This window comes from Microbacterium halophytorum, from assembly GCF_002970975.1.
Taxonomy (GTDB): domain Bacteria; phylum Actinomycetota; class Actinomycetes; order Actinomycetales; family Microbacteriaceae; genus Microbacterium; species Microbacterium halophytorum.
The window spans coordinates 55352-111997 of the sequence record NZ_KZ672984.1 but is presented as its reverse complement, the minus strand read 5'-3'; the positions used below and the strand labels follow the sequence as shown (position 1 = coordinate 111997).

Below are 56646 nucleotides of genomic sequence, written 5' to 3'. Positions count from 1 at the left end.
CACTTCTCGAGCAGGTTCAGCATGATCGGCACGGCCGTGGAGGCACCGGGCGATGCGCCGAGCAGGCCGGCGATCGAACCGTCGGCCGACGAGACGACCTCGGTGCCGAACTGCAGCTTGCCGCCCTTCATCACCTGGGCGCGCTGACCGGCCTGGATGAGCTCCCAATCGGAGTCCTTCGCGGTCGGCATGAACTCGCGCAGGCCGTCGAGCTTCTTCTCGCGGCCCTTCATCAGCTCGCTGACGAGGTACTTCACGAGGTCGAGGTTGGTGGCGCCGACCTTCAGCATCGAGCCGATGTTGCCGAGGCGCACCTGCGCGACGATGTCGCTCCACTTGCCCTGCTTGAGGAACTTCGGGCTGAAGGTCGCGAACGGGCCGAACATCAGCGAGCCCTCGCCGTCGACCATGCGCGCGTCGAGGTGCGGCACCGACATCGGCGGCGCGCCGACGGCCGCCTGCGAGTAGACCTTGGCCCTGTGCTGTGCGACGAGCTTCGGGTTGGACGTCTTCAAGAACTGGCCGCCGATCGGGAAGACGCCGTAGCCGCGGATCTCGGGGATCTTCGCCGACTGCAGCAGCTTGATCGCCCATCCGCCCGCGCCGACGAACACGAACTTCGCGTTGATCCTGCCGGGCGTCCTGCCCGCCAGGTTGCGGTAGGTGATGTCCCACGTGCCGTCCTTGCGGCGCTTCAGTTTGCGGACCTCGTGGTCGAGGTGCAGGTCGACGCCGTTGGCGGTCAGATGGTCGAAGAGCTGGTGGGTCACCGCGCCGAAGTCGACGTCGGTGCCCGCGGGCACGCGCGTGGCCGCGAACGGTTCGCCCGCCCGCCGCTTCTGCATCAGGAGCGGTGCCCACTGGTTGATGACGCGCGAGTCGTCGCTGAACTCGATGCCCTCGAACAGAGGCTGGTCCTTCAGCGTCTCGTAGCGCTGGCGCAGGTACTCCACGTCCTTCTCGCCGCGCACGAACGTCATGTGAGGGGTCGCGTTGATGAACGTGTCGGGGGCCGAGAGGATGCCCCGCTCGATCAGTGAGACCCACATCTGCCGGCTCACCTGGAACTGCTCGTTGATGTTCACGGCCTTCGCCGGGTCATCCGGGTTCGGCATGTAGTTGAGCTCGCACAGCGCGGCGTGGCCGGTGCCTGCGTTGTTCCAGGGGTTGGAGCTCTCCTGCGCGACGTCGCCGAGGCGTTCGAATGCGGCGATCTTCCAGTCGGGCTGCAGCTCCTTCAGGAGGGTGCCGAGCGTCGCGGACATCACGCCGCCGCCGATCAGGACGACATCAACAGTTTCAGTCACCAGATCATCCTAAATCTCGCGGCCGTGCGAGGCTCCACGCCAGCCGTGAACTCCGGCGCCCGCGCAGAATCGAGGAAGAACGGCGACTTCTCGGAGGATATGCGCGGGAACGTCCTCGATGCTGCGGAATCTCCTCGATCACGCGCGGGCCGGCGGGGTGGAGTGCGACCGCGGCGCTGTGTCAGCCGCCGTCGCGCCCCTGCAGGGGAAGCGACGCGCAGAATCGAGGAAGAACGGCGACTTCTCGGAGGATATGCGCGGGAACGTCCTCGATGTTGCGGAATCTCCTCGATCACGCGCGGGCCGGCGGGGTGGGGTGCGACCGCGGCGCTGTGTCAGCCGGCGTTGCGCCCCTGCAGGGGGAGGGACACGCGGAACGTCGCGCCGCCGCCGGGGGTCTCGGCGACCGAGACGGTGCCGTGGTGCGCCTCGACGATCGACGACACGATCGCGAGGCCGAGGCCGCTGCCGCCCGTTTCCCTGGCCCGGGACGTGTCGGCGCGCCAGAAGCGCTGGAAGATCTGGCTCCGGATGGCCTCCGGCACGCCCTCGCCGTGGTCGACGACGGCGATCCAGCCCATGCCCGCCGCGGCGTCAGTGCCGACTTCGAGCTCGATCGGGCTGCCGTCCGGGCTGTACCTGCGGGCGTTGCCGAGCAGGTTCGCGACGACCTGGCGCACCTTGTGGTCCTCGCCCAGCACGATCGGCGCCGGCGGCGGTACGGGGCGGGGCAGGCGCGGCACCGGCCGGGTCTCGGCGTGCATCTCCTCCTCCGTCGGCGCGCCCTTGGGACGCCGGCGGAGGATGCTGATGGCCGAGGTCGTCGCGCGCTCCAGCGCCGTCGGGGCCCGGCGGGGCGAGTCGTCGGACGCGGGCGGTGCGGGCCGAGGCGGGAGCGGCGCGGCCGCCGCCGGCGTGCGGTCGACGACCCGGATCTCGCGCGAGCCGTCGGCCGCGCGGGCGTCCATTGCCGCGTCGCTCGCGAGCGCGCGCAGGTCGATCGCCGTGATCTCGAGGGGGCGCTTCTCGTCGAGGCGTGCGAGCGCGAGGAGGTCCTCGACGAGGGCGCCCATTCGGATGGCCTCCTTCTCGATCCGCTCCATCGTGCGGTCGAGGTCCTCCTCGTTCGTGATGGCGCCCATCCGGTACAGCTCGGCATAGCCGCGCACGCTGACGAGCGGAGTGCGCAGCTCGTGGCTGGCGTCGCCGATGAAGCGGCGCATCTGGCGCACGGTCGACTCCCGCTGCTCGATCGATTCGTCGATGCGGTCGAGCATGGTGTTGATCGCGATCGTGAGCCGGCCGATCTCCGTGCGGGGCTCGGTCGCCGGGAGGCGCTGGCCGAAGTCGCCGCCGGCGATCGCCATGGCGGTCTCCTCGACCTGGCCGAACCGGCGGAACGTGAGCGTTACGACCCAGCGGGTGAGGAAGGCGCCGGCGACGATCGTCATGATCGCGACGAACGTGAAGACGACGAAGTAGGTGCGCACGACGCTGAGCGTGTCGGCCTCGCCCATGGCGATGACCTGGCTGTACAGCGTGTTGGTGTCCGGCAGCTCGACGACGGCGGCGGAGGCGCGGAACCGCTCGCCCGAGTCGGAGGTGAGCGCGAAGACGGTCGACTCGAGGGTCTTCGCCCTGTCGGGGGTCAGCTCCGCGGGGAAGTCGGGCTCCTCCTCGTCATCGCCGATGCCGCCGGCCGAGCCGATGAGAGCCCCGTCGGGGCCGTAGAGGGCGATGTAGTAGCCCATGCTGAGGTCGTCGTCGTTCGGCGTGATCTGGATCGTGCCGTCCTCGCTCTGCGAGACCGAGAGCAGGCGCTCGGCGACGTCCTCCGTCTGCACGAGGTGCGTCACGGTCTCGTCGACGTTGTTCAGCAGCGCGCTGTAGAGCACGAAGGACGTGCCGACGCCCGCGACGAACAGGCCCATCGCGAGCACCGCGACGGTGACGCCCGTGACCTTCGCCCTCAGGCTGATGCGCCGCCACCAGCGGGTGACGGCGTCGGTCTTGTCGGCCACGACGGGGCGGGCCTCAGACCGCCTTGTCGACCTTGAGCATGTAGCCGAAGCCTCGCTTGGTCTGGATCAGCGGCTCGGAGGCCTCCGGGTCGATCTTGCGGCGCAGGTACGAGATGTAGCTCTCGACGATGCCGGCGTCGCCGTTGAAGTCGTACTCCCAGACGTGGTCGAGGATCTGGGCCTTGCTGAGCACGCGGTTCGGGTTCAGCATCAGGTAGCGCAGGAGCTTGAACTCGGTCGGGCTGAGCTCGATGTGGGTGTCGCCGACGTAGACGTCGTGCGTGTCCTGATCCATCGTGAGCTCGCCGGCCCGGATGACCTGCTCCTCCTCCTCATTCTGCATCGTGCGGCGGAGGATCGCCTGGATGCGCGCGACGATCTCATCGAGGCTGAACGGCTTGGTGACGTAGTCGTCGCCGCCAGCGTTGAGGCCCTTGATCTTGTCCTCGGTCTCGTCCTTCGCCGTGAGGAAGAGGATCGGTGCCGTGTAGCCGGCGTCGCGCAGGCGCTTCGTGACGCTGAACCCGTTCATGTCGGGGAGCATCACGTCGAGCACGATCAGGTCGGGCTCCTCCTCGAGCACGGCCGAGATCGTCTGGGCGCCGTTGATGACGGTGCGGACCTGGAACCCCGCGAACTGGAGGCTCTGCGAGAGCAGGTCACGGATGTTCGGCTCGTCGTCTACGACCAGGATGCGAGGTGCGCTCATGGCCCCATTATGTCGGTCCCAGCCGTGATTGCGGCGGAAAACGCGGTTCTACGGGGGATTTTCCCTTTCGGCGAACGGATGGCGGGCGTGCGCCGGCGGCGTCAGAGGGAGTGCCGCGGCGGCGCCGCGGTGGCACCGGGGACGACGTCGACCGGCATGACGACGGGGGCGGGACGCCCGCCCGCCAGGAGCTCCTCGACCAGGCGCCCCGCCTCTCGCCCCCTGTCGCGCAGGGGCTGGCGCACCGTCGTCAGCGGCAGGTCGAGCCAGGGGATCTCGATTCCGTCGAACCCCGTGACCGTGAGGTCCTCCGGCACGCGCAGCCCGCGCTCGCGCGCGGCCGCGACTGCGCCAGCGGCGAGCACATCGTTCTGCGCGAGGACGGCGGTGGTGTGCGGGCGGGCGTCCAGCAGCACGCGGGCCGCGGCGGCGCCCGCCTCCGAGTCGCGGCCGCCCGCTTCGACGCGCGCGGCGCGCGCGAACACCTCTCGGACCGCCTCGAGCCGGCCGCGGATGGTGCGGTTCGCGATCGCGTCGAGCCGGGATCCGACCGGCTCGACGGGCCCGGGGGGACGCGCGTCGCCGAGCTGCGTCGTGCGCATGATGACGCCGACATCCGTGTGGCCCAGCGCCGCGACGCGCTCGGCGAGGCGCGTCGTGCCGCCGCGGTCGTCGATCTCGACGAGCGTGATGTCGTCGGCGTGCGGGCCCTCGATGCCGACCATGGGCACGCCGCGGGACCGGACGAGGGGGAGCAGTTCGTCGAACTCCTCGCCGCGCGTGGCGAAGACGACGGCGTCGACGGGGAGGGACTGCAGCGGATCGGGGCGCCCGACGGCGTTCGCACGGCCGGGCAGGAGAAGCTGGCCGAAGCCGACGCGGTCGAGGCTCTCGGAGAGGCCGTCCATGGTCGCCAGCGCGACGGGGTTCTGGAACGCCAGGCCGACGCGCTCCGCGACGACGATGCCGACGATGCCGCTGCGCCCGAGGCGCAGCGAGCTCGCGATCGGGTTCGGCCCCCGGTAGCCGAGCGCCGACGCGGCGGCGAGGATGCGCTGCCTGGTGGGTTCGAGCACGCGGTCGGAGCCCCGGAACGCGAGCGACGCCGTCGACGTGGAGACCCCGGCGCGCTCGGCGACATCGGCGATCGTGGCGCGGCCCGACCGGCCGCGCCCCTCGCTGTTCCCGTTCGTGGAAGGTGCGTGCACACCCACACAGTAACCACCGATCGCAACGTTTCGATACGTTCGTCGTCCGACTCGCGACGCGTTGCCGGGAGTTCACCGACCGGCCACGCGGCGACTCGATCATCGAAACGATGCGATGACCATCGCAGCCGATCTTCGACAGAAGGAAACGCACTGTGACCAGAAAGCGCGCACTCGGAGCCGCCGCGGCAGGCATCGCCGCCGTCGGCGCCCTCGCCGGATGCGGCCCCGTCGCCACCGACGGCTCCGCCGCCGACGCCTCGACGGGCGATTCGAGCCTCACCGTCTTCATCTCGGGCGACACCAACGTGCAGGACCTGTGGGAGAAGGGCATCATCCCCGCCTACCAGGAGGCGAACCCCGAGGTCGAGGTCAGCACGACGATCGATCTCCACGGCGAGCACGACCAGCAGACGGTGGCGAAGCTGACCACGGCCACCGAGGCGGGCGACGCGCCCGGCTTCGACCTCATCGACGCCGGCTTCGTGGTCTCGAGCGCGGCGGAGGCCGACACCCTGCTCGAGGTCGACGCGGACTCGATCGACGGCCTCGCGTCGGTCGCGCAGCCCACGATCGACGCGGGCAAGGGCGTCGGCATCCCGTACCGCGCCTCGTCCGTGCTGCTGGCGTACGACACCGAGAAGGTCGCCGAGCCGCCGCGCACGCTCGACGGCCTGCTCGCCTGGATCGAGGAGAACCCGGGCCAGTTCGCGTACAACTCGCCGTCGACGGGCGGATCGGGCGGAGCCTTCGTCACGACCGTGCTCGACAGCTTCCTCTCCGAGCAGGACCAGGAAGCGCTCCGCGCGGGGTACGCGCAGGAGTTGGAAGCGGGTTGGGACGCCGGCTTCGAGCGGCTCTCCGAGCTCGGCGAGTCCGTGTACCAGGGCGGCGTGTACCCGAACGGCAACAACCAGGTCTTGGACCTCCTCGCGAGCGGCGAGATCGCGATGGCTCCGGTGTGGAGCGACCAGTTCATCACCGGCCAGAAATCGGGTCTGGTCCCCGAGACGGTCGGGTACACGCAGATCAGCGACCCGAGCTTCACGGGCAACGCCTCGTACCTCGGCATCCCCCGGACGAGCGAGCACACCGACGCCGCGATCGACCTCGTGAACTTCGTGCTGAGCTCGGAGGGGCAGCAGATCATCGCCGAGCAGATCTCGGGCTACCCGGTCGTCTCCCTCGACACCCTGCCGACCGAGGTCGCCGACAAGTTCGCCGACGCGGATCCTTCCGCGCTGAGGCCCGGCTACTACAGCGAGGTCGGTTCGGACATGGCCAACGAATGGGACAAGCGAGTTCCGTGACGGCTCAGGTCATCCCCGCGGTGAGCGGAGGGTCGCGCGCGACGGCGCGGCCCTCCCGCTCGGCCGCGCAGATCGCGCACTCGCGGCGCCGGGCCGTCGGCTTCTCGATGGCTCTGCCGCCGGTCATCCTGATCGCCCTGTTCGTCGGGCTCCCCGTCCTGCTGTCGATCGGCTTCAGCTTCGGCATGACGGGCGGGCTCAACAGCACGGCGGCCGCGATCGGCCAGAACGTGCACGAGGCCGACGGGCTCGCCACGCTCGCCGCCTATGCCGATCTCTTCTCCGATGCGCGGTTCGGGCGCGACCTCGGAGCCACGGTGTTCGTCACGGTCGTGACCACGGGCGTCACGCTCGCGATGGCGATCGGCATCGCGGTGTTCCTGCGGATGAGGGGCGGATGGCTCGGCGCGGCGCTGTCGGGCCTCGGCATCGTGCCGCTGTTCATCCCCGTCGTGATCGCGTCGTGGGCGATCCTCACGTTCTACGCGGGAGACGGGTTCGTGCGCAGCCTGTTCGCCCAGTTCGGCCTCGAGGCCCCCGTGCTCGGATTCACCGTGGCGGGAGTCGTCATCGCCTCGGTATGGGTCAACCTGCCCTTCGCCCTGCTGATGGCGACATCCGGCATGCAGGCCGTTCCGGATGCCCTGATCGATGCCGCGCGCGACGCCGGAGCGTCGACCTTCGCGATCGTCCGCGGGGTGCTGGTGCCGATGGCGGGGATCCCGCTCGTGATCGCGTCGACGTTCACCGCGATCGGGGTGCTCGGGCAGTTCACCGTTCCCTACTTCACGGGCCCGAACGCGCCGCAGCAGCTGGGCGTCGACATCAGCAAGTACTTCCAGTCGTTCAACCAGCCGCAGCAGGCCGCCGCGATCGCCGTCGTCGTGTTCGTCATCGCTTCGGGGGTCGCCGCGCTGTACGTCTGGGCGAACTTCCGCAGCGCGAAGCAGGAGGGCAGGGTCTGATGGCCGAACTCGTCCGCCGCACCGCGGGGCGCGTCGTCTCCGGCGCGCTCATCGCCATCGTCGCGTGCTTCATCCTCGGCCCGCTCGTCTGGCTCGCGATGCACGCCTTCGCGACCGATTGGACGTACCCGAACCTGCTCCCGGACGGCCTCACGCTCGACTGGTGGCGCGTGGTGCTGTCCGATCCCGGCCTGTTCGCGTCGATCCAGAACTCGCTGTTCTTCGCGCCGGTGACGGTCATCGTGTCGGCCGTGGTCTGCCTACCGGCCGCGTACGCGTTCTCGCGCTTCGACTTCCCGGGGCGGCGGGTCTTCCTCGTCGGCCTGTTCGCGACGAACGCGTTCCCCAAGATGGGGCTGTTCGTCGCGATGGCGACCGTGTTCTACGGCCTGAACCTCATGGAGACCGCGCTCGGCATCGTCATCGTGCACGTGATCGGGACGGTCGTGTTCATGACGTGGATCCCCGCCGCCGCCTTCAGCGCCGTCCCCCGCTCCCTCGAGGAGGCGGCCCGCGATGCGGGCGCCGGGCGCCTGCGCGTGTTCCTGACGGTGACGCTGCCGATGGCGATGCCCGGCATCCTCGTCGCCGCCGTGATGTCGTTCCTCGCCTCGTTCGACGAGTCGCAGGGCACGTATCTCGTCGGTGCGCCCTCCTTCATGACCATGCCCACCGAGATGTACTCCCTCGTCCTGAACTACCCCCAGCAGGTCGCCGCCGTGTTCGCGCTCATGCTGTCCATCCCCTCCGTCGTCCTCCTGCTGCTGACCCGTCGATACATCATGGGCGGGCAGCTGGCCGAGGGCTTCCAGATCCGCTAGGAGAACCGTGTCAGACACGAACCCGACCGACGTGCCCGGCCTGCGACTCGCCGGCCTGACGAAGGAACTGGGAGGCCGAACGATCGTCGACAGCCTCTCGCTCGACATCGCGGAGGGGGAGCTCGTCTCGCTGCTCGGCCCATCCGGCTGCGGGAAGACGACGACGCTCCGGATGATCGCGGGCTTCCTCTCCCCGGAGAGCGGGAGCGTCGCCGTCGCCGGCCGCGACGTCACGGCTCTCGGACCGGAGAGGAGGCCCAGCGCGATGGTGTTCCAGAACTACGCACTGTGGCCCCACATGACCGTGGCGAAGAACGTCGGCTACCCGCTGCGCATCGCGCGCGTTCCCCGCAGGGAGATCGCGCAGCGCGTGACCGAGGTGCTGGAGCTCGTCGGGCTCTCGCACCACGCCGACAGCAGGCCCGCGCGGATCTCCGGAGGCGAGCAGCAGCGGGCCTCCCTCGCGAGGGCCCTCGTCCAGCGCCCGCAGCTCCTCCTGCTCGACGAGCCGCTGTCGAACCTCGACGCGAAGCTGCGCGTGCGGGTCCGCGAGGAGATCAGGGACATCCAGCAGCGCCTCGGCATCACGACCGTCCTCGTGACACACGACCAGGAGGAGGCGATGGCCGTCTCGGATCGGGTCGCCGTGATGAACGGCGGGCGCATCGAGCAGGTGTCGACGCCCGGCGAGCTCTACCGCGCACCCGCGACGGAGTTCGTGGCTGGGTTCATCGGCGCCAGCAACACGATCCCGGCGCCCGACCTCGGGGAGGGCAGGGACGGCGTGCGCTGGATCGTGCGCCCCGAGCACGTCGAACTGGTCGATCACGGCATTCCGGCGACGGTGACCCGCGTCCTCCCGCACGGGCACTTCACGGAGATCGCCGTTGCGGCGCGCGGCGTCGAGCTGCGCTCGTACGTCGGCGGCGACGTTCCGGCCGTCGGCGATGAGGTGCGGATCCGGATCGCGCGGGCGCTGAGGTACGACGACGGCGTCCTCGCATCCGTGCTCGACGGGGAGCCGGTCCTGATCCGAGAGCGGGTCGCGGCATGAGCGCCCGGATCGTCGCCCACCGCGGGTATCACGGCAGCGATGCGCACGGCGCGAGGGAGAACACGCTCGCGGCGGTCGACGCGGCGCTCGCCGCGGGCGCCGAAGTGATCGAGGTCGACGTGCGGCTCACGAGCGACGGCGCCGCCGTTCTGCTGCACGACCCGACGCTGGAGCGCCTGTGGGGCGACGCGCGGCCCGTCGCCGAGATGACGCTCGCCGAGGTGGCGGAGGTCGGAGGGGGCCGGCACCGCATCCCGCTGCTGGCCGAGGCCCTCGAGCGGGTCGCGGGCACGGGCGCCGCCCTCCTCATCGACATGGACCACCCGGCACCGGCCGCGGCGGCGGTCGAGGCCGTGCGCACGGCACGGGCCGAGGCGCACACCGAGTGGTGCGGCAGCGCCGACGCCATGCGCATCGTGCGCGAGGCGATGCCGGATGCGGTGATCCACCTGCCGTGGAGCTCGGCCGAGCCTCCGCGTGCGGCGGATCTCGAACCCTTGCGCCCGACGTTCGTGAACGCGCCGCACCTGCTGGTCGGCGCCGGCTTCGTCGCCGCGGTGCACGCGCTCGGCGCGCGCGTCGCGTGCTGGACGGTCGACGAGCCGGCCCAGGCCGCGCACCTGGCGCGCATCGGCGCCGACTCGATCACGACCAACCGCCTCCGGGCCATCCGCGACGCGGTGGCGGCGGACGTGCGCGACGAGGGTGCCCGCGCCCTCGCGATCGTCGAGTCGCTCGCCGCACACGCCGCCGCGCACACGCGCCGGGCGCGGACGGAGGGCGTCGGCATCGTCAGGACGAAGCGCGACGCGGCCGACCACGTGACGGAAGTGGACACGGCGGTCGAGCGCGACGTGAGGGCGGTCCTGGGCGCGCAGTTCCCCGAGCACGACATCGTGGGCGAGGAGTACGGCGGCACCTCCGACGGGGCGGCGCCGTGCTGGTACCTCGACCCGATCGACGGCACCGCGAACCTCGCGAACGGCGTGCCGTGGACCAGCTTCTCGCTCGCGCTCGTCACGGAGGGCAGGCCCGTCGTCGCCGCCGTGCTCGATCCGGTCGGCGAGACGCCCGTGATCGCGGCGGAGGGTGCAGGGGCCTGGCGCGGCGGCGAGCGGATCGCCGTGCCGGAGCCGGCGGACGGCGACCCGCTCGTCGGGCGCATGGTCACGACGGAGCTCGCGGGCGCGCGGGCATGGCCCGGCTTCGTGGAGCTGCTGTCGGGCCTCTCGGACCGCGGCTGCACGCTGCGCGTGCCCGGCTCGGGGACTGCGACCCTCGCGGGCGTCGCACTCGGCCGCGGCGCGGCGGCGATGGTGCATCGCTACAGCCCGATCGATCACGCGGCCGCCCTGCTCATCGTCGCCGAGGCCGGAGGCGCCGTGCGCGACGAATCGGGCGCGAGCAGCCTGCATCCGGATTCCGGCCCGGTCTTCGTCGGTGCCAGCGCGGCTGCCGCCGACGCGCTCCTGACCGAGTACTCGGCGGCCCGGGGGAGGGACGCGTCGTCGGTGGGGTGACGCCGGGCGACCGCATCCGATCGCCCGGCGCGCACGCCTGAGCGGGGCGCCCGAGCGGGCGCCCCGCTCAGGCCGCGGCGGCGAGCGCGTCGGCGTCGTAGATCGTGTAGCTGTAGCCCTGCTCGGCGAGGAAGCGCTGGCGGTTCTGCGCGAAGTCCTGGTCGACCGTGTCGCGCGCGATCAGGGTGTAGAAGCTCGCGGTCTGGCCGTCCTGCTTCGGGCGCAGCAGCCGGCCGAGGCGCTGGGCCTCCTCCTGCCGCGAGCCGAACGAACCGGACACCTGGATCGCGACCGACGCATCCGGCAGGTCGACCGAGAAGTTGGCGACCTTCGAGACCACGAGCACCGGCAGCGCGCCCTCGCGGAACGCCTGGAACAGGCGCTCCCGCTCGTCGACGGGCGTCGAACCCGTGATCTGCGGGGCGCCGAGGCCGTCGGAGAGCTCCTGCAACTGGTCGAGGTACTGGCCGATCACGAGCACCTGCTCGCCGGGGTGATTCGCGATGATGCGCCGCACCACGCCGATCTTCGCCGGTGCCGTCGCGGCCAGCCGGTAGCGGTCGTCGTCGGCGCTCGCCGCGTACTCGAGGCGCTCGTCGGCCGGGAGGTCGACGCGCACCTCGTAGCAGGCCGCGGGCGCGATGAAGCCCTGCGCCTCGATCTCGCGCCACGGCGCGTCGAAGCGCTTGGGGCCGATCAGGCTGAACACGTCGCCCTCGCGGCCGTCCTCGCGCACGAGCGTCGCGGTCAGGCCCAGCCGGCGGCGGGCCTGCAGGTCGGCCGTCAGCTTGAACACGGGAGCGGGCAGCAGGTGCACCTCGTCGTAGACGATGAGGCCCCAGTCGAGCGCGTCGAGCACGCCGAGGTGCGCGTACTCGCCCTTCCGCTTCGCGGTGAGGATCTGGTACGTCGCGATCGTGACGGGCTTGATCTCCTTGACCTGCCCGGAGTACTCGCCGATCTCCTCCTCCGTCAGCGTCGTGCGCTTGAGGAGCTCATCGCGCCACTGGCGGGCCGAGACGGCGTTCGTCACGAGGATCAGCGTCGTGGTCTTCGTCTCGGCCATCGCGCCTGCGCCGACCAGGGTCTTGCCGGCGCCGCACGGCAGCACGACGACTCCCGAGCCGTCGGCCGAGAAGGTGTCGACCGCGTGCCGCTGGTAGGGGCGCAGGTGCCATTCGGTCTCGTCGAGGGCGATCTCGTGCGGTGTGCCCGGCGTGTAGCCGGCGAGGTCCTCGGCCGGCCAACCGACCTTGAGCAGTTCCTGCTTGATCTGGCCGCGCGCCCACACGTCGATCACGAAGACCCCCGTCTCCGGGTGATCGACGAGCAGCGGCTTCACCTTCTTGTTGCGCGACACCTCGGCGAGCACGGCAGGGTCGCTCGACCGCAGGATCAGGCGGCCGTCGTCGTCGCGCTCGATCGTGAGCCGGCCGTAGCGGTCGACCGTCTCGCGGATGTCGGTCGACACCGACGGCGGCACGGGGAAGCGCGTCCAGCGGTCGAGGGTCGCGAGCATGTCGTCGGCGGTGTGGCCGGCCGCGCGAGCATTCCACAGGCCGAGCCGCGTAACGCGGTAGGTGTGGATGTGCTCGGGCGCGCGCTCGAGCTCGGCGAACACCGCGAGTTCGTGCCGCGCGCTCTCGGCGTCGGGGTGCGCGACTTCCAGGAGCACAGTGCGATCGCTCTGCACGATCAGGGGGCCATCAGCCATAGCCAACAAGTTTACGCCGGATGGGGCGGAGCGGCCCCGGCGGGCCTAAGCCCGGCGCACGGCGGCGATCGACTTCACGGGCAGCGTGCGCTCGACGTCGGCGCCGCGGTCGAGCCCGCGCAGGCGGCCGCCGCCCAGGCCCGTCGCCTCGAGAGTGAGCTCGCGCGTCGAGCCATCGGGCATCGCGACGGCGACGACGAGCGAGGCCTTGTCCTTGACGGCCGCGCCGAGCTCGCGCTCGAGCCATGCGGCGTCGGCGTCACCGCTCTCCGCCGCGCGCAGCCGGGCGATCAGGGCGGCGTAGCGGTCGTCGTCGGCGTCGTCATCCGGAGCGACCCTGTCGCGGCTCATCGTGACGACGGCGCCGTCGTCGTCGATCGCGACGACGGGGTAGCGCGCGTCGAGCAGGCCCCAGTACACGGCGCGGCGGTCGGCGCGGGTGCGCAGCAGCGCGCCGTCGGCGACGAGGCCCAGCGCGCGCACGGACTGGTCGACGGAGATCGTCTCGAGGAGGTGGTGGTCGGGGCTCGACACGACGCTGTGGCCCGTCGACGGGTCGAGCGAGACCCGCACGAGGCCGTGGCGCTGCGCCGTGCGCTCGACGAGGTACTCGAGCGGCTGCGGAACCCCGGTGAGCGAGATGCCGCCGAGGAACTCCCGGATGCTCGCGGCCGTCTCGCCCGCGGCCAGGCCGGCGGAGACGGAGGCCTGCGTGAATCGGTACGACGACGCCTGGGCGTGCGACTCCCGCACGGCGATCGAACGGAGCCGCATATCGAGCGGCGGTGCGAGGGTTCCGGGAGAGATCGCCGTGAGGTCGTTCTGCAGGAACACCTGGTCGACCTCGTGCGGGAGCAGCGCGAGCAGCCCGCTCGGGTCGGCGCGCCGGCCCTGCCGCAGCGGCGCCGCCCACGGCGGCTCGCCGTCGGCCGCGATGAGCCCCGCCAGCTCGAACATCTCGCGCCAGCGCTCGGCGTCCTCCGGCCACGTGTCGAGCAGCGGGTAGGCGTCGGGCCAGGCCGAGGGGTCGACCCAGCCGCCGCCGTCGCGCAGGCCGTCGGGGAGCGCGGCGCGCAGACCCTCGGCGAGGGCCGACCAGCGCTCGGGCGTCGCCGACGATGTCCAATCCGCGCCCGCGCGGGTCACGAGCCACCGCCGGTCATCGCCGCGCATCAGGCCGGCGGCCTCGGCGGCCGCCGTGATCAGGTCGGCGTCCTCGGCGCTCGCGACGACGCCGTCCTGGGCCAGCCGGCGCCGCTCGTTCGCACCGAGGCGGCCCCCGACGCGCGGCAGCGGCGTGCGCAGCCCCTCGATCAGGATGTCGGCCATCGCCGACATGGCGGTGAACGCCCGTTCCGCGGCGTGCGCCGAAGCGTCGTCGGACGCGGCGGGAGGCGTCGAGGGCCGCGGGGGGAGCAGATCGCTCGGGACGGCCTCGAGCACGGGTGCGAACGGGCGGCCCGCCGCGTCGACGAGCCCGAGCGGCGCGCAGTCGCTGGCGCCCGACGCGAGCGCCGCGAGCGCGTCGCGAGGGAGCGCCGAGACGGACTTCGCGATCGATTCGGGGGCGAGCAGGGCGTCGGCCGCGTCGAACCAGTCGTGCCACGGCGCCGACCGTGAGACGCCCCGCTCGGCGAACAGCCGGGAAAGCTCGGCGTCCTCCGCCGCGGCGAGCCGCTCCGCGAGGGAGCGGATGCGGGGCTCGGCGCTGGTCGGCATGGGTGTCAGGACTGCCTCGCGGCGCGTCCCTTCCTGATCATCGTCATGACGATGAGCGTCAGCATCATGAGGAACCCGACGGGCAGGCCGATCATCGGCACCCACGACACGATCGGCCACGCGCCCTCGCCGAACTGCTCGGCCGAGACGCCCGTGGCGCTCGCAATCAGGATCACGAAGAAGCAGACGACCGAGATCACGATCGTGCCGAGCGACGCGAACGTCAGGAAGCGGTCGATCGTGCGAACCGGGGGCTCCGGCGCGGACTCCTTATTGCTCATCCTCTCAAGGATACGCCCGGGTAGGCTGGGGGCAGGGCCTTCGCCCGACATCTCATTCGGTTCTGCTTCAGCAAGGGGTGCCCCATGCCCACCGGCAAGGTCAGGTTCTACGACGACGAGAAGGGCTTCGGCTTCATCTCAGCGGACGATGGCCAGGACGTCTTCCTGCACGCTTCCGCGCTGCCCGCCGACGCGGAGGCGATCAAGGCAGGCACGCGCGTCGAGTTCGGCATGGCCGACGGGCGCAAGGGGCCGCAGGCACTCTCGGTGCGCGTGCTCGAGCGCCCGGCGGGGCGCGCCAAGCCGCCCAGGGCGTCGCGCAAGAAGCCGGATGAACTGGCGGTCATCATCGAGGACGTTGTGCGGCTGCTCGACGGCGTGGGCGAAGACCTGCGCCGCGGTCACTACCCGACGCACTCCCACGCGCACAAGGCCGCCGAGGTCCTGCGCAAGGTAGCGGACGAGATCGATGCCTGAGCCGACGGACGACTATCGCGACGCGACCGAAGAGACCGAGGCGATCGACGCGACCGGTGAGCCGACGACGGCGCCGGATGCGGTGCCCGCTGGCCCGGCCGAGCCGGTCGAGCCCGACGCGCGGCTGATCGAGGCGCACGACCTCGCGCTCGCGGCGCTGCGCGAGATCACGCCGGAGACCACGATCGGCGAGCCGGCCGGCCACCGAGTCGAGCGCGACGGCGTCGTCTCGCTCCTGTTCGCCAACCGCTTGCTCGGCTACCCCGGTTGGTTCTGGACGGTGTCGCTCGCCGTCGTCGAGGGTGCAGAGCCGACCGTGCTCGAGGCCGAGTTGCTCCCCGGCGACGATGCGCTGCTGGCGCCCGAGTGGGTGCCGTGGTCGGTGCGCCTCAAGGAATACCAGGAGCAGCAGCGCGCCCAGGCCGAGGCGGAGGCAGCCGAGAAGGCGGCGCGCGCCGCAGAAGGCGGCGACGAGGGCGAAGCCGGCGACGCGGAGGACGCCGGCGACGACATCAGCTTCGACGAGTTCGACGCGTACGAGGGCGGGCCGGACGACGAGGCCGACCCTTACTCGAGCGACGGCTCGCCGATCCTGCACGCGGGAGACGTCGACGGTGTCGACATCGACGAGCTCGACGCGGGCGCCGGAGCGGACGTCGACGGATCGGACGACGACGCGGATGAGGCGCCGGAGGACGACGACTGACGCAGGACGAACGGAAACGGCGGCCGCTCCCCGAGGGGAGCGGCCGCCGTTTCCGTCAGTGCGCGGGCGGTCAGCCCTGGTTCGCCAGCACGTACTCGATCGAGCGGACCAGCTGGCGCACGTCGTCCGGTTCGATCGAGACGAACGTCGCGACGCGCAGCTGGTTGCGGCCGAGCTTGCGGTAGGGCTCGGTGTCGACGATGCCGTTGGCGCGCAGCGTCGCGGCGACGGCTGCCGCATCCACGTCGTCGGCGAAGTCGATCGTGGCGACGACGGGGGAGCGGTGCTCGGAGTCCGCGACGAACGGGGTCGCGACATCCGACGCCTCGGCCCAGTCGTACAGCACGCCGGACGACTCACGGGTGCGGGCGTCGGCCCAGACGAGCCCGCCGTTGCCGTTGATCCACCGCAGCTGGCTGTCGAGCAGGTGCAGAGTCGCGATCGCCGGGGTGTTGTACGTCTGGTTCTTGCGCGAGTTGTCGATCGCGGTCGTGAGGCTCAGCGACTCCGGGATGTAGCGGCCGCTCGCCGCGATGCGCTCGGCGCGCTCGATCGCCGCGGGCGACATGATCGCGATCCAGAGGCCGCCGTCGGAGCCGAGGTTCTTCTGGGGGGCGAAGTAGTAGACGTCCGTCTGCGAGATGTCGACGTCGATGCCGCCCGCGGCGCTCGTCGCGTCGATCACGGTCAGCGCGCCGTCGTCGCCGGCCGCGCGGCGGACGGGGGCGTAGGCGCCCGTCGAGGTCTCGTTGTGCGGCCACGCGTACACGTCGACGCCCACGACGGGCTCCGGCCGGGCGATCGTGCCCGGTTCGGCCTTGCGGACATCCGGCGCCTCGAGCCACGGGGCGGCCGCCGCCTTCGCGAACTTGCCGCCGAACTCGCCGAACGTCAGGTTCTGGCTGCGCTTCTCGATCAGGCCGAACGCCGCGGCGTCCCAGAACGCCGTGGAGCCGCCGTTGCCCAGCACGACCTCGTAGCCCTCGGGGAGGCGGAAGAGCGAGGCGATCTGCTCGCGCACGCTGCCGACGAGGTCCTTCACTCCGCGCTGGCGGTGCGAGGTGCCGAGGAGCGATCCGCCCGCGGCGGCGAGGGCCGTCACCTGGTCGGCTCGGACCTTCGAGGGGCCGCATCCGAAGCGGCCGTCGGCTGGCAGGAGTTCCGCGGGAATCGTGAGCGTCATGGGTCAATCGTAGGGCCGCGCGGGGCGCCCGACCACATCCGGCTCGACGGCCGCCGCGCCGCGCCAGGACCGCCGGGGTAGGCTTGCCTCAGTTGCTGTTACGGAGGCCTTGATGACCGATCTGATCGACACCACCGAGATGTACCTGCGCACCATTCTGGAGCTGGAAGAGGAGAACATCGTTCCCCTCCGCGCGCGCATCTCGGAGCGCCTCGGCCACTCGGGGCCGACGGTCTCGCAGACGGTCGGTCGCATGGAGCGCGACGGCCTCGTGCACGTCGGCGAGGACCGCCGCCTCGAGCTCAGCGACGAGGGCCGCCGCAAGGCCGTCGACGTGATGCGCAAGCACCGCCTCGCCGAGCGCCTGCTGTCCGACGTGATCGGTCTCGACTGGGCCTTCGTGCACGAAGAGGCGTGCCGATGGGAGCACGTGATGAGCGAGCAGGTCGAGCGCCGCCTCGTCGAGCTCCTCGGCCACCCCTCCGAGTCGCCCTACGGCAACCCGATCCCCGGCCTCGACGCGATCGGCGGCGACGCCGGCGGCGAGTTCGATGAGGGTGTCGTGGGTCTCGTGAAGGCTCTCGACGCCGCCGGTGACGGGCTCACGGGCACGGTGCGCAGGCTCGCGGAGCCGGCGCAGGTCGACCCCGAGCTCCTCGAGCAGCTGCGCGGTGCGGGCGTCGTGCCCGGTGGCGCCGGCTCGTTCCGCTACAGCGAGGGCTACGTGCTCGTCGAGATGGACGGCCAGGACGAGGCCCTGGAGCTCCCCGTGGAGATCGCTTCGCACGTCTTCCTCGTCGACCAGCGCTGACGCCGAGCGCCGCATCGGGCGACGCTCAGATTCGGTCCGTGACATTTCCGTTATCTTCGCGTACGGTAGACCCGTCGCCCGGCGCATCATCGGGCGGTACCCGCGGGTCAGCGCCTCTTCGGCTCGTCCCTCCCGCGGGTCGCACTGACCCCGACCAGTGCCGACGAGCCGCACACCCGAGTGCGAGAGGCGGCGGAGGACAGCTCTTGGCCCACAACGATTCGTCCGCAGGCGCCCCCGAGGCTGCGGAGCAGTCGACCCCCGAGAACGGTCCCGTCGTGATCAGCAGGCGCGACATGCGCCGTGCCGAGCGCGAGTTCCGGGCCGACGCGCGCCGCTCCGAGAAGAAGCGGCATCAGGCGCGCCCCGTGCGCTCCGTCGCGACGGTGGGTGCCGTTCTCGCGCTGATCGCCGGCGTCGCGATCCCCGCGTACGCGGCCAGCAGCGCCGACTCGCAGCCGACCGCCGACGCCCCGTCGGCCCAGGACATCGCCGAGCAGAACGCGCAGAGCCTCGCCGTCGGCGACGATGTGAAGGTCGGCGAGCTCTCGGTCGCGAAGTACTCGGCGACGACGCCGGACGAGATCGCGAAGGAGAAGGCCGCGGAAGCGGCCGAGAAACGCGCCAAGGAGGCGGCCGCCGCAGAGAAGGCCGCCGCTGCCACGGCCGCGAGCACGTCGGAGTCTTCCGCGTCGACCTCCGTTGCGACGTCCTCGATCGAGCCGATCGACGGCGTCGCCAATCCGCTCCCGCGCGGCTCGTACCGCATCGAGCGGACTGTGAGCAGCGGTCACGAGGGTGCAGACCTGTCCGCGAGCTCCGGGACGCCGATCTACGCCGTCAAGCCCGGCAAGGTCGTGACCTCGACCGAGAGTCTGGGCGGCTGGGGCGTCACGGTCGCGATCGACCACCTCGACGGCACCACGACGCTCTACGGCCACATGACGTACGGATCGCGCGCAGTCCAGGTCGGACAGACCGTCACGGCCGGCCAGCAGATCGGCCAGGTCGGCAACACCGGCCATTCGTTCGGGTCGCACCTGCACATCGAGCTCCGCATCAACGGCGCGATCACCGACCCGGTCCCGTACCTGGGCCTCTGACTCGGCCGGGAGCGGGGCCCGCGGCTCGCCGCGCGGCCCCATTCCCGCGTCTGCTCCGGTGCGACTCTGGGTGGAGTCTGGCCGTCGTATCGACGGAAGATGAGAATCCGTGACCCGGTTGTGACATTTTCGTTATCTTCCCGTATGGTTGAGTTCACCGCCGGATGAAGATCCATCCGGCGGTTCCCGCGGGCAAGCGCCTCACCGGCTCGTCCTTCCCGCAGGACACACTGCCCCCGAAACAGTGTTGACGAGCCGGCACTTCCTGGGTGAGAGGCGACGGAGGAAACCTTTTGACCCACACGGACTCGACCGCGCGCACACCCGAAGCCGCGGACACAGCCCCCAAGAGCAGCGGTACCGCCCCCATCACCCGGCGCGAGCTGCGCCGCGCCGAGCGGGAGTTCGCCGCTGGCGCCCGCCGCGCCGACAAGGCCGACAAGAAGGCGCACCCGCACGCACGCCCGGTTCGCTCCCTGGCGACCGTCGGTGCCGTCGTCGCACTCCTGGCCGGCGTCGCGATCCCCGCCTACGCGGTGACGACGACGTCCGTCGACGAGACGGCCTCGCCCTCGGCGCACCAGCTCGCGGAGGAGAATGCGCAGTCGCTCTCCGTCGGCGACGACGTGAAGGCCGCCGACCTCGAGGTCGCGAAGTACTCGGCGACGACGCCCAAGGAGATCGAGAAGGAGAAGGCGAAGGAGGCCGCGGCCAAGCGGGCGAAGGAGGCCGAGGCCGCTGCCGCCGCCGCGTCGAGCTCGGGCTACAAGCCGGCGAACATCTCCGCCGAGGAGCCCGTCGTCTCGGGCGGCTTCGCGAACCCGCTCGGATCCAGCAGCTACAGCCTCGGAACGCCGGGCGTGCACGGCTTCGGCGTGTACCGCCCCAACAGCGGCACGATCCACATGGGCCAGGACATGATGGCTCCCTCGGGTACGCCGATCGTCGCGGCGATCGACGGCACGGTGGACAGTGCCGGCTGGTCGGGCGGCTACGGCAACCTGGTCCAGCTCAGCGGCACCGTCGACGGCAGCCAGACCACGATCAAGAACGGCCACATGTCGGCCGTCGCCGTCTCGGCCGGCCAGGCCGTGCAGAAGGGCGACGTCATCGGCTACGTCGGCTCGACCGGGTTCAGCGACGTCAATCACCTCCACGTCGAGGTCTGGATCAACGGCACGGCCTACGACCCTCGTTCGTACCTGCCGATCGGCTGATCGCAGCGTCACCGAAGAACGGCGCCGCCTCCCTGTACGGGGAGGCGGCGCCGTTCTTCGCACGCCGTTCACCTGCGTGTCGCCGCCCGGGCGTGTCGCGTGGGTTACCCTTAGCTCGTTGCCGAGTCGACGGAGAGGAGATGTCGTGAGCCGAATACCTCGCATCCGCACCACGGATGCTCTGGGTCGCTACGTCTTACGGCATCGTGTGCACACGATGCGCGGCACTGCCGCGCGCGAAGGGCGCTGTCCAACGGGACAGTGCCCTTTTTTCATGCCCGCACGCCTCCCCGTCGGTCGACGCAGCGCTGGTTCGAGAGCCCGGAAGCCGTCCGGGACCCGCCGAAGGGATACCTCATGCGCACACTCGTGCTGAACGCCGGATACGAGCCGCTGGCCGTCGTATCGTCCAAGCGGGCCCTCGTGCTCGTCATGAACGACAAGGCGAGCGTCATCGAACGCATCGAAGACGACCCCGTCTGGGGCGTCAATGACGTCTTCGACCGCCCAGCCGTGATCCTGCTGACGAGATACGTGCGCGTGCCGCACGCGCGGCGGACCCCGGTCTCGCGCCGCGGGGTGCTGCGCCGCGACGGGAGCCGCTGCGGATACTGCGGCAAGTCGGCGTCGACCATCGATCACGTGATGCCGCGTTCGCGCGGCGGGCAGGACACCTGGACGAACCTCGTCGCCTGCTGCCTGCGCTGCAACAACATCAAGAGCGACCGCACGCCGGTCGAGATGGGGTGGGAGCTGCGCTTCACCCCTCAGCCCCCGCGCGGCGGCGGCTGGACGGTCAGGGGCGTCGAGCGCAGCGACCCGCGCTGGGAGCCGTACCTGACCCTCGCGGCCTGACGGGCCCGCGACCGGCTCCGGATGCCCCGCAGCGGGGCATCCGGAGCCGGTCGCCGGCACGCGGCACGCCGACCGAGTGCGGAACGCCCGCGAAGCCCCGGTAAGCTGTCGGCGGGCCCCCGTAGCTCAGGGGATAGAGCACCGCTCTCCTAAAGCGGGTGTCGATGGTTCGAATCCATTCGGGGGCACGAGATTCTTTCGCCTGTGGGGCGAAAGAATCTCGTTGTACTCTCTGGAGTCCTCGGTCGCGGCAGGTGATCTCGGTCGCTCCGCTCGCGAGATCGGCTGCCGCTCCCTGCGGGGCGGGGCGGGTTCTCGATCGCCTGTGGGGAGATAGAATTTCGCCGTATTCTCTGGAGTCCTCGGTCGCGGCAGGTGATCTCGGTCGCTCCGCTCGCGAGATCGGCTGCCGCTCCCTGCGGGGCGGGGCGGGTTCTCGATCGCCTGCGGGGCGAAAGAATCTCGCCGTACTCGGAGGAGTGATAACCAATGGCGGAGCGCAGCTTCCGTGAGTCGCCGAACGCTCTGTTCGGGGCACGAGTGCGCTCCGTACGGCGGGTGTCGCCCGGGTTCGTCCGCGTGACCCTGGCGGGGGCGCAGCTGCGCGGCATCACCGAGCGCGGCCTCGACCAGCGGATCAAGGTCCTGATCGCGCCCGGCGGGATCCCGGCACCCCTCGACGAGCCGCTGCTGCCGGAGTCGGAGTGGCGGCGCCGCTGGCGTGAGCTGCCCGCCGCTGAGCGCCCCTCGCTGCGCAGCTACACCGTCGGCGAATCGCGACCGTCGCAGGGCGAGCTCGATATCGACTTCTACCTGCACGACGCGGCGGGGCCTGCGAGCGCCTGGGCGGCGGCCTCGCAACCGGGGGACAGGCTCTGGGTGTCGGCGCCGAGGGCCGAGGCCGACGCGACTGGTCGCCACGGCGTGCAGTGGAGCCCCGGAGCGGCGCACCGCTTCCTTATCGCCGGCGACGAGACCGCGTTCCCCGCCATCCGGGGCATCGTCGCGAGCCTCCCCGACCCCGCGCGCGCCGAGGTGATCGTCGAAGCGGGAGATGTCCGCGACGCCGGTTGGCTGGAGCGCTCGCTCCCGTCGCGCGTACGGATCGCGCACCGCACGAGCGAGCCGGGCGGCACCGCACTCGCCCGCGCGATCACCCGGTGGGCGGCGCGCGAGGCTGGGGCGGCCGCGCGCCTGGGCGACGGCTTCTACGCCTGGTGCGCGACCGAGAGTCGTCGAGTAGCCGGCATCCGCGATGCGCTCGCCGCCGCGGGAGTCGGGAGCGACCGGGCCCACACTCAGGGATATTGGAACGATGGTCCGCGTGTGACGCCGTGATTCGCCCACCAGGTCGAGTGAGGATAGGCTCACCTTGTTTCTCGACCCGATGGAGACCGATCCCATGACACAGCCCGCCTTCCCCCGCGCGGCCGCCGCCGTCGCGGCGCTCGCCGCCGGCGCGTTCCTGTTCACCGCCTGCACCTCGTCCGACGAAACGGACGCCTCTGCCGCCGACGGCGCAACGCACACCGTCGAGCACGCGCGCGGCGAGACCGCCGTGCCGGAGTCCCCGGAGCGCGTGGTCGTGCTCGAGCCCGTGCAGCTCGACACCGCCGTGGCGCTCGGGACGACGCCCGTCGGCACGGCCGTTGCGAGCGAGGAGGTCGGCGTGCCGGAGTACCTCGGCGACGCCGCCGCGGACATCGCGACGGTCGGCACCATCACGGAACCGAGCGTCGAGAAGATCGCGGCGCTCGAGCCCGATCTGATCATCGGCACGGAGTCGCGCCATTCCGCGCTGTACGACCAGCTCAGCGACGTCGCTCCCACGGTGTTCATGGCCACGCAAGCCGACCCGTGGCAGGACAACGTCGCCCTCGTCGCGGAGGCGCTCGGCGATGCCGAGGGCGCCCAGCAACTGCTCGCCGACTACCAGGCCCGTTGCGATGAGATCGCGGAGGAGTACTCGACCGCGGGGCAGACAGCGCAGCTCGTGCGCCCGCGCGACACGCGCCTGACGCTGTACGGGCCGCTGTCGTTCGCCGGCAGCACCCTCGAGTGCGCGGGCTTCACGACGCCCGAGCACGACTGGGAGGACATCTCGCTCGACATCTCGCCGGAGCAGGCGCGCGATGCCGCGGCCGACCTCGTGCTCGTCACCTCGAACGACCCGGATGACCCCAGCACCGTCCCGGACGAGGTGACGGAGAACGCGGACGCGTACGGCAGCCTGCATGTGGTCGACTTCGGCTCGTGGATCACGGGCGTCGGCCCGTACGGCGGCATGGTCGTGCTCGACGACCTCGAGCGCATCCTGCAGTAGGTCCGAATCATGGGACGTGCCCGTTCGCTGAGCTCGGCGCCGCCGGAGCGCCCGGCCGTCACGCCGACCGGGCGCTCCGCCGTGCTCACGGCGGCCCTCACCGTACTGCTCGCCGCGCTCGCCGTCGCGTCGCTGTTCGTCGGCGCCAATCCGGTCCCACCCGCGGACGTCGCCGCGGCTCTGGGCGGTGCGGGTTCCGAAGAGGCGGCGTTCGTCGTGTGGGGCCAGCGCGTGCCCCGACTCCTCGCGGGCCTGCTCGTCGGCGCCGCGCTCGGCGCCGCTGGCGCGCTCATCCAGGCGTTCACGCGCAACCCGCTCGCCGATCCCGGCATCCTCGGCGTCGCTCCCGGTGCCGCGCTGTTCGTCGCGCTCGGCGTCGCCTTCCTCGGTGTGACGCAGCCGATCGAGTACGTCTGGCTCGCGTGCATGGGCGCGTTCGTCGTGACGGCGGGCGTGTACGCGCTCGGATCGTCCCGCCGGGGGCCCGCCGACGCCGTCCGCCTCACCCTCGCGGGCGTCGCGGTCGGAGCGGTGCTCTCGGGCATCACGACGGGGCTCACGCTGACGCACCCGGACGCGTTCGACCGGATGCGCGGATGGAACGCCGGTTCGCTCCTGGGCGCCGACTCCGATGCGCTCGCGGCGTGCGCTCCGCTCGTAGTGGTCGGTCTCGCGCTCGCACTCTTCATCGCGCCCGCGCTCAACTCCGTCGCACTCGGAGACGATGTCGCGCGCTCACACGGCGTCCGCCTGGGGAACGTCCGGGGCCGGACCATCGTCGCCGTCACCGTGCTGGCCGGCGCCGCGACCGCGATCGCAGGGCCGATCTCGTTCGTCGGCCTGATGGTGCCGCACGTCGTCCGCTGGGGCGTCGGGGTCGATCAGCGCCGGATCTTCGCCGTCTCGATGCTCGCGGGCCCCGCCCTCGTCGTCGCGGCCGACATCGTGGGCCGCGTGGCGGCGCCGGGGGAGGTCCCCGCCGGCATCGTCACCGCGTTCGTGGGGGCGCCGGTGCTCATCGCGCTGGTGCGGCGCCGGAAGGCGAGCGCCCTGTGACCCGGGTGGAGTTCGGGCACCGCCGAGCGGTGATCGGCCGCGGCCCGCACCGGGTCGTGGTGCGGGTGAGGACGCTGTTCGCGACGTCCGCCGTACTGATCGCAGCGGCCGTGCTGCTCGTGACGGCGCTCACGCTCGGCGATTACCCGGTCGCTCCCGCCGATGTGTGGGGGGCGTTCACCGGGGCGACGACGGGGCTCGACCGCATCGCGGTGCTCGACTGGCGCCTGCCGAGGGCCGCGGCAGCCCTCGCGTTCGGGGCGGCGCTCGGCGTCGCCGGCGCCCTCTTCCAGAGCTTCACGCGGAACCCGTTGGCGAGCCCCGACGTGATCGGCCTCGCCAACGGTTCGTACACGGGCATGCTCCTCGCCCTGATCTCCGGGGGAGGATGGGCGGCGATGACGGCGGGTTCGCTCGTCGGCGGGCTGGCGGCCGCGGTCGCGATCGTGCTGCTGGCGTCTCGCGACGGCCTGCAGGGCTTCCGGTTCATCGTCGTCGGCATCGGCGTCTCGGCCATGCTGGCCGCGCTGAACACCTGGCTGCTGCTGCGCGCGGAGCTCGAGACGGCGCTGTTCGCCGCCGCCTGGGGTGCGGGCACGCTCAACAACGTCACCGCCGAGACCGGATGGCCCGCCGTCGCGCTCACGTCCCTCCTGCTGCTGGTGGTGCCGCTCGTCGGCCGCGGAGTCCGCCAGTTGGACATCGGAGATGACGCCGCTCGCGCAACGGGGGCCGACGTCACGCGTATCCGCTGGGCCGCGATCGGCATCGCCGTGGCGCTCGTCAGCGTCGCGACGGCGGTCGCGGGGCCGATCTCGTTCGTCGCCCTCGCCGCACCGCAGATCGCGCGGCGCCTCGCGGGCACGGCCGACATCCCGCTCGCGCTGTCAGCCGCGGTCGGCGCGGTGGTGCTCATCGCGAGCGACATCGTCGCCCAGCACGTGATCACCTACACGGTTCCCGTCGGCGTCGTCACGGTCGTGATCGGCGGCGGGTACCTCGTCTGGCTCCTCGCCCACGAGATCAGGAAGACTTCATGACGGCATCGATCGATCTCCGCGCCGACGACGTCACCCTCCGGTACGACCAGCGCATCATCTCGGAACGCCTCGGGTTCCGGGTACCGCACGGCGCGTTCACGGTCATCATCGGGCCGAACGCCTGCGGCAAGTCGACGCTCCTGCGCGCCCTGTCGGGGCTGCTGCGCCCGTCGTCCGGGTCGATCGTGCTCGACGGCCGCGACATCGCCCGGCTCGCCCCGCGGGCCGTCGCGACCCGCATCGGTCTGCTGCCGCAGAGCGCGACGGCACCCGACGGCATCACGGTCGCGGAGCTCGTCAGTCGGGGCCGGTTCGTGCACCAGCGCCTCATCCGGCAGTGGTCGCCGGACGACGAGGCCGCCGTCGCGAAGGCGATGGCCGAGACCGGGGTCTCCGACCTCAGCGCTCGCCGCGTCGACGAGCTCTCGGGCGGGCAGCGCCAGCGCGTGTGGATCGCGATGGTCCTGGCCCAGCAGACGCCGATGATCCTGCTCGATGAGCCGACGACCTTCCTCGACGTCGCGCACCAGGTCGAGGTCCTGAACCTGTTGCACCGCCTCAACCGGGCGGGTCGCACGGTCGTGGCGGTGCTGCACGACCTGAACCAGGCGGCCCGCTATGCCGACCACGTCGTCGCGATGCAGGACGGCGCGATCGTGGCCGAGGGCGCGCCCGGCGACACGATCACGAGCGAACTCGTCGACGAGGTCTTCGCGCTGCCGAACCGCGTCATTCCCGACCCGGAGACGGGCCAGCCCCTCGTGATCCCGCGCGACACGCGGTGATTCTTCCGCCCGAGTGGGGCGGAAGAATCACCTGAACTCTTGGGAGTCCTCGGTCGCGGGAGGCGATCTTGTTCGCTTCGCTCGCAAGATCGGCTCCCGCTCCCTGCAGGGCGGTGCGAATCGCCTAGATCCAGCCGCGCTCCTCCGCGTGCTTCACGGCCTGCTGGCGGGTGCGGACCGCGAGCTTGGCGAGGATCGCCGAGACGTGGTTGCGGACCGTGCCGGGGGCCAGCGAGAGCGCCCGGGCGATCTGGCCCGTCGTCTCGCCGCCCCGCCCCGCGCGCAGCACGTCGAGCTCGCGGTCGGTCAGCGGCGGTCGCTCGTCGCTCAGGGCGTCGGCCGCCACCTCGGGGTCGACGTAGCGCGTGCCGGCGGCCGCAGTGCGGATGACCCGCGCCACCTCGTCGGCACCCCGCGACTTCGGCAGGAACCCCGTCACGCCCGACGCGAGCGCCCGCCGCAGCACGCCGGGGCGTGCGTGGCGGGTCACGACGACGCAGCGCGCGCTGATGCGGCGGGAGAGCCGGCCGGCGACCTCGACGCCGTCGAGCCCCGGCATCTCCAGGTCGAGCAGGCACACGTCCGGCTCGATGCGGATCGCCTCGGCGACGGCCTGCTCGCCGTCCTCGCACTCGGCGACGACCTCGATGTCGGCCTCGAGGCGCAGAAGGGCAGCGAGCGCCGAACGTATCATCGCCTCGTCGTCCGCGATCAGCACCCGGATCATCGTGCGCCCGCCTTCGTCAGGGGAACTCTGGCCGTCGCGACGAACTCGCTCTCGTCGTGCCGCGCCTCGAACGTCCCGCCCGCCTCGGCGACGCGGCGCTCGAGGCCCGCGAGCCCGGAGGCGTCGGCCGCGGGAGCGGCATCGCCCGCGGCCGTGTTGGCGATCTCGTAGCACCAGGCCCCGCCGTCGCGCACGAGGCGCAGCGAGGCGCTGCCGCCGGTGCCGTGCTTGAGCACGTTCGTCGTCGTCTCCCTGATCACGGGGCCGAGCACCGAGGCCGGGGCGCGGTCGGCATCGGGTGCGACCTCCGTCGTGACGCTGAGACCCGCGGCGGCGAGCAGGTCAGCGGCGTTGGCGATCTCATCCGGGAGCGGAACGGACCGCACCCGCGTCGCGAGGTCGCGGGTGCCCTGGCGGGCCTCGTCCACGCTGGCGCGCGCGGCGCGCACGTGCTCGGCCGCCGCATCCGGGTCGGAGCCGATCAGCCGGTCGGCGAGCTCGAGCTGCAGTGCGATGACCTGCAGGTGGTGGCCCTGCAGGTCGTGCACGTCGGTCGCGACCCGGAGCCGCTCCTGCGTCGCGGCGAGGCGCGCCTCCGATGCCCTGGCGCGGTCGAGGGAATCGAGCACGTCCCACCACCACAGCGACGTCACCGACATGGCGGGCAGCAGCGCGGCGTACGCCACGGGCACCCATCCGGGGTTGTCGGGGCCGAGCGTCGACCGGATGTCGAGGATGAGCAGGCACACGAGAACCGCGGTCACGGCCAGCGCCACGCGCAGCCGGATGCCGCGCGGCCAGCGCAGCAGCACGAGCGCCTGCCCGAGGGGCGCGGCGAGCATCGCGAAGCTGCCCGTGACATTGAAAGCGACGATGCCGTACACGGCGGCGACGCACAGCATCGCGATGAGCGTCGCCCATCGCAGCGGCTCGCGGCTGCGGTAGGCGGAGAGCAGGACCCAGGTCGATCCGACCCACACGATGCTCGCGACGCGGAGCAGCACGACCTGGCCGACGTCGGCGGACCCGGTCAGGTGGGGGAAGAACCAGAAGAACGCGATCACGCCCTCGAACCCCAGAACGGCGCTGGCCGTGTACCACCAGGTGGCCGTCACGCCGCGCGCGAGCCGACGCGAGTTCGCGGGCGAGGAAGAAGTGCTCATCGCCTCAACGATATGACCGTGACACTTGTCACGGTCGTAGGTGACGCGGCGGCACTGTCCGCGGCGCCGCCGCGCTGGTGGAGTGGAACACGTGACGGAGAGCCCGTCGCAGCCGCCCCTCAGGAGCAGGACCCATGAACCTCATCGAATCCTTCCAGGACCTCGTCGCCCAGGTGCCGGAGCTGGTGCAGCCGCTCGTCGTCGCCCTCGCGGGAGCCGTCCCCTTCATCGAGGGCGAGGGCGCCGCCGCGATCGGCATCGTCGGCGGCATCAACCCGGTCGTCGCGGCGATCGCCGCCGCCGTGGGCAATTTCGTCTGCGTGACACTGCTGGTGCTGTTCAGCTCCGGCGCCCGCAAGGCGATCGTGACGCGCCGGGCGGCCGTCTCGGCGAACGGCGCGGCGCTGCCCGCGAACGATGAGCAGGGCCCCGCACCGCAGGAGGGCGAGTCGGAGCGGAAGGCGGCGCGGCGCGCGAAGTTCCAGCGGGCGTTCGAGCGCTACGGCGTGCCCGGCGTGAGCCTGCTCGGCCCGCTGCTGCTCCCGACGCACTTCACGGCGACCATGCTCGCCGCCGCCGGCATCGGCCGGGCCAGGGTGCTCGCCTGGCAGGCCCTCGCGATCGCCGGATGGACGACGATCGTCACGCTCATCCTCACCGGCGTCATCCACACCTTCAGCTGAGGCCGGCCGCCGGCGCGGGAACGCCTGGGTCGTCCGGGACCCGACGGATCACGCGGCGCCGGCCTCCAGCGAGCTGCCCAGGACGGAGAGGAGCTTCAGCTTCTCGTGGCTGTCGCTGCCCGGCTCCGCGGTGTAGACGAGCAGGAGATGGGACTGGTCGGGGTCGACCAGTGTCTGGCAATCGAGGTCGAGCTGCCCGACCTCCGGGTGGACGAAGCGCTTTCCGCTCGTCGGGCGCAGGCCGACCTCGTGGCGGTCCCAGAGCGCACGGAACTCGTCGCTGGAGGCCAGGAGCAGGTCAGCGAGGTGCGCGGCGTAGGACTGAGGGCCGCGCCGGGCGATCACCTCCCGCAACCCCGACGCGTACATCCGGCCGAGCCGATCGTGGTCGTCGGCCGCGTAGCGCGAGCGTGCGGCGGGGTCGGTGAACCAGCGGTAGCCGATGCTCCGGGCCGGCCCCCGGTAGCGGGTCAGGTCGCCCGTGAGGGCTCGGCCCATGGGGCTCTGCCGCAGCGTCTCTCCGAGCTCCGTCACGATCTCGGCCGGGGTGTCGTCGAGCCGGTCGAGCACGCGCAGCAGGCCGGGGGAGATGTGCTGCTCGCTCGCGATCCCCGGCGCCGGCGGGGTATGCCCGGCGAGCCGGAACAAGTGGTCCCTCTCGCGCAGGCTCAGGTGCAGGCCCTGGGCGATCGAGGCGATCATCTGCTCGGAGGGGTGCGGCCCCCGAGCGCGCTCGAGCCGCGCGTAGTAGTCGGTCGACATGTGGCACAGAGCCGCGACTTCTTCGCGGCGCAGCCCGTCGGTGCGCCGCCGTTGCCCACGCGGGAGACCCACGTCTTCCGGCTGCAGCGCTTCCCGACGGCGGCGCAGGAACTCCGCCAGCGCGTTCCGATCGATCTCCATGGGGCATATCCTCTCCCCGTCATGTCTAGCGGGTCCGATTGCGGCGCGACAGGGCCCGCCGATCCGCCCCTGCCGTCCGCGGCGGGCGGAGCGCTCAGCCACGGATCGCCAGGCCGTGGATACGCCCGCGGGGGTGCCGCAGGCTGGGTGCAGACCGCTCGACACGCAGAGGAAGCAGGATCCCATGGCACGCAGGCCCATCGACATCACCATCCCGGATCTGACCGGAAGACGCGTCGTCCTCACGGGAGGCAGCGACGGGATGGGGCTGGTCATCGCGGCGCGGCTCGCCGCCGCGGGCGCCGACCTGATCCTCCCGGTGCGGAACCCCCGCAAGGGAGAGGCCGCCATCGCGACGATCCGGGAGCGCGCGCCGAAGGCGACGGTGTCGCTGCGTTCCCTGGACCTGTCGTCACTGGAATCGGTCGCGGCGCTCGGGGAGGCGCTCACGAGCGAGGGCGGCCCGATCCACACGTTCATCGGAAACGCCGGCGTCATGCGCCCGCCCGAGCGGCAGATCACCGAGGACGGGTTCGAGCTGCAGTTCGGCACCAATCACCTCGGCCACGCCGCCCTCATCGGGCACCTGATGCCGCTGCTCCGCGAGGGCAGGGCGCGGGTCACGCTGCAGGTCAGCATCGCCGCGAATCAGGGCGCGGTGAACTGGGACGACCCGAACTGGGAGCGCTCCTACGACAGCATGGGCGCCTACTCCCAGTCGAAGATCGCCTTCGGTCTGTTCGGGCTCGAGCTCGACCGGCGCAGCAAGCAGGCCGGATGGGGCATCACCGCCAACCTCTCGCACCCCGGCGTCGCGCCGACGAGCCTGCTCGACGTGCGCCCGGAGATCGGCCGCGCCCGTGCGGCTCGATCGCGCGGTCTGATCACCTTCCTGTCCCGCGTCGGGTTCGCCGGGACCGTCGCCAGCGCGGGGCTGCCCGCGCTGATGGCTGCGACCGCACCCGGCGATGCGGGAGGGAGATTCTTCGGCCCGAACGGCTTCCGCGGGATCGGAGGGCGGCCCGCCGAGCAGAAGCTCTACTCCCGGCTGCGCGGGCACGAAGACGCGAGGCGCATGTGGGACCTCACCCAGGAGCTCACGCACGTGAGGATCCCGACCGCCTGAGAACGCAGATCGCCCCGGCGCGCAAGCGCCGGGGCGATCTCTCTCGGTCGGTCAGTGGGCGGCGTCGTACGCCTCGAGGATGGCGCCGGGAACGCGGCCGCGCTCCGACACCGTGTAGCCGTTGTCCTTGGCCCACTGGCGCACGTCGGCGAGGTCGCGGGAGTTGGTCGCGCGGCGGCGGGGAGTGCGCTGGGGCTGGGCGGCGGCGACGCGGCGGCCGGCGGCGATGTAGGGAGCGACCGCCTTGCGCAGCTTCTCGGCGTTCGCGTCGGTCAGGTCGATCTCATAGCTCTTGCCGTCGAGGGCGAAGCTGACGCTTTCACCCTCACCGGGGTCGAGTACGGTTCCGTCGATGTCGTCGACGAGCTGATGCACAATCTTTCGGGCCATATCCGCACCGTATCACCGGAGCGGCAGAATGCACCATTCCCCTCCGGGTAATTCCTCGCACATTCGCGGGTTGCGCTTCATTCCCGTGAGAACTCACCACACGCCGCTGCTGCCGCGCCGGTGGCTTCCGACGAGATGTGTGTCGACGATGCCGATGGCTTCCATGAGTGCGAACATCGTCGTCGGCCCGACGAACCGGAAACCGCGCTTTCGCAGGTCTTTCGCGAGCGCGACCGATTCGGGCGATTCCGACGGGACTTCCTCCGACGTCTCGGGCGCGGGCGTCGAGGCCGGGCGGTAGCTCCACACGAGCTCGGCCAGGCCCCCGCTCGCCCGCAACGCCATCGTCGCGGCGGCGTTCGCGATGGTCGCTTCGATCTTGCGCCGATTGCGAACGATCGACGCGTCGCCCATCAGGCGCTCGATATCCGACGCCTCGAATGAGGCGACGGCATCCGGATCGAATCCCACGAACGCTCGGCGGAACGCCTCTCGTTTGCGCAGGATCACTGCCCACGAGAGCCCGGACTGGAATGCCTCGAGGCTGAGCCGCTCGAAGACGCCGCGCTCATCGCGCACGGGCATTCCCCATTCGGTGTCGTAGTAATTCCGCATCGTCTCGTCGGTGGATGCCCACTCCGGCCGGGCGAGCCCGTCGTCGCCCGTGACGGTTCCGCTCATCGCGCTTCCTCCTCAATGCCTATGGCCTGAGCGACATTGCCGCGCTCGAAGTCGACCAGGTATTCCTTGACGTGCTCGTTGCCGCCGAATTCTCCGAGCGAACCATCTGCGCGGATCACGCGATGCACCGGCACGATCAGGGCGAGCGGCGTGGTTCGGCACGCCGTGCCCACGGCACGCGCGGCGCGAGGCCGAGCCGTCATCGCCGCGACCTCGCCGTACGACGCGGTCTCGCCGTATGGGATATCGCACACGGCCCGCAACGCCTCGCGGGAGAACCCCGAGGTCAGCGACCAGTCGATCGGCAGGTCGATGGTGCGGCGCGCGCCGTCGAAGTACGTGTCGAGGGCGGCCGCCGCCGTCGGAAGCAGCGAGGCGTCGGGCTCGCACGCAGCGCCGTGCTCGCGCGCCAGGCGTTCGGCGACGGCGTGCGCGTCGCCGAACTTCATGGCGGCGACGCCGTCGGCCGAGAACGCGACGACGGCGCCGCCGATCGGCGTCTCGACGATGCAGGTGCGGAGTTCGGTGGGCATGCCTCCATCTTGGTGCCGACCGCCGACTCACGCGCCGCAGTGAGGGCGCCGAGCACCGGATCTGTGGAGAGAGTCGTGACCGCGCACGCTGTGGACGACGGCACGACCCGATGCTCAGACGAAGCGTGCCGGGGTCAGGTCTGCGCCGGCTCGGAATCGCTCATCCGAGGGCGTCAGGTCATTGCGGAGCACTCCCGCGACCTCGCAAAGACGGGCCTCAGCGCTCTGGGCGTCTGTGCACTCAGCCCATGCTCTCGGCGCTCCCGGGCTCCGACAGCGCGGCATCGACAGCGTCATCCATCACCGGCGCCCGCGGCGACTTCGGCGGTGGAGCCTGCCACGCCTTGAGGTGTTGGACGACGTCGGCGTAGAAGCCGTCCACGGCGTCGAGCACTGAGTCGATGAAGGAATTCTTGCCGGTGCCTCGCTTGGTCCCCATCGGAGTGGTCGCGGCGACGCGGAAGCGCACGATCTCTTTGCCCTTCTCAGTGATGAGGCTGTCGGGCTCCCCGCGAACAGTATCCAGAAGCTCTGCCGCGCCACGGCCGCGTTGGTGGGGGACGGCCGCCTCGACGCGCAGCGCGCCGGGGGCGGCCTTGAGCTGTCGCGTCAGCCAATTCACCCGCGTACGATTGCGGCCGAGCTTCGGGGCGTCGATTTCGATGTGGCACGTGACCGTTTTGGAACGCAGATCAGCCTCGATTGCGATGTCTCCGACGGTGTCGGGGATGCGGATCGTTCCGGAGAGTACGCCGGTGCCGAGGAGAGAGCGTTCGAGCACCTGCTGGCGGTACGCCGGATCAATCTGTTCCTTGCGTGACATCTGGTGGCGCACGTCGGTTCCGAGTCTTTTTCCGAGATGAAGCGACGAGTAGCGGAGCAGCGCGTCGAAGTTCGCTGTGACTTCGGCGAAGGCCTCTCTGTCCGAAGCCCGCAGAGTGCCGGATGTCACGGCATCCCGAACGCGGACCCATTCGGAACCCATGTCGTCGAATGAGAGCGCACCAGACTTCGGATGCTCGAGATAGCGGATCAGTTCGCCGAGGATCCACGCCTGGTCGGGGTCGTTGATGCCTTTGTGCTCTCGTTCCATGACGGCGATGGACAGTACGCGTGACCAGCTCCAATGATGGAGGGCCACCTTCCTCAGCTTTCGCCCATCGATACCCGGCGTCGGGTGCTTGTCAGCGTTCGGCGAGATCTGGTTCGAGACGGTGATGAGCGCGTCGAAGCCATGCTCTCGCGCAACATCGGCATACGCATTGAGCTGCTCGGCGACCAGCTCATTCTTCCCGGTCTTGACCTCGACCAATGCGGTCCACATTCTGGCGCCGCGCGTGACTCGGATCAGACCGTCCGGCCGGACGGTCGTCTTGGTGCCGTTCACCTTGAATATGACCTCGGTGAAAGTCTCGATCTTCCCAGCTGGCGCGCCAGCCAGTTTGGTGAGAGTTCTGCCGAACTCGTCGACTGAGAGCATCACGGCGAGCAACGCGGAAGTCGCTCGAGTCTCCTGCTCCTCGGCACCGGAGATACCGGATGTCGGGATCAGTCGCGCGGGCACCCAGTTTTCTTCGGACGTCTTCGTCTCTGCCATAGTGAAGAACTTAGCGATCGCGCGCGTGTGCGGATACCACCGGGTTCTGGGTCGGGTCCGTCGGGGTGATGCGGCTGCACTACACACGTTGAGTTGAACCAGGCTCGCGCGACCTGTGTTGTCGGTGGCGCGCGCCGTCATTCCTCGTCTGCGACGACCTCCGCCTTGAAGCCGGCCGAGTTCTCCAACCAGCCGGCGTAGTAGTCCGGTCCGCCTGCGTGCGGGTACCGATCCTGGTAAAGCGGGCGCCAGCCGTGGTCGGTGGCTGCCGTAATGATTTCGTCGACCCGTTGCGAGTTGCCCGCCTTGAATGCCAGATGGTTCATTCCCGGCGCTCTGCGATCGTGGGTCGCGCCGCTCAGGTTCGGCGAAGTCGTAAGGGTGATGTACGCGCCGGCGGCGGCCCACGACTCGCCTTCAGGCCAGGCGCCCTCGCGGACGAAGCCCACCTCCCGCAGCAGCCACGCCCATTCGGATGCCGCCTGCGCGAGGTCAGCGACCCAGACCTCGACGTGATGGATTCCCGTCATGGCAGGAGTCTGCCAGATCGGTTCGCCCGGTCCCGCGGTCAGACCGTGGTGAAACCGCCGTCGATCACATAGTTGCTCCCGGTGATCATCGCGGCGTCGTCGCTGGCGATGAACCCGATGAGGGCCGCGACCTCCTCTGGCTGTGCGAACCTCCCGACGGGGATCTCGGACTTCGCCTTCTCTCCCTTCTCGCCCGCCCACGCGGCCTTGCCGAGCGGCGTCTCCACGACGGTCGGCGATACGGCGTTGACGGTGATTCCTCTGCGGGCCCACTCCAACGACAGCACGTGCGTGAGACCGACGATCGCGGCCTTGCTGGCGCAGTACGCAGCGTGCTGGTCGAGCCCGACGAGCGCCGCCTGGGAAGCCAGGTTGATGATCCGGCCGTATCCCGCGTCGAGCATGACGCGCCCCGCGGCCTGCGCCATGTAGAACGTGCCGTTCAGGTTGACGTCGAGCGTCAGCTGCCATCGCTCCGGTGTGACGTCGACGGCGGGGTCGAGGAGGGCGAGGCCGGCGGAGTTGACGAGGATCTGCGGCACGCCGACCCGGCTGACCGTCTCCGTGATCGCCTCGCCAGCGGCGGCGGGCACTGTGAGGTCCTTCACGATGCCGTGGTGGCCCCTGCCGGGGAGCTCGGTCATCAGCTCGCCGACGGCCTCGTTCAGGTCGACGCCGACGATGCGTGCGCCGCGCTCGGCGAGATAGTGGGCGACGGTGTGACCGATGCCGCTGGCCGCGCCGGTGACTACCGCGATCTTCCCATCGAATGTCTGATGCATGGCTTACTCCTCGTAGTCTTCGATCGCGCGCACTTTCGCGCCGGATGGGCTGGCTGGGTCGAACGTGTAGCCGAGCCACTCCCTGGCCAGGCGGCGGGCGAGCTCAATGCCCACGACCCGCTGCCCGAAGCACAGCACCTGTGCGTTGTTCGACAGGACGCTGCGCTCGACGGAGAACGAGTCGTGCGCCGTCACCGCCCGGATGCCGGGCACCTTGTTGGCGGCGATCGCGACGCCCAGACCCGTGCCGCAGACGAGCAGCGCCCGATCCGCTCGGTCCTCCGCGATCATCCGGGCGGCTTCGACCGCGACGTGCGGGTACGCGGTGTCGTCGTCGGCGGTGACGCCGACGTCCGTGACGGAATCGACGCGCGGGTCCTGCGCCAGATCACGCTGCAGGATCTCTTTGTAGTCGAAGCCCGCGCTGTCGGCGCCGACCACGATGCGCAGTCCGGTGTCGCTCATGATTGGTTTCCCATCTGTTCAGGGTCGGGTGGTGGTCATCGAGCCGAGCGCCTCGACGATGAGTGCGAACGACGTGGCGCCCGCATCCGGGGTGCCGATGCTCTTCTCCGCGAGCGGTCGTGCGCGGCCCTTCTTCGGGCTGAGCCCCGCCGTCGCTTCGGCCGCGCGGCCGGCGCCGTGCGCGGCCTCCCGCCATGCATCGCCGGCCGAGGCTCCCATCGAGAGCTGCTCGTGCAGGACGGTGAGGAAGGGGGACAGCGCATCGACGAGGGTCTTGTCGCCCACTTCCGCACCGCCCAGCTCGAGGATGGCGTCGGAGAAGGCCGTCGCGCCGTCGAGGATCGCTGCCGGCCCGTAGGAGTCGCGGGTGTCGGTGAGCGCTTCGCCCGCGGCTTCGAGCCCGGCGCCCCACAGCACGCCCGAGGTCCCGCCGGCTCCCGCGGCCCAGGCCCGCCCCGCGACGCGCAGGGTCCAGCCCGGCCCCGCGTCTTCGAGCGCGTCGACGGCGGCGAGCGCGGCGTCGATTCCCTTGACCATGCCGCGGCCGTGGTCGCCGTCGCCGGCCACGGCGTCGATGCGCCCGAGCTCCGCGGCGGCGTCGTGCAGGGTGCGCTGGATCTCGCGCAGGCCCGCGACGACGAGAGGTGTCACCGCGGCCGCTTCAGGGGTGGCGCGCGGCGCGGCACTCGCCTCGGCGTCGACGGCGCCGACATCCGCCGGACGAAGGCTCGCGATCGCGCCGGTCCGCTTGCGGTAGCCGGGGGCGTAGGCGTCGGCGCGCCACGCGGCCTCCAGCTCGTCGTCGAGCCACATCAGCGTGAGCGAACAGCCGCCCATGTCCAGGCTCGTGACGAGCTCCCCGACCTCGACGTCGACGGGAGTCAGGCCGGCGTCGTCGAGAAGCGGCCGGATCTCCTTCCAGAGCAGGAAGAGCTCCTCGTACTTGGTGGTTCCCAGCCCGTTGACGATGGCGCCGACCCGGTGGCTGCCGCTCGCCGGCCGTTCGGCCAGGATGCCGTCGACGAGGAGCTTCGCGAGGTCCTTCGCGGAGGTGAGGGGTTCGTCGCGGATGCCGGGCTCGCCGTGAATGCCGAGCCCGACGCCCATGTGCGCCTCGGGGACCGAGAAGAGCGGAGCGGCCGCCCCCGGCATCGTGCAACCGGAGAACGCGACCCCGAACGACCGCGTTGCCCGGTTCGCCGCATTGCCGATGCGCTCGACCTCGTCGAGGTCGGCTCCGCGCGCGGCGGCGGCGCCGAGCGCTTTGAACACCGTGAAGTCGCCGGCGATCCCGCGCCGGCTCTCCTCGGTGGCGGAGGAAGCGACGTCGTCCGTGACGAGGACGATGCGGGTGTCGATGCCCTCGCGGCGGAGCCGGGTGGCCGCGATGCCGAAGTTCATGACGTCCCCGGCGTAGTTGCCGAAGGTAAGCACCACCCCGCGCCCCTGATGCGCGGCCTTCGCGACGGAGTAGACCTGGGCGGCGGAGGGCGACGTGAAGATGTTCCCGACGACGGCGCCGGAGGCGAACCCCGGGCCGACGAGGCCGGCGAACGCGGGGTAGTGCCCCGAGCCGCCCCCGACGACGACGGCGACGATCGGGTCGGGGCCGCGGTGGCTGACGACGCCTCCCGGCACGGCGCGCAGCCGGTCGGAGTACACGTCGACGAAGCCTTCCAGCTGATCTTCGGAGAACTCGGCGGGGTCATTGAAGAGCGTGGTCATGGCGTTCCTCAGAGGGTCTGGCCCGGCAGGCCCTCGAACGCGATGTTCCCCGCGTCGAGGTTCTCGTCGACCAGGGCCGGCAGCTCCTCGAGGAAGGCATCGCGCTCGGTGACGACGTTCTTCATCGCGTCCTCGACATTGTCCTGATCGACCGCGGGCATCACGTAGATCGGCTCGGTGTCGACCTCCTCGCCCCTGGCGATCTTCGCCGCGACCGCGAGGCCCGTCGCGAGCTCGACCGTTCCGTGCTGCAGCGAGGTGCCGATCATCTCGCCGGCCTGCACGGCGTTCAGCCCGTCTTCGATGCCGTCGACGCCCACGACCCGGACATCGTCCAGGCCTGCCTCGCGGAGGGCCTGGATCGCGCCGAGCGCCATGTCGTCGTTCTGCGAGATGACGCCGTCGATCTCGTCGCCGAAGGCGGAGATCCAGTTCTTCATCTTGTTGACCGCTTCGTCGCGCTTCCAATTGGCCGTGTCCTGGGCGAGCACGTTCAGGCCGCTGTTCTCGGCGAGAACGTTCTCGATGCCCTCGCCGCGGTCGAGCTGCGGGGAGGAGCCGAGCGGGCCTTCGAGGATGACGACATCGCCCTCCCCGCCGAGGGCATCGACCATCTGCGTCGCCTCCTGCTCGCCCGCGGCGACGTCATCGGGCTGCACGCTGGCATCGACCTCCACGCCTTCGAGGGACGTGTTGACCGCGATCACCGGGATGCTCGCGGCCTTCGCCGCTTCGACCTGGGGGCCGAGCGAGTCGGCCTGCACCGGGACGATGATGATCGCGTCGACACCGGCGTTGACGTACTGATCGACCTGGTTGGACTGCGTGGAGACGTCGCCGCCGGCGGAGTTCCACTGCAGGTCGATGTCGTTGGCCTCGGCGTACGCTTCCATTCCCTCCTGGCCCTGGGTGATGAAGGACGACATGTCGTAGACGGTGACGCCGACGGTGATGGTGTCGGCTCCGCCCGCGTTCGGGTCTCCCGCCCCGCAGCCGCTGACGGCGAGAGCGGTTCCGAAGACGACGGCTGCTGCGGTGACGGAGGTGCGGAGTTTGCGCTTCATGATGATTCCTTCGGCGTTGAAGATTCGTGCGGGGTGTTCGATCGGGGGGGGGGTCTTGTCATTTGCGGCGTTTGGCTGCCCACACGTCCACCGCGACGGCGGCGACGATGATCACGCCCTTGATCACGTTCTGCCAGTAGGCCGGGACGAGCAGCAGGTCCAGGCCGTTGTTGATCGTCTGGATCAGGAGCAGGCCGATGGCCGTGCCCCAGATCGTGCCTCGGCCGCCCATGAGGCTGGCGCCGCCGATGACCACAGCGGCGATGGCGTCGAGCTCGTAGCCCTGGCCGAGGTTGGGCGCGCCGGTGATGACGCGCGACGACAGCATGAGCCCGGATAGGCCCGCCAGCAGCCCGCTGATCACATAGACGCTGAACAGCACTCGCTTCGACCTGACGCCGGCGATCTCCGCCGCCAGGCGATTGCCGCCGACGGCGTAGACGCGCAGGCCGTAGCTGGTGCGCCGCATGATGAAGGCGAAGGCGATGATCGCGACGATCATCAGGATCACGGGGATCGTGAATCCGCCGACGCCCGTGTTCGCCCACATCCCGTACGACGCGGGGAGACCGTTGATCGGGGCGCCGTTGCCTATCACGTACGCGACGCCCGAGGCGAGCGTGAGCATGCCGAGGGTCGCGATGAACGGGGGGACGTTCAATCGGCTCACCACGAAGCCGTTGATCGCCCCCGCGATGAGCCCGGCGAACACCGCGGCGAGCAGCGGGTACAGGGGGTTGTCGCCGAAGGTCTTCGCTGACCACGCCCCGGCCATCGCGCTCGCCGCGATGACGCTCCCGACGGACAGGTCGATGCCGCCGGTCAGGATGACCAGCGTCTGCCCGAGCGCGATCAGCGCGAACGGCGCCGCGGCGATCAGGATGGTCAGCACGTTGTCGGGGGTGGCGAAGCGTGCGCTGCGGTAGGCGAAGAACGCCACGATCAGCAGCATCACGACGATCATGATGTGCCGGATGAGGAAGTCGCCGACGAAGCTCGTCCACTTCCTCGTGTCCTGGGCGGAGACGACGTCCGCGCTGACGGTGCTCATGCTTCGGGCTCCTCGATGTCTGTGGTGGTCGTGTCCAGTCCCGACGCGAGACGGAAAATGGTGTCCTGCACTTCGGGCAACGCGAGCTCGTCGCGCGTCAGCTCACCCGCGACGCCGAAGTCGCGCATCACGAGAGCCCGGTGGGAGAGGGAGAGGATTTCGGGCATGTCGCTGGAAGCCATCACGACCGCCATGCCCTGGGCGGCGAGCTCGACGATGATGCGATAGATCTCGCTGCGCGCGCCGACGTCGACGCCGCGGGTGGGCTCGTCGAGCAGCAGCGCATCGACGGCGCCCGTGAGCCAGCGCCCGAGCACGACCTTCTGCTGGTTGCCTCCCGAGAGGTTCTCCATGTGCTGCCCGAGGCCGTTGCTCTTCAGGCGCATCGTCGCCATCACGTCGCCCACCGCAGACTTCCGTCGGCGCTCGGTGATGACGCCGAATCGCGAGAAGGCGGCGATCCGGGGCAGCGTGGCGTTATCGAGAACGCTCATCGACAGCACCGCGCCGGCGCCCTTCCTGTCTTCCGGGACGATCGCGACGTGCTGCGCGATCGACGATCCGGGCTGCCCCGGGGTGAGGATCTGCCCCGACACGGTGACGGTGCCGGAGACCGGGGTGCGGATGCCGTAAACGCACTCGATCAGCTCGGATCGACCCGCGCCGACGAGCCCGGCGAGGCCGAGGATCTCGCCGCGGCGGACGACGAACGAGATCGGTGCGGCGCCGGGGGACACGACGACGTCCTCCACCTCGAGGACGACCTCGTCGGTGCGGTCGCCGAGCTCCGGGAACAGGTTCTCGAGCTCCCGGCCGATCATGGCCGAGACGATGCCGTCGTCGGTGATCTCGGCCAGCGCCGAGTCGGTGATGAGCATGCCGTCGCGCAGAACGACCACGCGATCGGCCATCGACCGGATCTCCTCCATCTTGTGCGTCGTGAACAGCACGGCGACCCCCTGCTCGCGGAGGCTCCGGATGACGCCGGCGAGGTGCGCCACCTCGCGCTCCGCGATGGCGCTGGTCGGCTCGTCCAGGAGCAGCACGCGCGCACCGCGGCTCGTGGCCTTGACGATCTCGATGATCTGCCGCACGCCGACGGGCAGCGTGCCCATCTGGGTCGTGGGGTCGATGTCGAGCCCGAACTCCTGCAGGCTCGCCGTCGCCCGCTCGATCATCGCGCGGCGGTTGAGCAGGCCCAGCCGCGTGCGCACCTCGCGGCCGACGAACAGGTTCTCGTACACAGTGAGCTCCGAGATCGACGCGAGCTCCTGCGGCACGATCGCCACACCCAGCTCGGTCGCGGCCCTGGTGCTCCCCGCGGGCAGCGTGCGGCCATCGACCTCGACCGTGCCCGCGTCGGGGGAGTACTGGCCGGATGCGATCTTCATCAGCGTCGACTTGCCCGCACCGTTCTCCCCAGCGAGGGCGGTCACGGTTCCCGGTTCGAGGCTGAGATCGACGCCCTTCAGCACGGGAACGCCGCCGAACGACATCGCAACACCCGTGCACAGGAGCATCGCTGTCTCGGGTGGTCCGTCCACATCGGTGTGGGGCACGCTTGACTCCTTCGGCTTGCGTCGCTCATCTGTGCGACACACGTACGATAAGTAGCGCCTACGACAGTATGCAAGTGGCCGTGCTCACATGAGCATCGCCAGCGTGCGCGTCACGGCGACGCCGGGTCGGCGCACGCGAGCGGCTCTCTAGCCCGCGAGGAGCCGCCCGGCCGTGAAGGAATCGGTGACGAGCGTGGTGAGCAGCCGCGCGGTGAGCACGGCACGGATCGCTCGGGTCTTCGACGGCCCGCCCGCGATCGCGACCCGCGAGGGAATCGCGCGCAGCTGCTCCTCCGTCACGGCGACGCACCGATCATCGAGGTCGTGGACGACCTCGCCCGAATCGGTCACGAGCGTGGCGGCGACTTCGGCGACGACGCCCCTGTCGAGGAGGTGCGCCCGATCCCTGTCGCTGACCGCCGGGTTCATCATCATGAGGGAGTTGGACGGGATCCACGAGCCGATCGCGCACAGCGCGACCGTCACGTGATCGAACATCTCGACGGCGCCGCTGATCCCGGGCTGCCGGAGGACGCCGCCGGCCGTCTGCGCGTCGCTCATGACGAGCGACGTGAACATCGGCCAGGGCTGCACGCCGGGGAAGTTCGCGAGGCGGCGCATCACCTCGAGGCCGCTCTCCTGGATCGGCCCCGCCACGCCGGCGAGTTGCACGACCGATCGGCAGGGGATGCCCTCCAGCCCCCGCGCCATCACGTTCAATGTGCGTCCGGACGTGAGGCCGAGGACGTCGTCGGGGCCGACGAGTTCGTCGATGAGGGTCGCCGCGGTCGTGCCCAGGCTGGACTGCGCCTGCGCGTCGGTATCGACCGGCAGTTCCACGACCACGGCGTTGTCGAGGTTGAAGCGCTGCTTCATTCGCATCGACAGGTCGAGGTCGATCCCGGGCGAGCTGACGATCTCGAACCGGATGATGCCCCGAGCGACGGCGTCGTCGAGCATCCGGCCGATCTTGAACCGGCTCAGGCCCGTGGCTTCCGCGATCTCGACGCGCGACTTGCCGTTGACGTAGTGCTCGCGCGCGACGTGAGCGAGCTGAACGGCAGACAGTGGTCCGGTTCCCACGATCGGCTCCTTCGAACGAGTGGACTCCGTGCAGGCCGCACGGCTGGCCGATCTGCTCATAGTAGCGCTGTGCCGTACTTGTGAGCAGGGCACGGGTTCTCGCCGCCTTTTCGCGGCGTGCGCGCAGAACGCGCGGCCGGATCGCCCGGCCGCGCGAGCGAGGGAGACGGCGGGAGCGGCGCCCGAATGCGGCGGGCGCCGCCGCGGTCGCGACTGCGAAGGCCCCGTCAATCCCGCGAAACTCCGACGGCGGGTGCGGTCTCGCGTGGTGAGCGCACGTACCCTGACTGCGTGTGGCGTGCTGATCAGAACGCCGCGGAGACCGAACCCGCGGCAACCGCGAGCCCGGGCGACCTCGGGGTCGCGGAGCCGGGTGTCGAGGTCGTGCACGCCTCCGCTCACGAGCGCGACCGGCTGCGTTCGGCGGCGGCCGCGCTCGGCGGGCCGTCGCCGCTCCTCCACTTCGCGGACGACTCCGGCAGCGCCATCGACGTCACGACGGCCCACCCGGCGAGCCTGCCCCAGTTCATCACCGGTCGGTCGACCCTGCTGTCGAATCTGTTCCGCGACGAGGTCGCGATGCGCAGCGCCCGCCTGGCGGCCGAGCGCATCACGGCCAAGCACGTCGAGCTCCGCAACGTCCGCGCCATCGACGCCGTCCGCCTCGCCGTGGGCGTCGCGACGTGGTCGACGGCGGGGGAGCAGTTCACGGCACCGGTGCTGCTGCGGCCGCTCGGCATCCGGCGGCACCAGTCGACGTACGAACTGAAGCTGTACGGCGGGCTGATCGTCAACCCCGAGCTCGTGCGCGCGCTGCGGGAGCAGTACGGCATCGAGCTCGACGGCACCTACCTCACGTCGCTCGCGCACTCCGACGGCGTCTTCCGGCCGCAGCCGGTGATCGACCACCTCCGGTCCGTGGCGCGCGACATCGCGACCTTCAGCGTGCGGCCGCGGCTCGTGATCTCGACCTTCGCCGACGTCGGCCGCGCGATGGCGGGCGACCTCGCACAGCTCGACCACCCGGTGATCGACGCCCTCGCGGGTCACCACGGCGCGGTGCAGGCGCTGCGCGGCGACCGCGGCGTGCCCGACACGGCGCACCCCGACGAGCGCTCGCCCGCCTCCGACACGCTGCTCCTCGACGCCGACGCCGAGCAGGAGCGCGTGCTCGCCCGCATCGCCGACGGGCAGTCGCTCGTGGTGCACACACTGCCGGGCACGGGCGGCACGCAGACGATCGTGAACGCCGTCGGCTCGCTCGTGCGCGCCGGCAAGCGCGTCCTCGTCGTGAGCCCTCGTCGCTCGACGCTCGACGGCATTCGGCATCGCCTCGGGGCCGTGGGCCTCGACGGGCTCGCGGTCGCCCCCGGTTCCCTGCGGCGCGACCTGATCCGGGCGATCGGCCGTAACGAGAAGGCCGTGCAGCCGGATGTCTCCGACATCGACGACGCGCTCGTCCGCCTGCGCACGGTGCTGCGCGACTACCGACGCGCGCTCGTGCGCGAGCACCGCGCGCTCGGCGTCTCGCCGCTCGATGCGGCGCGCCGCCTCACGAAGCTCGCGTCGCTCGCGAATCCGCCGTCGACCACCGCGCGGCTCGGCCTCGATGCGCTCGAGAAGCTCGCGAGCAACCGCGCCGACGCGGCGCGCACGCTGACCCTCGCCGCGCGGCTCGGCGAGTTCAAGATCGGCCCGGACGAGTCGCCGTGGTACGGCGTCTCGTTCGCCTCGACGGGCGATGCGACGGCGGCCCACGAGCTGGCGGCGAAGCTGCAGTCGGAGGACGTTCCGGAGCTGCTCGAGCGCGGGTACGAGCTGATCTCGCAGACCCGGATGCGGCCGTTCTCGACCGTCGACGAGCTGGGGGAGTACCTGCGGCTCCTGACGGGCGTGCGCGATTCGCTCGACCGGTTCAGCCCGAGCGTCTTCGAGCGGCCCCTCGCCGACCTGATCAAGGCGCATACGCCGCGGCGCGAGTCGCCGAACCTGTCGGGCGCCGCCAGGCGCCGGCTGAAGAAGCTGGCGAAGGAGTACGTGCGGCCCGGGGTGCACGTCGGCGACATGCACAAGGCGCTCGTGCGCATCCAGCACCAGCGCACCCAGTGGCAGCACCTCGTGGACGTCGGCACGGTTCCCGAGATCCCGATCGGGCTGGGCGAGGTGCAGGAGAAGTGGCGCCGCGTCTCGGGCGACCTCGAGAGCCTCGACGGCGCGCTCGGGCGCGGCACGCGCCTCGCGGCGATGCCGGTGGAGCGCCTCGTCCGCACGCTCGGCGGCCTCGCCGCCGACAGCGACGTCTTCGACAACATCGTCGAGCGCGCCGAACTGCGCACGAAGCTCGCCGACCTGGGCCTCGAACCGCTGCTGAACGAGCTCGCCGTCCGCCACGTCGACGAGGGCCGTGTCGCCGAGGAGCTCGAGTTCGCGTGGTGGCAGTCGGCCCTCGAGCACCTGCTGCAGGCCGATCGCTCGCTGCTCGGCGCCAACACCTCGGTGGTCGACAAGCTCGAGCGCGACTTCCGCCTGGTCGACGAGGCGCATGCCTCCGCATCCGGCTCGCTCCTGGCGTGGCAGCTCGCCGCCCAGTGGAAGATCGGCATCATCGACGAGCCGGATGAGGCGACGGCGCTGAAATGGGCGCTCAGCCGGGGCGATGTCGACCCGACGCGGCTCGTCCGCTCGGCGCCCTCGCTCATGCGCACGCTCGCGCCCGTGTGGATCTGCTCGCCGTACGACGCGCCGCACCTGCCGGCCGGAGAGCAGTTCGACGCCGTGATCGTCGCGGACTCCGCCGCGATCGGCGTCGCCGAGGCCGCACCGGCCATCCGGCGCGCGCGCCAGGTCGTCGCGGTCGGAGACCCCGTGACGCAGCGCCCGACGCCGTTCGCGGTGCAGCCCGGCCTCGCGCCCGATGCCGACGCGCCGTTCGACGGAGCCAGCCTGTTCGAGTCGCTCGCGGGCCTCGTGCAGGTCGAGACGCTCACCCGCAGCTACCGCGCGGGCGGCGAGGACCTCTCGGCGCTCGTGAACGAGGCGTTCTACGGCGGCGAGATCGTGTCGCTGCCGTGGGCCGGTTCGTACCTCGGCCGGGGAAGCCTCACGGTCGACTACGTCGAGGGCGGCAAGGCCACGCCCGACCCCGAGACGGGAACCGTCGAGAGCCCCGCCGCCGAGGTCGCGCGCGTCGTGTCGCTCGTCGTCGAGCATGCGATCAACCGCCCGCACGACTCGCTCATGGTCGTCAGCGCCAACCGCCGTCACGCGGATCGCGTGCGCGAGGCGATCAACACGGCGTTCGCGGGGCGCAGCGACGTCGCCGAGTTCGTGTCGCGCGAGACGAGCGAGCCGCTGGCCGTGCTCACGCTCGAAGAGGCGGTCGCCGAGAGCCGCGACCGCGTTATCTTCACCCTCGGCTACGGGCTCACGAAGCACGGGCGCGTGCTGAGCGACTTCGGCGACCTGTCGACTCCCGACGGCGAGCGGCTGCTCACGGTCGGCATGACCAGGGCGCGGCGCTCGATGGTGATCGTGTCGTGCATCCGGCCCTCCGCCTTCGACGAGGGGCGCCTCGAGTACGGCGCGGCGACGCTGATGAGCATCCTCGCGGGGCTGTCGGCGCCGGATCGCGCGGCGCGGCTCGAAGACCTCGCCGACCCGCTCACGCTCGCGCTCGCGCGGGAGCTGCGCCGGCTCGGCGCCGCCGTCGACGTGGACTACCGCGGCCTGCTGCCGCTCGTCGCGCAGTACGGCGGCAAGGCCGTCGTCGTCGAGCCCGACCCGGAGTCGCGCGGCGAGTCGCTGAGAGAGTCGCTGCGGCTGCGCCCGCACGTGCTGCGCCGGCTCGGCTGGCACTACGTGCGCGTGCACGCGTTCGACCTGTACAGCGACCCGGCCGCCGTCGCGGCGCGCATCGGCGGGGTGCTCGGCATCTCCGATGACGCACCGCGCGCCGACGGCGACACCCAGCCCGTCGACTTCTGATCGCGGCGCGCTCGGCGGCGTCGCAGGCGGGCGGCGTACGCTGGGGGCGTGGGCGTTCCGGATGATCAGGAGCCGCGGCAGCGCGTCGAGCGCGTCGCGGGCGCCCGGCGTGCGCGCCTGACCCGGGTCGATGGCACGCTCGGCGACTCGGACGCCGAGGCGACGCTGCGCGGCGACCGTTCGGCGCGGCGGGTGCCCGCGACCGGCGAAGCGGGCCCGAACGACGCGCGCCTGCGTGCCGACGTGCCCCCGCACTACTGATGCAGCACGCGTGCCGACCGAACGAGGCGGGCGCGGCCTCTGGAATCGTCCAGGGCCGCGCCCGCCTCGTGGCAATGAGGTCAGCTCTGCTGCTGCTTGGCGAGCAGGTCGCGGATCTCGGTGAGCAGCTCCTCGCTCGTGGCGCCGGCGGGCTCGTCTTCGACCGGGTTCTTGGCGGCGCGGCGCTCGGCGAGCTTGTTCATCGGTACCACGAGCGCCAGGTAGACGACGAGCGCGACGGCGAGGAAGTTGATGATCGCCGAGATGATCGCGCCGATGCCGAGCTCGGCCGTGGCGAAGATGCCGGGGATCTCGATGACCCACCCGGCCAGGTCGCCGGACGGCACGAACGCGCCGATGAGCGGGTTGATGACCGAGTCGACGATGGCCGTGACGATCGCGGTGAATGCAGCGCCGATGATGACCGCGACGGCCAGCTCGATGACGCTGCCGCGCATGATGAATTCTTTGAAGCCCTGAATCACGTTCGTGAACCTTCCCCCTGCCGGGCCGAACCCGGCAACCCTGCGGATGTCGCGCGGGTGCGCGGGCACCGGGGTCAGGCGGACGCCGGTGCCGGAGCAGTCGCTCCGGTAGAAGATGATGTCGCAGGCGCGCTCGATGCGCTACTGGACGCGCCGGAATCCGTCGTGCCCGCCGACGCGCGCGAGTCGGTCCGGTAGAAGCCACCGCCGTTGAACGTCACGCCGATCGAGCCGTACACCTTGCGCAGGGCGCCGCCGCAGGCGGGGCACTCGGTCAGCGACGGCTCGGAGAAGGACTGCACGGCGTCGAAGGCGTTCTCGCAGCTCTTGCAGGCGTAGGCGTAGGTCGGCAACGGATCCTCACTTCGAAGAAGGGACTCAGCGCGCGAAGGTGATCGTGCGGGTGGGGGTGACGACGCCCGTCACGGGCTGGTCGTGGACTTCGCGCGGCACCGCGTCCACCAACTCGGAATCATAGACGACAGCGAATGCGGGGGGCCTGTGGGCCATCGAGCCGAGCGTCCGGTCGTAGTAGCCGCGGCCCCAGCCCATCCGGTAGCCGTCCCGATCCACGGCGGAAGCGGGGATGAGGAGGAGGTCGACGTCGTTCAGCGCCATGGGGCTGAGGACCTCGCCGATCGCCTCGGGCACGCCGATAGCGGTCTGGGCCTCGGCGCCGTCGGGCTCGGCGAGCGTCCAGTCGAGCAGGCCGTCCTCGCGCGACATCGGCAGCAGCACGCGCAGGCCGCTCGCCATCGCGCCTGACAGGAACTCACGGGTGCCCGGTTCCGTGGGGGAGGAGAGGTAGCACGACACGCTGCGGGCGCCGTGCTCGGCGACGAGGGCGTCGAGCTGCTCCCGGATGCCGGAGGCCGCCCGCTCGTGCTGCGCCGGGGTGAGCAGCTGGCGGCGCTCGCGGATCTCCGCGCGCATCGCGCGCTTCTGGTGCTGCGCCTCGTCGGCCATGTTGAGAGTCTACGGTGAACGACCATTCGCGGAGCGCGACATGTGCGGCGACTCGGCGCGCATGACCTATTGTGGGCGCATGGAAGCACCGAAGATCAAGGCTGTCATGCCGGTCGCCGGCCTCGGCACGCGATTCCTGCCCGCAACGAAGGCGACGCCGAAGGAGATGCTCCCGGTTGTCGACAAGCCAGCTATCCAGTACGTCGTCGAGGAAGCTGTCGCCGCCGGGATCCGCGACGTGCTCATGATCCTCGGTCGCAACAAGACCGCGATCGCGAACCATTTCGACTCGGTTCCGGAACTCGAGCAGAAGCTGAGTGAGAAGGGCGACGATCGCAAGCTCGGTCACGTCACCCGGACGAGCGACCTCGCCGACATCCACATGCTGCGCCAGGGGGAGCCGAAGGGGCTCGGCCACGCGGTGTCCCGCGCGGCACAGCACGTGGGCGATTCGCCCTTCGTGGTCATGCTGGGCGATGACCTCATCGACGAGCGCGACCCGCTCCTGCCGAAGATGATCGAGGTCAACCAGCAGCGCGGCGCGATGGTGATCGCGCTGATGGAGGTCGACCCCGACCACATCTCGATGTACGGCTGCGCCTCGGTCGACGCGACCGACGACCCCGACGTCGTGAAGGTGACCGACCTCGTCGAGAAGCCGGCCAAGGAGGAGGCTCCGTCGAACCTCGCGATCATCGGCCGCTACCTGCTCACGCCGGATATCTTCCCGGTGCTCGAGCGCACGGGGCCGGGCAAGGGCAACGAGATCCAGCTCACCGATGCGCTCAAGGACGTCGCCGTCGACCCCGAGAACGTCGATGTCTACGGCGTCATCTTCCGGGGCCGCCGGTACGACACGGGCGACAAGCTCGACTACATCAAGGCGATCATGCGCATCGCGTCCGACCGCGAGGATCTGGGCCCCGACCTGCGCCCGTGGATCAAGGAGTTCGCAGCCACGCTGTGAGGCGCGCCGAGCGCGCGGCGGGGCCCCAGGCGAAGTAGCCTGGGGCTTCAACGAGCGATTCTGCCGCGGGAGTGCACATGGACTCGAATCTGTCACGCGGCCACGGGGCCGTGTCCATCCGGCTCGTGCGCTCCCGCGACGCCCGCGTGCTCCAGAACGAGCTGCTGACGAACCGCGCGTGGCTGCAGCCGTGGGAGGCGACGAGCCCGCGCGGGGCGGGCACGATCGACATGCGGCTGTCCATCCGGCGGCTCCTGCAGCAGCACCGCGACGGCGGCGGCGTGCCGCTGGTGATCGAGTACGCCGGCGAGATCGCCGGGCAGCTCAACGTCTGGGGGATCGCCCGCGGTTCGCTCGAATCCGCGACGATCGGCTACTGGGTGAGCGAGCGCTTCGCCGGCAAGGGCATCACCCCGACGGCGGTCGCGCTGGCGACGGACCTGTGCTTCTTCGAGCTCGGGCTGCACCGGATGGAGATCTGCATGCGGCCGGAGAACGTCGCGAGCCTGCGCGTGGCGCAGAAGCTCGGGTTCCGGTACGAGGGCTACCGGAGCCGCTTCATCCACATCGACGGCGACTGGCGCGACCACTACGCGTTCGCGCTGGTGCGCGAGGACGTGCCGGACGGCGTGCTGAAGCGCTGGGTCGAGGGCCGGGTACCGCCGACGGCGGGGGAGATCCCCGCCGCTTAGAGCCCGGCCGCGGATGCGATCGCGCTGCGCCCGCGCGTCGACTGCGGTATCGGGCCGCGCTCGCTTAGCGTTGCGGACATGGAGGGACAGGTGCTCGGCGGCGGGGTCGTCGTACTCGTGGCGGTGCTGCTGTGGGCCCTGTACCTGATGCCCAGCATCCTCCGCCGCGCGCGCTACGACGCGGCGGAGCGGAACGCACTGCGGCTGAATCGCGCGCTCCGGGTGCTGGCCGAGACGAGCGAGGCGCCGCAGGAGGTCCGCGTCGAGCTGACCACCCGGCAGGCGCGGGCGCAGCAGAAGGCCGCGCGACGCGCGCAGGCCGAGGTCGAGCGGCTCCGGCGGGAGCGCGACGAGATCGAGGCCGAGCGGGCGCGTCTCGAGCGCGAGCGAGCCAGGGCCGAGCTCGAAGAGCGACGCGACCGCATCGAGGCCGAGCGCGCCGCCCTGGAACGCCGCGACGCCGAGCGCGCCGTCGAGGCGGAGCGCCGGGCGCACGCCCGGGAGCGCGACGCGCAGATGCGCTACGACGCGGTGCGCGCCGCCGAACAGAGGGAAGAGCGCAAGCAGACGCGGTCGTACGCGGCTCGCGGCTCGGCGCCGGTCGAGGTATTGGCGCCTCGCGCGCCCGCGGGGGCATCGGCTCGGATGGAGCATCGAGATGCAGCGGATGAATCGAGCCGGTTCGAACGGGCGGAGCGCGCCGTGAACGGCCAGGCCAAAGCGAGGCGGCGGCTGCGGCTGATCGCGACGCTCGTCGCGGCGACGGGCCTCGGGCTCGTCGCCTGGGGCGTCCTGCTCGCCGTGTCGGCGGCGCCCGTCGCGGCGTGGGCGGGCTTCGCCGTCGGGGGCGCCGCGATGTTCGCCGTCGGCGCGCTCGTGCTGCGGCGGATGGCCGCGGTCGCGGGCAGGGCCGCCGCGGCGCGGGCCTCGGAGCCGGCGAACGGCGCGGACGAGGCAGACCGGGCCGCCGCGGCGAGCCGGGTCGCGCGACAGAGCCGCCCGCAGCTCATCAATGCCGCGGACCGCGGATGGACGCCGCGGCGCATCCCCGCCCCGCTCGCGTCGACCGCGGGGTCGACCACGGCGACGGCCGCCGATGCGCGGGCCGCGCGCGAGCAGCTGCTCGAAGCCGCCCGCGAGGAGGCGCTGCGCGACAAGGCCGAGCAGATGAACCCGGCCCCGGTCGCGCTCGACGAGGCGCGGTCCGCGCGCGGCGACGCCGAGACCGGCGCAGACGCGGCGGTCGACGTCGATCCGGCCGGCGTCGAGGGAGCACGGGTGCCAGAGGCCGACGCGGCACCGCCCGCGGCCCCGAAGCAGCCGTCGCGCTACGCCTCGATCGGCTACGTCGACGAGGCAGAGAACGAGCGTCACATGCGCGAGTTCCTGGCCCGTCGCGCCGGCTGAGGCCTCCCGCGCCGCGCGCCGCGCGCCCCGGGCATCCGGACGCCGTCATCGACTTCGCGCCGTCGTCGACGTTTCGAGGCGCAGACGCCGACGACAGCGCGAACGCCCGCGGGGGCGTAGCCTGCGAGTGAGGTCACACGCGAAGGGGCACGCTCATGGGGAAGCTGATCGTCTGGAACATCGTCTCTCTCGACGGATACTTCGAGGGGGAGGAGAAGTGGGACCTCCGGCTGCACGAGTACATCTGGGGCGAGGAGCTGCAGCGGCTGAGCCTGGCGTTCGGCGACGAGCTCGGCCTGCTCGTCTTCGGGCGCGTCACGTACGAAGGCATGGCGGAGTACTGGCATTCGGCCGATGAGGAGCACCCCGACATCACGTCGTACATGAACACCGCACCGAAGCTCGTGGCCTCGCGCACCCTCACGGAGGCGACGTGGCAGAACACTGAGGTGACGGGCGACATCGTCGGCGAGCTCACGCGGCGCAAGCAGGCCGACTCCCGGCCCGTGTACGTGTTCGGAAGCGCCGTTCTGACCGACTCGCTCCTTCGGGCCGGCCTCGTCGACGAGCTCCTCGTCGGCATCGCCCCGGTGATCCTCGGTGCGGGAACGCCCCTGTTCAAGCCCGCCGACGCCCCGCGCCCGCTCGAACTCGCGGAGAGCAGCGTGACGCAGACGGGCGGGGTCATCCTGCGGTACGCCGTTCCGGCGCGCGCCGCGGGCGGGGCGCAGTGAAGACGGGCGAGCGCGACCGGGTGGTGGCGTGGGGCGACGAGCTCCGCCGCGTGCACGCGCAGCTGCGGAAGGCGCTGTCACTCAGCCAGGATGCCCTCGCTGTGGGGGCGCCAACTCCTGACGCGGCCCGCGATCTCCTGTTGTACTGCCATGGCTTCTGCGTCGCGCTCACGCAGCACCACGAGGGGGAGGACCGCGAGCTGTTCCCGGCGATCGCGGCCGAGCATCCGGAGCTGCGCGACACGCTGCGCAAGCTCGAGCAGGATCACTCGATGATCGCGCACCTGATCGCGGGCCTGGAGGCCGCGATCGACGGGCAGGCATCTCCGGATGCCGTCGCGCGGCATCTCGAGGGCATCGCGGCGATCATGGAGAGCCACTTCCGCTTCGAGGAGAAGGCGCTGCTCGAGGTGCTCGACGCGCTGTCGCTCGATTCGGACGTGGAGCGGGTGCTCGGGCCGCTGTAGCGGTCTGCTCGTCGGTGACCTGCGCCCGTGACGCGTTGCGCGACGTTCCTCGGAGTCGCATGGCCGACACCCCCGCGTGAGCGGGAGCGCGGCGGCCAGCGCGGGTGGGGCGGCTCCCTATTCCATCCGTGCGCGGGACCTGCGTGCAACGACTCCGAGGGCGATCAGGAGGAATCCCAGCGCGAGCAGTGCCCAATCGCCTGAACCGCCCGTCACCGCGAGCGCTTCCGAGGCAGAGCCAGCGGTCCCGGACGCGTCCGTGTTGCCGGCGTCGTCGTCGGCGCCGGTGTCATCCGGGGTGCTGGTGTCGTCTGGGGTGTCCGTGTCGCCCGAGTTGTCGGTGTCGTCGGTGCCGGTGCCGTCCGCGTTGCCGGTGTCGTCGCCGGTGCCGGTGTCGTCGGGGGTGGCCGTGTCATCCGGGGTATCGGTGTCGTCCGGGGTATCGGTGTCGCCAGGGGGCTCCTCGTCGATCACGTCAGCCGGAGCCACGTCGAGTCTGAGTTCCTGCGTGCGCCCGATGGTCTGCGCCGCCAGCGCAGCGAAGCCCGAGCTCGGCACGACCGGCGGTGCATCGATGGTGGTCGTCGCCGTGATCGTGACGGGGAACGTGCCTTCCGTTCCGTCCGCGGGAATTCCCGAGACCGACCCGGTTCCGTCGCCGTTGTCGATGAACGACAGGCCGGAGGGCAGCGACCCGGTCAGCGTGAGCGACGGCACGGGGAAACCGGTCGTCGTGATCGCCGCTTCACCCTCCTCGCCGATGGTGAAGGCGGCAGTCGGCGCCGACGTGAACACCGGCGCCTCCCACACCGTCACGACGAGTGTCTGTTCGGCGACATCCGAACCGTTGTCCGCCGTGATCTGCAGGCTCTCGCGGCCTGAGTCGCTCGCGGTGCCCGAGAGCGTGGCCGTGCCGTCGCCGTTGTCGGTGAACGCCAGCCCAGCGGGCGCATCGCCCGCCAGGGTGAGCGCCGCCACGGGGTATGCCTCGGTCGCGATCGTGAACTCCTCGCCCACGCCGCGCTCGAAGGCGATCGCGCCGCCGGAGACGAACTCCGGCTGAGCGGTGGCGGTCAGCGCGAATGTCGTGGAAGCCGCACCCGCGCGGTTCTCCGCGTGGATCGTCGTGACCGACTCGCCCCGATCCGCCGGTTCACCGGCGAGTGTGCCCGTGCCGTCGCCGTGATCCGTGAAGGTCACACCGGCCGGGAGATCGCTCGCTGTCAGCGCCGGCGTCGGCTGCCCTGTCGCCTGCACTTCGCGTGTGAACGACGTCCCGACGGGAACCTCCGCCGCATCGATCGGTGCCAGCTCCGGGGTCGCATCCACTGTCATCGCGACGGTGAGCTCTTCGCGGCCGTAAGGGTTCGTCGCGGTGATGGTCGCGGCAGAGCCGCCCGCCTCATCGGGCACGCCGGTGAGCGTCACGGTACCGCCGTCGACCTCGGCGGAGACACCGGCGGGGAGTCCCCTGACCTCGACCTCGGGGGCCGGCGACCCGGCCACCTCGTAGGTCGTGCCGGCGGGGACATCCTGCCCCGCGACCAGTACGACGCTCTCGGGGCCGCTGATCGTCGGCAGCTCGTACGACGTGAACGACACGGAGCGGGATTCGGAGGAGACTGCATTGGCCGCCGTCAGTGTGATCGTCGCCGCGTCGTCCGGGCTGGTCGGCGAAACCCGCAGCGCCCAACCGGCATCTGCGTCGCCCGTCAGCGCGATCCAATCGGGCAGTGCGTCCGCCGTCACCGTCGGCGCGGGGGATCCACCCGTGACCAGCGGCACGCTGACGCTTGTGCCGGCCTCGACCTGCTGGTCGGCGATCGGAGCGAGCGTCGGCGCTGAGCGCACGTCGAAGGTCAGGTCAGCGGACGCCGTGCCCATTCCGTTGTCAGCGCTCGCCGTGACGGTTGATATCCCGGTCGCGCCGACGGGAGTACCGCTGATGGTGGCCGTTCCGTCGCCGTTGTCCGTGAACTCGAGCCCGTCGGGCAGCGCGTCGAGCAGGCTCACCTCGGCGGCTGGCCAGCCGTTCGTCATCACCGTCACTTCGAACGGCACTCCGACGGTCGGTGTGAAGCCCAGCTCGCCGATGAACGCGGGCGGGGCATTCACCGTGAGCGAGAGCTCCTGCACGACGGGCGGTCCCGACGGCGGGGTAAGGGTCAGCGGAAGCACGGTGACTCCTGCCGCGGTGCGATCGGCGATTCCCGAGATGTGCAGGGCGTGTGCCTCCGGTGCCGCAGTCAGCCCCAGGGGAAGCTCGTCGTAGCCGCTGATCGTCGTGCCCTCCGGCGCGTCCCAGGCGACCAGGAAGTGCGAGGGAGCCGTCGTGCTGAACTCGGCCGCGGCCGGGCTCGTGAATCTGACGTCGTCGACGGCAATGCGTACGGTCGCCTCGTCGACCCCCAGCGGATTGGTCGCACGGACCGTGACGTCGTATGTTCCGGCGGGGAGGTTGTCGGCGGCGGTGAGAGACCCGTCGGCGGCGAGCTCGAGCCCGGCGGGCAGGCCCGTCTGCGTGCTGAACGTCGGGGCTGGAGTGCCCGAGGCGGTGAGCGACCCGGTGAACTCCTGCCCGAAGCGTGCCGCGAAGACCTGGTCGTCGATGTTCGGCGCCTCGCCCTGCGAGACCGAGACGGCCGGGCCGGTCGCCGCAGCGCTCGGCTGCCCCCAGGTGTCGGTGCCCGCCCCCTCCGGGAACGAGACTGCCACGGTGCCCGACCCTGACGCGACCCACACGGTGATCTCGTACGCGCCACCGCCGGGGTCGGCGGACGCGGCGATCGACGCGTCGAGCGAGCCGGTGGTCACGACGGACGCCAGGGACAGATCGACGGAGGCCATCTCGGTGCTCGCGCCGTTGGAGCGGAAGTCGACCGAGTACCTGAGCTCGGCCGCACCCTGCACCCACACGGTTCCGGATGTCGTCGGCGTCTCCAGAGCGATCACCGGAACGGGGGGAGGTGGCTGCGTGCCGCCGGTAGGAGTCGTCCTCAGTTCATCGACGACGACGACCGTCGAGTACTCGGAGTCGTAGTTCTGGGGATAGAAGAAGCTGAGGGTGACGCCCGTCACGCGCGTGAAGTCGACGTCGCCGCTGAAGCAGGTCGTGGTGCCGCCGGCGCAGGCGAAGTTGAGCACGAGGTCGAAGTCCGCCGTATTCGCGAACCCGGTGGAGTACTGGCCGGTCGCGCCCGAGGCATCTGTCACCGTGATCTGCGTGCTGACGGCGGTCTGGCCCGGGGGAAGATCGGGGCCGCGTTCGACGCTGTCCAGCCCCACCATGAACTGCGTGTTCGAGCCCGCCGACGTGAGGTCGATCTCGTCGAACGAATAGTCCAACTCCGCCGACGTGATGGAGTTGCCGTCGCCGAAGAGCTCGAAGCGGTGCACGCCGTCGCCTGCCGTCGATGTCGGCGTCGTGCTCGTGCCGCCGCCGTTCGACACGGCGATCGTCGGTGCGGAGATCTGCGCCCCGCCGAAGTCGTCGATGACGATCGGCGCGGCGGCGGATGAGGAGACCGGTACGAGCACCGCGCCCGCGACGAGCACCGCCGTGACGATCGCGCGCAGTGCGCGGGTGCGGAGCTTCGGTTCGGCGGGCAGACGGCGAGGACGCATGGGCAGCTCAATCCGGGAGCGACACCGCTCCCATGGCGAAGGCGGGCAGATCGCACGGGAAGGAGGGCCGGGCCCTCCGCCCACAGTATGGCCGAATACCGGTCTGCTGGGAAGAGCGACGTCCGACCCGGGCGTTCGTCCGGCCCGCGCAACATCGAGGAGATTCCGCATCTTCGAGGACCTTCTCGCGGGATTCGTCCTCGATATTGCTGATCCGCCTGGATACTGCGCGGCCGCTGGAGCGGACGAGGCCGAGGCGGTGGCGCCTCGTCGCCGCTCCGGTGGCCGCGCTAGGCCAGCTCCGCCCGCACGATCGCCGCGCCCGCCGCGAGGGCGGACATCTTGCCGCGCGCGACGTCGCGGGCCAGCGGGGCCATGCCGCAGTTCGTGCTGGGGAGCAGCTTGTCGGCGTCGACGAACTCGAGCACGCCGCGCAGGGTCGCTGCCACCTCATCCGGGGTCTCGACCGCGTCCGTCGCGACGTCGATGGCGCCGACCATCACCTTCTTGCCTCGGAGGAGACCGATGAGGTCGACCGGCACGTGCGAGTTGTGGCGCTCCAGCGAGACGATGTCGATGTTCGACTGCTGCAGCAGGGGGAACGACTCCTCGTACTGGCGCCACTCGGCCCCCAGCGTCGCCTTCCAGTCGGTGTTCGCCTTGATGCCGTAGCCGTAGCAGATGTGCACCGCCGTCTCGCAGCGCAGGCCCTCCGCCGCGCGTTCGAGGGCGGCCACACCCCAATCCTTCACGTCGTCGAAGAAGACGTTGAAGGCGGGCTCGTCGAACTGGATGATGTCGACGCCGGCGGC

53 protein-coding genes and 1 tRNA gene (2 of these 54 only partly in view) are annotated in these 56646 nt (G+C 71.1%); 26 read left to right on the top strand and 28 right to left on the bottom strand.

What is annotated here, in order from left to right; genetic code table 11:
• From mqo to C0010_RS05325, 4 genes are all read right to left on the bottom strand, one after another.
• A protein-coding gene (gene mqo, locus C0010_RS05340) for a malate dehydrogenase (quinone) (protein WP_105566036.1) crosses the window boundary here: on the bottom strand, positions 1-1307 show its 5' portion. It extends 139 nt beyond the left edge of the window; 1307 of the gene's 1446 nt are visible here — the first part of the coding sequence; its start codon is at positions 1305-1307; the stop codon falls past the left edge of the window.
• Between the two features lie 335 nt (positions 1308-1642).
• On the bottom strand, positions 1643-3328 hold the full coding sequence (locus C0010_RS05335; protein WP_232531731.1) for a sensor histidine kinase: 1686 nt from the start codon (positions 3326-3328) through the stop codon (positions 1643-1645).
• Positions 3329-3341: 13 nt separating this feature from the next.
• Entirely contained in the window at positions 3342-4037 is a 696-nt protein-coding gene (locus C0010_RS05330) for a response regulator transcription factor (protein WP_105566035.1), read from the bottom strand.
• Between the two features lie 101 nt (positions 4038-4138).
• Positions 4139-5245, bottom strand: a complete 1107-nt coding sequence (locus C0010_RS05325) for a LacI family DNA-binding transcriptional regulator (protein ID WP_105566083.1) — start codon at positions 5243-5245, stop codon at positions 4139-4141.
• Between the two features lie 155 nt (positions 5246-5400).
• Between C0010_RS05325 and C0010_RS05320 the strand changes: the two genes are divergently transcribed.
• The 5 genes from C0010_RS05320 to C0010_RS05300 are packed head-to-tail and all read left to right on the top strand — an operon-like array spanning position 5401 to position 10915.
• Positions 5401-6555 (top strand): extracellular solute-binding protein, encoded by a 1155-nt coding sequence (locus C0010_RS05320; protein ID WP_105566034.1) that lies wholly within the window; start codon positions 5401-5403, stop codon positions 6553-6555.
• On the top strand, positions 6552-7520 hold the full coding sequence (locus tag C0010_RS05315; RefSeq protein ID WP_232531730.1) for an ABC transporter permease: 969 nt from the start codon (positions 6552-6554) through the stop codon (positions 7518-7520). The genes C0010_RS05320 and C0010_RS05315 overlap by 4 nt, the downstream gene beginning before the upstream one ends.
• Positions 7520-8341, top strand: a complete 822-nt coding sequence (locus C0010_RS05310) for an ABC transporter permease (protein WP_105566032.1) — start codon at positions 7520-7522, stop codon at positions 8339-8341. Before C0010_RS05315 ends, C0010_RS05310 begins: the two co-directional genes overlap by 1 nt.
• 7 nt (positions 8342-8348) lie before the next feature.
• The gene (locus C0010_RS05305) at positions 8349-9395 is read left to right on the top strand and encodes an ABC transporter ATP-binding protein (protein ID WP_105566031.1); all 1047 of its coding nucleotides are present in this window, start codon (positions 8349-8351) and stop codon (positions 9393-9395) included.
• Positions 9392-10915: an inositol monophosphatase family protein gene (locus C0010_RS05300; RefSeq protein WP_105566030.1), complete on the top strand. Its 1524-nt coding sequence runs from the start codon at positions 9392-9394 to the stop codon at positions 10913-10915. Before C0010_RS05305 ends, C0010_RS05300 begins: the two co-directional genes overlap by 4 nt.
• Positions 10916-10982: 67 nt before the next feature.
• Here the strand turns inward: C0010_RS05300 and C0010_RS05295 are convergent, their stop codons facing one another.
• From C0010_RS05295 to C0010_RS05285, 3 genes are read right to left on the bottom strand one after another with little or no spacing between them, the layout of a single operon-like run.
• Positions 10983-12629 carry a DNA repair helicase XPB gene (locus tag C0010_RS05295; protein ID WP_105566029.1) on the bottom strand — a complete coding sequence of 549 codons (1647 nt, stop codon included), beginning with the start codon at positions 12627-12629 and terminating at the stop codon, positions 10983-10985.
• Between the two features lie 45 nt (positions 12630-12674).
• Positions 12675-14348, bottom strand: a complete 1674-nt coding sequence (locus tag C0010_RS05290) for a helicase-associated domain-containing protein (RefSeq protein ID WP_105566028.1) — start codon at positions 14346-14348, stop codon at positions 12675-12677.
• Between the two features lie 5 nt (positions 14349-14353).
• Positions 14354-14629, bottom strand: a complete 276-nt coding sequence (locus C0010_RS05285) for a multidrug ABC transporter ATPase (protein ID WP_105566027.1) — start codon at positions 14627-14629, stop codon at positions 14354-14356.
• Positions 14630-14713: 84 nt separating this feature from the next.
• Between C0010_RS05285 and C0010_RS05280 the strand changes: the two genes are divergently transcribed.
• Entirely contained in the window at positions 14714-15106 is a 393-nt protein-coding gene (locus C0010_RS05280; RefSeq protein WP_105566026.1) for a cold-shock protein, read from the top strand.
• Positions 15099-15812, top strand: a complete 714-nt coding sequence (locus C0010_RS05275) for a DUF3027 domain-containing protein (RefSeq protein WP_105566025.1) — start codon at positions 15099-15101, stop codon at positions 15810-15812. The genes C0010_RS05280 and C0010_RS05275 overlap by 8 nt, the downstream gene beginning before the upstream one ends.
• A gap of 70 nt (positions 15813-15882) precedes the next feature.
• Here C0010_RS05275 and serC read toward each other — a convergent pair whose 3' ends face one another.
• A complete protein-coding gene (gene serC, locus C0010_RS05270) occupies positions 15883-16995 on the bottom strand; it encodes a phosphoserine transaminase (protein ID WP_105566024.1) in 1113 nt (370 codons plus the stop codon).
• A gap of 112 nt (positions 16996-17107) precedes the next feature.
• Between serC and C0010_RS05265 the strand changes: the two genes are divergently transcribed.
• From C0010_RS05265 to C0010_RS05220, 10 genes are all read left to right on the top strand, one after another.
• Positions 17108-17806 carry a metal-dependent transcriptional regulator gene (locus tag C0010_RS05265; RefSeq protein ID WP_105566023.1) on the top strand — a complete coding sequence of 233 codons (699 nt, stop codon included), beginning with the start codon at positions 17108-17110 and terminating at the stop codon, positions 17804-17806.
• Between the two features lie 206 nt (positions 17807-18012).
• A complete protein-coding gene (locus C0010_RS05260) occupies positions 18013-18909 on the top strand; it encodes a M23 family metallopeptidase (RefSeq protein ID WP_232531729.1) in 897 nt (298 codons plus the stop codon).
• Between the two features lie 293 nt (positions 18910-19202).
• A complete protein-coding gene (locus tag C0010_RS05255) occupies positions 19203-20126 on the top strand; it encodes a M23 family metallopeptidase (RefSeq protein WP_105566022.1) in 924 nt (307 codons plus the stop codon).
• Positions 20127-20483: 357 nt separating this feature from the next.
• The gene (locus C0010_RS05250; protein ID WP_105566021.1) at positions 20484-20981 is read left to right on the top strand and encodes an HNH endonuclease; all 498 of its coding nucleotides are present in this window, start codon (positions 20484-20486) and stop codon (positions 20979-20981) included.
• Between the two features lie 115 nt (positions 20982-21096).
• Positions 21097-21169 (top strand) — tRNA-Arg (locus C0010_RS05245).
• A 301-nt stretch (positions 21170-21470) separates the two neighbouring features.
• Positions 21471-22319: a siderophore-interacting protein gene (locus C0010_RS05240; protein ID WP_105566020.1), complete on the top strand. Its 849-nt coding sequence runs from the start codon at positions 21471-21473 to the stop codon at positions 22317-22319.
• Positions 22320-22383: 64 nt separating this feature from the next.
• The gene (locus C0010_RS05235) at positions 22384-23304 is read left to right on the top strand and encodes an ABC transporter substrate-binding protein (protein ID WP_105566081.1); all 921 of its coding nucleotides are present in this window, start codon (positions 22384-22386) and stop codon (positions 23302-23304) included.
• A gap of 9 nt (positions 23305-23313) precedes the next feature.
• Complete coding sequence (locus tag C0010_RS05230; RefSeq protein WP_105566019.1) at positions 23314-24360, top strand: FecCD family ABC transporter permease; 1047 nt, start codon at positions 23314-23316, stop codon at positions 24358-24360.
• Positions 24357-25400, top strand: a complete 1044-nt coding sequence (locus C0010_RS05225; protein ID WP_105566018.1) for a FecCD family ABC transporter permease — start codon at positions 24357-24359, stop codon at positions 25398-25400. Before C0010_RS05230 ends, C0010_RS05225 begins: the two co-directional genes overlap by 4 nt.
• Positions 25397-26185 (top strand): ABC transporter ATP-binding protein, encoded by a 789-nt coding sequence (locus C0010_RS05220; protein ID WP_105566017.1) that lies wholly within the window; start codon positions 25397-25399, stop codon positions 26183-26185. Before C0010_RS05225 ends, C0010_RS05220 begins: the two co-directional genes overlap by 4 nt.
• A gap of 124 nt (positions 26186-26309) precedes the next feature.
• Here the strand turns inward: C0010_RS05220 and C0010_RS05215 are convergent, their stop codons facing one another.
• Both C0010_RS05215 and C0010_RS05210 read right to left on the bottom strand, forming a co-directional pair.
• Complete coding sequence (locus C0010_RS05215; RefSeq protein WP_105566016.1) at positions 26310-26912, bottom strand: response regulator transcription factor; 603 nt, start codon at positions 26910-26912, stop codon at positions 26310-26312.
• Positions 26909-28075, bottom strand: coding sequence for a sensor histidine kinase (locus tag C0010_RS05210; RefSeq protein ID WP_105566015.1), 1167 nt, complete (start codon positions 28073-28075; stop codon positions 26909-26911). The genes C0010_RS05215 and C0010_RS05210 overlap by 4 nt, the downstream gene beginning before the upstream one ends.
• Positions 28076-28209: 134 nt before the next feature.
• On the opposite strand from C0010_RS05210, the gene C0010_RS05205 reads away from it, so the two are divergent.
• Positions 28210-28758 (top strand): small multidrug efflux protein, encoded by a 549-nt coding sequence (locus C0010_RS05205; protein WP_105566014.1) that lies wholly within the window; start codon positions 28210-28212, stop codon positions 28756-28758.
• A 48-nt stretch (positions 28759-28806) separates the two neighbouring features.
• Here the strand turns inward: C0010_RS05205 and C0010_RS05200 are convergent, their stop codons facing one another.
• Positions 28807-29661, bottom strand: a complete 855-nt coding sequence (locus tag C0010_RS05200) for a helix-turn-helix transcriptional regulator (protein WP_105566013.1) — start codon at positions 29659-29661, stop codon at positions 28807-28809.
• Between the two features lie 184 nt (positions 29662-29845).
• Between C0010_RS05200 and C0010_RS05195 the strand changes: the two genes are divergently transcribed.
• Positions 29846-30787 (top strand): SDR family oxidoreductase, encoded by a 942-nt coding sequence (locus C0010_RS05195; protein WP_105566012.1) that lies wholly within the window; start codon positions 29846-29848, stop codon positions 30785-30787.
• Between the two features lie 51 nt (positions 30788-30838).
• On the opposite strand, the gene C0010_RS05190 is transcribed toward C0010_RS05195, so the two are convergent.
• The 12 genes from C0010_RS05190 to C0010_RS05135 form a co-directional block, all read right to left on the bottom strand.
• On the bottom strand, positions 30839-31177 hold the full coding sequence (locus tag C0010_RS05190; protein WP_105566011.1) for a histone-like nucleoid-structuring protein Lsr2: 339 nt from the start codon (positions 31175-31177) through the stop codon (positions 30839-30841).
• Between the two features lie 93 nt (positions 31178-31270).
• The gene (locus tag C0010_RS05185) at positions 31271-31858 is read right to left on the bottom strand and encodes a DNA-3-methyladenine glycosylase I (RefSeq protein ID WP_105566010.1); all 588 of its coding nucleotides are present in this window, start codon (positions 31856-31858) and stop codon (positions 31271-31273) included.
• On the bottom strand, positions 31855-32391 hold the full coding sequence (locus C0010_RS05180; RefSeq protein WP_105566009.1) for a methylated-DNA--[protein]-cysteine S-methyltransferase: 537 nt from the start codon (positions 32389-32391) through the stop codon (positions 31855-31857). Before C0010_RS05180 ends, C0010_RS05185 begins: the two co-directional genes overlap by 4 nt.
• A gap of 241 nt (positions 32392-32632) precedes the next feature.
• Positions 32633-33988 (bottom strand): hypothetical protein, encoded by a 1356-nt coding sequence (locus tag C0010_RS05175; RefSeq protein WP_105609302.1) that lies wholly within the window; start codon positions 33986-33988, stop codon positions 32633-32635.
• A gap of 137 nt (positions 33989-34125) precedes the next feature.
• Positions 34126-34518: a VOC family protein gene (locus C0010_RS05170; protein WP_105566007.1), complete on the bottom strand. Its 393-nt coding sequence runs from the start codon at positions 34516-34518 to the stop codon at positions 34126-34128.
• Between the two features lie 38 nt (positions 34519-34556).
• Positions 34557-35300, bottom strand: a complete 744-nt coding sequence (locus C0010_RS05165) for a GolD/DthD family dehydrogenase (RefSeq protein WP_105566006.1) — start codon at positions 35298-35300, stop codon at positions 34557-34559.
• Between the two features lie 3 nt (positions 35301-35303).
• The gene (locus C0010_RS05160; protein WP_105566005.1) at positions 35304-35765 is read right to left on the bottom strand and encodes a ribose-5-phosphate isomerase; all 462 of its coding nucleotides are present in this window, start codon (positions 35763-35765) and stop codon (positions 35304-35306) included.
• Positions 35766-35783: 18 nt separating this feature from the next.
• Positions 35784-37490 (bottom strand): dihydroxyacetone kinase family protein, encoded by a 1707-nt coding sequence (locus tag C0010_RS05155; protein WP_105566004.1) that lies wholly within the window; start codon positions 37488-37490, stop codon positions 35784-35786.
• A gap of 8 nt (positions 37491-37498) precedes the next feature.
• The gene (locus tag C0010_RS05150) at positions 37499-38554 is read right to left on the bottom strand and encodes a substrate-binding domain-containing protein (protein WP_105566003.1); all 1056 of its coding nucleotides are present in this window, start codon (positions 38552-38554) and stop codon (positions 37499-37501) included.
• A gap of 58 nt (positions 38555-38612) precedes the next feature.
• Positions 38613-39605: an ABC transporter permease gene (locus C0010_RS05145; protein ID WP_198410847.1), complete on the bottom strand. Its 993-nt coding sequence runs from the start codon at positions 39603-39605 to the stop codon at positions 38613-38615.
• Positions 39602-41164, bottom strand: coding sequence for a sugar ABC transporter ATP-binding protein (locus tag C0010_RS05140; protein WP_232531728.1), 1563 nt, complete (start codon positions 41162-41164; stop codon positions 39602-39604). The genes C0010_RS05145 and C0010_RS05140 overlap by 4 nt, the downstream gene beginning before the upstream one ends.
• 147 nt (positions 41165-41311) lie before the next feature.
• Complete coding sequence (locus C0010_RS05135; RefSeq protein ID WP_158685322.1) at positions 41312-42247, bottom strand: sugar-binding transcriptional regulator; 936 nt, start codon at positions 42245-42247, stop codon at positions 41312-41314.
• A gap of 291 nt (positions 42248-42538) precedes the next feature.
• Between C0010_RS05135 and C0010_RS05130 the strand changes: the two genes are divergently transcribed.
• Complete coding sequence (locus tag C0010_RS05130; RefSeq protein ID WP_105566000.1) at positions 42539-46231, top strand: ATP-binding protein; 3693 nt, start codon at positions 42539-42541, stop codon at positions 46229-46231.
• A gap of 48 nt (positions 46232-46279) precedes the next feature.
• Positions 46280-46492 (top strand): hypothetical protein, encoded by a 213-nt coding sequence (locus C0010_RS05125; RefSeq protein WP_105565999.1) that lies wholly within the window; start codon positions 46280-46282, stop codon positions 46490-46492.
• 80 nt (positions 46493-46572) lie between these two features.
• Here the strand turns inward: C0010_RS05125 and mscL are convergent, their stop codons facing one another.
• The 3 genes from mscL to C0010_RS05110 all read right to left on the bottom strand — a co-directional run bounded on the left by mscL (position 46573) and on the right by C0010_RS05110 (position 47943).
• Positions 46573-46977 carry a large conductance mechanosensitive channel protein MscL gene (gene mscL / locus C0010_RS05120; protein ID WP_174150336.1) on the bottom strand — a complete coding sequence of 135 codons (405 nt, stop codon included), beginning with the start codon at positions 46975-46977 and terminating at the stop codon, positions 46573-46575.
• 74 nt (positions 46978-47051) lie between these two features.
• A complete protein-coding gene (locus tag C0010_RS05115) occupies positions 47052-47330 on the bottom strand; it encodes an FmdB family zinc ribbon protein (protein ID WP_105565998.1) in 279 nt (92 codons plus the stop codon).
• A 25-nt stretch (positions 47331-47355) separates the two neighbouring features.
• Positions 47356-47943, bottom strand: a complete 588-nt coding sequence (locus C0010_RS05110; RefSeq protein WP_105565997.1) for a 5-formyltetrahydrofolate cyclo-ligase — start codon at positions 47941-47943, stop codon at positions 47356-47358.
• Positions 47944-48022: 79 nt separating this feature from the next.
• Between C0010_RS05110 and galU the strand changes: the two genes are divergently transcribed.
• From galU to C0010_RS05085, 5 genes are all read left to right on the top strand, one after another.
• Positions 48023-48910, top strand: coding sequence for a UTP--glucose-1-phosphate uridylyltransferase GalU (gene galU / locus C0010_RS05105; RefSeq protein ID WP_105565996.1), 888 nt, complete (start codon positions 48023-48025; stop codon positions 48908-48910).
• A gap of 77 nt (positions 48911-48987) precedes the next feature.
• Positions 48988-49602: a GNAT family N-acetyltransferase gene (locus tag C0010_RS05100; RefSeq protein ID WP_105565995.1), complete on the top strand. Its 615-nt coding sequence runs from the start codon at positions 48988-48990 to the stop codon at positions 49600-49602.
• A 78-nt stretch (positions 49603-49680) separates the two neighbouring features.
• Positions 49681-51009, top strand: a complete 1329-nt coding sequence (locus C0010_RS05095) for a coiled-coil domain-containing protein (protein ID WP_158685320.1) — start codon at positions 49681-49683, stop codon at positions 51007-51009.
• Positions 51010-51164: 155 nt separating this feature from the next.
• A complete protein-coding gene (locus C0010_RS05090) occupies positions 51165-51743 on the top strand; it encodes a dihydrofolate reductase family protein (protein WP_105565993.1) in 579 nt (192 codons plus the stop codon).
• Complete coding sequence (locus C0010_RS05085) at positions 51740-52210, top strand: hemerythrin domain-containing protein (RefSeq protein WP_105565992.1); 471 nt, start codon at positions 51740-51742, stop codon at positions 52208-52210. Before C0010_RS05090 ends, C0010_RS05085 begins: the two co-directional genes overlap by 4 nt.
• Positions 52211-52327: 117 nt before the next feature.
• On the opposite strand, the gene C0010_RS05080 is transcribed toward C0010_RS05085, so the two are convergent.
• On the bottom strand, positions 52328-55834 hold the full coding sequence (locus C0010_RS05080; protein WP_105565991.1) for a hypothetical protein: 3507 nt from the start codon (positions 55832-55834) through the stop codon (positions 52328-52330).
• A gap of 290 nt (positions 55835-56124) precedes the next feature.
• On the bottom strand, positions 56125-56646 hold the 3' portion of the coding sequence (locus C0010_RS05075) for a methionine synthase (protein ID WP_105565990.1). 504 nt of this gene lie beyond the right edge of the window; the window shows 522 of its 1026 coding nt (coding positions 505-1026); its start codon lies off the right edge, out of view; it ends in the stop codon at positions 56125-56127.

What these genes read in the sequence shown, in the direction of transcription:
- C0010_RS05330 (WP_105566035.1), bottom strand. Translation starts at nt 4,037, where the DNA reads ATGAGCGCACCTCGCATCCTGGTCGTAGACGACGAGCCGAACATCCGT.
- C0010_RS05310 (WP_105566032.1), top strand. Translation starts at nt 7,520, where the DNA reads ATGGCCGAACTCGTCCGCCGCACCGCGGGGCGCGTCGTCTCCGGCGCG.
- C0010_RS05300 (WP_105566030.1), top strand. Translation starts at nt 9,392, where the DNA reads ATGAGCGCCCGGATCGTCGCCCACCGCGGGTATCACGGCAGCGATGCG.
- C0010_RS05295 (WP_105566029.1), bottom strand. Translation starts at nt 12,629, where the DNA reads ATGGCTGATGGCCCCCTGATCGTGCAGAGCGATCGCACTGTGCTCCTG.
- C0010_RS05290 (WP_105566028.1), bottom strand. Translation starts at nt 14,348, where the DNA reads ATGCCGACCAGCGCCGAGCCCCGCATCCGCTCCCTCGCGGAGCGGCTC.
- C0010_RS05285 (WP_105566027.1), bottom strand. Translation starts at nt 14,629, where the DNA reads ATGAGCAATAAGGAGTCCGCGCCGGAGCCCCCGGTTCGCACGATCGAC.
- C0010_RS05280 (WP_105566026.1), top strand. Translation starts at nt 14,714, where the DNA reads ATGCCCACCGGCAAGGTCAGGTTCTACGACGACGAGAAGGGCTTCGGC.
- C0010_RS05275 (WP_105566025.1), top strand. Translation starts at nt 15,099, where the DNA reads ATGCCTGAGCCGACGGACGACTATCGCGACGCGACCGAAGAGACCGAG.
- serC (WP_105566024.1), bottom strand. Translation starts at nt 16,995, where the DNA reads ATGACGCTCACGATTCCCGCGGAACTCCTGCCAGCCGACGGCCGCTTC.
- C0010_RS05265 (WP_105566023.1), top strand. Translation starts at nt 17,108, where the DNA reads ATGACCGATCTGATCGACACCACCGAGATGTACCTGCGCACCATTCTG.
- C0010_RS05250 (WP_105566021.1), top strand. Translation starts at nt 20,484, where the DNA reads ATGCGCACACTCGTGCTGAACGCCGGATACGAGCCGCTGGCCGTCGTA.
- C0010_RS05240 (WP_105566020.1), top strand. Translation starts at nt 21,471, where the DNA reads ATGGCGGAGCGCAGCTTCCGTGAGTCGCCGAACGCTCTGTTCGGGGCA.
- C0010_RS05235 (WP_105566081.1), top strand. Translation starts at nt 22,384, where the DNA reads ATGACACAGCCCGCCTTCCCCCGCGCGGCCGCCGCCGTCGCGGCGCTC.
- C0010_RS05230 (WP_105566019.1), top strand. Translation starts at nt 23,314, where the DNA reads ATGGGACGTGCCCGTTCGCTGAGCTCGGCGCCGCCGGAGCGCCCGGCC.
- C0010_RS05220 (WP_105566017.1), top strand. Translation starts at nt 25,397, where the DNA reads ATGACGGCATCGATCGATCTCCGCGCCGACGACGTCACCCTCCGGTAC.
- C0010_RS05215 (WP_105566016.1), bottom strand. Translation starts at nt 26,912, where the DNA reads ATGATCCGGGTGCTGATCGCGGACGACGAGGCGATGATACGTTCGGCG.
- C0010_RS05210 (WP_105566015.1), bottom strand. Translation starts at nt 28,075, where the DNA reads ATGAGCACTTCTTCCTCGCCCGCGAACTCGCGTCGGCTCGCGCGCGGC.
- C0010_RS05205 (WP_105566014.1), top strand. Translation starts at nt 28,210, where the DNA reads ATGAACCTCATCGAATCCTTCCAGGACCTCGTCGCCCAGGTGCCGGAG.
- C0010_RS05200 (WP_105566013.1), bottom strand. Translation starts at nt 29,661, where the DNA reads ATGGAGATCGATCGGAACGCGCTGGCGGAGTTCCTGCGCCGCCGTCGG.
- C0010_RS05195 (WP_105566012.1), top strand. Translation starts at nt 29,846, where the DNA reads ATGGCACGCAGGCCCATCGACATCACCATCCCGGATCTGACCGGAAGA.
- C0010_RS05190 (WP_105566011.1), bottom strand. Translation starts at nt 31,177, where the DNA reads ATGGCCCGAAAGATTGTGCATCAGCTCGTCGACGACATCGACGGAACC.
- C0010_RS05185 (WP_105566010.1), bottom strand. Translation starts at nt 31,858, where the DNA reads ATGAGCGGAACCGTCACGGGCGACGACGGGCTCGCCCGGCCGGAGTGG.
- C0010_RS05180 (WP_105566009.1), bottom strand. Translation starts at nt 32,391, where the DNA reads ATGCCCACCGAACTCCGCACCTGCATCGTCGAGACGCCGATCGGCGGC.
- C0010_RS05175 (WP_105609302.1), bottom strand. Translation starts at nt 33,988, where the DNA reads ATGGCAGAGACGAAGACGTCCGAAGAAAACTGGGTGCCCGCGCGACTG.
- C0010_RS05170 (WP_105566007.1), bottom strand. Translation starts at nt 34,518, where the DNA reads ATGACGGGAATCCATCACGTCGAGGTCTGGGTCGCTGACCTCGCGCAG.
- C0010_RS05165 (WP_105566006.1), bottom strand. Translation starts at nt 35,300, where the DNA reads ATGCATCAGACATTCGATGGGAAGATCGCGGTAGTCACCGGCGCGGCC.
- C0010_RS05160 (WP_105566005.1), bottom strand. Translation starts at nt 35,765, where the DNA reads ATGAGCGACACCGGACTGCGCATCGTGGTCGGCGCCGACAGCGCGGGC.
- C0010_RS05155 (WP_105566004.1), bottom strand. Translation starts at nt 37,490, where the DNA reads ATGACCACGCTCTTCAATGACCCCGCCGAGTTCTCCGAAGATCAGCTG.
- C0010_RS05150 (WP_105566003.1), bottom strand. Translation starts at nt 38,554, where the DNA reads ATGAAGCGCAAACTCCGCACCTCCGTCACCGCAGCAGCCGTCGTCTTC.
- C0010_RS05145 (WP_198410847.1), bottom strand. Translation starts at nt 39,605, where the DNA reads ATGAGCACCGTCAGCGCGGACGTCGTCTCCGCCCAGGACACGAGGAAG.
- C0010_RS05110 (WP_105565997.1), bottom strand. Translation starts at nt 47,943, where the DNA reads ATGGCCGACGAGGCGCAGCACCAGAAGCGCGCGATGCGCGCGGAGATC.
- galU (WP_105565996.1), top strand. Translation starts at nt 48,023, where the DNA reads ATGGAAGCACCGAAGATCAAGGCTGTCATGCCGGTCGCCGGCCTCGGC.
- C0010_RS05100 (WP_105565995.1), top strand. Translation starts at nt 48,988, where the DNA reads ATGGACTCGAATCTGTCACGCGGCCACGGGGCCGTGTCCATCCGGCTC.
- C0010_RS05095 (WP_158685320.1), top strand. Translation starts at nt 49,681, where the DNA reads ATGGAGGGACAGGTGCTCGGCGGCGGGGTCGTCGTACTCGTGGCGGTG.
- C0010_RS05090 (WP_105565993.1), top strand. Translation starts at nt 51,165, where the DNA reads ATGGGGAAGCTGATCGTCTGGAACATCGTCTCTCTCGACGGATACTTC.
- C0010_RS05080 (WP_105565991.1), bottom strand. Translation starts at nt 55,834, where the DNA reads ATGCGTCCTCGCCGTCTGCCCGCCGAACCGAAGCTCCGCACCCGCGCA.